At 64.3% G+C, this 56,152-nt stretch carries 54 protein-coding genes (2 of these 54 only partly in view); 26 read left to right on the top strand and 28 right to left on the bottom strand.

Going from position 1 to position 56,152, the window contains the following annotated elements:
• The 3 genes from hisD to OCK01_RS15950 all read right to left on the bottom strand — a co-directional run.
• A protein-coding gene (hisD, locus tag OCK01_RS15960) for a histidinol dehydrogenase (protein WP_263824779.1) crosses the window boundary here: on the bottom strand, positions 1–1,024 show its 5' portion. 299 nt of this gene lie to the left of the window's left edge; the window shows 1,024 of its 1,323 coding nt (coding positions 1–1,024); it begins with the start codon at positions 1,022–1,024; the stop codon falls past the left edge of the window.
• Positions 1,025–1,121: 97 nt separating this feature from the next.
• Positions 1,122–1,883 carry an SDR family NAD(P)-dependent oxidoreductase gene (locus OCK01_RS15955; protein WP_263824778.1) on the bottom strand — a complete coding sequence of 254 codons (762 nt, stop codon included), beginning with the start codon at positions 1,881–1,883 and terminating at the stop codon, positions 1,122–1,124.
• 34 nt (positions 1,884–1,917) lie between these two features.
• A complete protein-coding gene (locus tag OCK01_RS15950) occupies positions 1,918–2,169 on the bottom strand; it encodes a hypothetical protein (protein ID WP_263824777.1) in 252 nt (83 codons plus the stop codon).
• 39 nt (positions 2,170–2,208) lie between these two features.
• Here OCK01_RS15950 and OCK01_RS15945 point away from each other — a divergent pair, with 39 nt between their 5' ends.
• The 3 genes from OCK01_RS15945 (at position 2,209) to OCK01_RS15935 (ending at position 4,505) form a co-directional block, all read left to right on the top strand.
• Positions 2,209–2,982, top strand: coding sequence for an amino acid ABC transporter substrate-binding protein (locus OCK01_RS15945; RefSeq protein ID WP_263824776.1), 774 nt, complete (start codon positions 2,209–2,211; stop codon positions 2,980–2,982).
• A gap of 84 nt (positions 2,983–3,066) precedes the next feature.
• Positions 3,067–3,747, top strand: coding sequence for an amino acid ABC transporter permease (locus OCK01_RS15940; protein ID WP_263824775.1), 681 nt, complete (start codon positions 3,067–3,069; stop codon positions 3,745–3,747).
• Entirely contained in the window at positions 3,744–4,505 is a 762-nt protein-coding gene (locus tag OCK01_RS15935; protein WP_263824774.1) for an amino acid ABC transporter ATP-binding protein, read from the top strand. The genes OCK01_RS15940 and OCK01_RS15935 overlap by 4 nt, the downstream gene beginning before the upstream one ends.
• Positions 4,506–4,508: 3 nt before the next feature.
• Here OCK01_RS15935 and OCK01_RS15930 read toward each other — a convergent pair whose 3' ends face one another.
• Together OCK01_RS15930 and OCK01_RS15925 are read right to left on the bottom strand one after the other, a co-directional pair.
• A complete protein-coding gene (locus OCK01_RS15930) occupies positions 4,509–5,849 on the bottom strand; it encodes a sigma-54-dependent transcriptional regulator (RefSeq protein WP_263824773.1) in 1,341 nt (446 codons plus the stop codon).
• Positions 5,846–7,702 carry a sensor histidine kinase gene (locus OCK01_RS15925; protein ID WP_263824772.1) on the bottom strand — a complete coding sequence of 619 codons (1,857 nt, stop codon included), beginning with the start codon at positions 7,700–7,702 and terminating at the stop codon, positions 5,846–5,848. The genes OCK01_RS15930 and OCK01_RS15925 overlap by 4 nt, the downstream gene beginning before the upstream one ends.
• 244 nt (positions 7,703–7,946) lie before the next feature.
• On the opposite strand from OCK01_RS15925, the gene OCK01_RS15920 reads away from it, so the two are divergent.
• Positions 7,947–9,284, top strand: coding sequence for a dicarboxylate/amino acid:cation symporter (locus tag OCK01_RS15920; RefSeq protein ID WP_263824771.1), 1,338 nt, complete (start codon positions 7,947–7,949; stop codon positions 9,282–9,284).
• 60 nt (positions 9,285–9,344) lie between these two features.
• Here the strand turns inward: OCK01_RS15920 and OCK01_RS15915 are convergent, their stop codons facing one another.
• Entirely contained in the window at positions 9,345–9,605 is a 261-nt protein-coding gene (locus OCK01_RS15915; protein WP_182827599.1) for a hypothetical protein, read from the bottom strand.
• A gap of 65 nt (positions 9,606–9,670) precedes the next feature.
• Positions 9,671–10,039 carry a hypothetical protein gene (locus tag OCK01_RS15910; protein ID WP_263824770.1) on the bottom strand — a complete coding sequence of 123 codons (369 nt, stop codon included), beginning with the start codon at positions 10,037–10,039 and terminating at the stop codon, positions 9,671–9,673.
• Positions 10,040–10,197: 158 nt separating this feature from the next.
• Here OCK01_RS15910 and OCK01_RS15905 point away from each other — a divergent pair, with 158 nt between their 5' ends.
• The 3 genes from OCK01_RS15905 to OCK01_RS15895 all read left to right on the top strand — a co-directional run bounded on the left by OCK01_RS15905 (position 10,198) and on the right by OCK01_RS15895 (position 13,618).
• Positions 10,198–11,244, top strand: a complete 1,047-nt coding sequence (locus OCK01_RS15905) for a zinc-dependent alcohol dehydrogenase family protein (protein ID WP_263824769.1) — start codon at positions 10,198–10,200, stop codon at positions 11,242–11,244.
• Between the two features lie 72 nt (positions 11,245–11,316).
• Entirely contained in the window at positions 11,317–13,053 is a 1,737-nt protein-coding gene (locus OCK01_RS15900) for an EAL domain-containing protein (RefSeq protein WP_263824768.1), read from the top strand.
• 115 nt (positions 13,054–13,168) lie between these two features.
• Positions 13,169–13,618 (top strand): hypothetical protein, encoded by a 450-nt coding sequence (locus OCK01_RS15895; RefSeq protein ID WP_263824767.1) that lies wholly within the window; start codon positions 13,169–13,171, stop codon positions 13,616–13,618.
• 5 nt (positions 13,619–13,623) lie between these two features.
• Here the strand turns inward: OCK01_RS15895 and OCK01_RS15890 are convergent, their stop codons facing one another.
• Positions 13,624–14,352, bottom strand: a complete 729-nt coding sequence (locus OCK01_RS15890) for a response regulator (RefSeq protein WP_263824766.1) — start codon at positions 14,350–14,352, stop codon at positions 13,624–13,626.
• A gap of 129 nt (positions 14,353–14,481) precedes the next feature.
• On the opposite strand from OCK01_RS15890, the gene OCK01_RS15885 reads away from it, so the two are divergent.
• From OCK01_RS15885 to OCK01_RS15865, 5 genes are all read left to right on the top strand, one after another.
• On the top strand, positions 14,482–15,231 hold the full coding sequence (locus OCK01_RS15885) for a Crp/Fnr family transcriptional regulator (RefSeq protein ID WP_263824765.1): 750 nt from the start codon (positions 14,482–14,484) through the stop codon (positions 15,229–15,231).
• 17 nt (positions 15,232–15,248) lie between these two features.
• Entirely contained in the window at positions 15,249–17,171 is a 1,923-nt protein-coding gene (locus tag OCK01_RS15880; RefSeq protein WP_263824764.1) for a PAS domain-containing sensor histidine kinase, read from the top strand.
• Positions 17,172–17,268: 97 nt separating this feature from the next.
• Entirely contained in the window at positions 17,269–17,715 is a 447-nt protein-coding gene (locus OCK01_RS15875) for a pseudoazurin (RefSeq protein ID WP_263824763.1), read from the top strand.
• Between the two features lie 126 nt (positions 17,716–17,841).
• Positions 17,842–18,207: a YbaN family protein gene (locus tag OCK01_RS15870; protein WP_182827590.1), complete on the top strand. Its 366-nt coding sequence runs from the start codon at positions 17,842–17,844 to the stop codon at positions 18,205–18,207.
• 132 nt (positions 18,208–18,339) lie between these two features.
• Positions 18,340–19,359 carry an Ldh family oxidoreductase gene (locus OCK01_RS15865; RefSeq protein ID WP_263824762.1) on the top strand — a complete coding sequence of 340 codons (1,020 nt, stop codon included), beginning with the start codon at positions 18,340–18,342 and terminating at the stop codon, positions 19,357–19,359.
• A gap of 4 nt (positions 19,360–19,363) precedes the next feature.
• Here OCK01_RS15865 and OCK01_RS15860 read toward each other — a convergent pair whose 3' ends face one another.
• The 4 genes from OCK01_RS15860 to OCK01_RS15845 all read right to left on the bottom strand — a co-directional run bounded on the left by OCK01_RS15860 (position 19,364) and on the right by OCK01_RS15845 (position 22,130).
• Positions 19,364–19,558 (bottom strand): hypothetical protein, encoded by a 195-nt coding sequence (locus OCK01_RS15860; RefSeq protein WP_263824761.1) that lies wholly within the window; start codon positions 19,556–19,558, stop codon positions 19,364–19,366.
• A 237-nt stretch (positions 19,559–19,795) separates the two neighbouring features.
• Positions 19,796–20,257 carry an RrF2 family transcriptional regulator gene (locus OCK01_RS15855; RefSeq protein WP_182827587.1) on the bottom strand — a complete coding sequence of 154 codons (462 nt, stop codon included), beginning with the start codon at positions 20,255–20,257 and terminating at the stop codon, positions 19,796–19,798.
• 138 nt (positions 20,258–20,395) lie between these two features.
• Positions 20,396–20,584, bottom strand: coding sequence for a hypothetical protein (locus tag OCK01_RS15850; RefSeq protein ID WP_182827586.1), 189 nt, complete (start codon positions 20,582–20,584; stop codon positions 20,396–20,398).
• Between the two features lie 358 nt (positions 20,585–20,942).
• On the bottom strand, positions 20,943–22,130 hold the full coding sequence (locus tag OCK01_RS15845) for an acyl-CoA dehydrogenase (protein ID WP_263824760.1): 1,188 nt from the start codon (positions 22,128–22,130) through the stop codon (positions 20,943–20,945).
• 96 nt (positions 22,131–22,226) lie between these two features.
• On the opposite strand from OCK01_RS15845, the gene OCK01_RS15840 reads away from it, so the two are divergent.
• Positions 22,227–23,141: a LysR family transcriptional regulator gene (locus tag OCK01_RS15840; protein ID WP_263824759.1), complete on the top strand. Its 915-nt coding sequence runs from the start codon at positions 22,227–22,229 to the stop codon at positions 23,139–23,141.
• A 30-nt stretch (positions 23,142–23,171) separates the two neighbouring features.
• On the top strand, positions 23,172–23,939 hold the full coding sequence (tam, locus tag OCK01_RS15835; RefSeq protein WP_263824864.1) for a trans-aconitate 2-methyltransferase: 768 nt from the start codon (positions 23,172–23,174) through the stop codon (positions 23,937–23,939).
• 3 nt (positions 23,940–23,942) lie between these two features.
• Here tam and bcsN read toward each other — a convergent pair whose 3' ends face one another.
• The 4 genes from bcsN to bcsA are packed head-to-tail and all read right to left on the bottom strand — an operon-like array spanning position 23,943 to position 31,567.
• A complete protein-coding gene (gene bcsN / locus OCK01_RS15830; protein ID WP_263824758.1) occupies positions 23,943–24,908 on the bottom strand; it encodes a cellulose biosynthesis protein BcsN in 966 nt (321 codons plus the stop codon).
• Positions 24,908–27,088 carry a hypothetical protein gene (locus OCK01_RS15825; protein WP_263824757.1) on the bottom strand — a complete coding sequence of 727 codons (2,181 nt, stop codon included), beginning with the start codon at positions 27,086–27,088 and terminating at the stop codon, positions 24,908–24,910. The genes bcsN and OCK01_RS15825 overlap by 1 nt, the downstream gene beginning before the upstream one ends.
• Positions 27,085–29,310, bottom strand: coding sequence for a cellulose biosynthesis cyclic di-GMP-binding regulatory protein BcsB (locus tag OCK01_RS15820; protein ID WP_263824756.1), 2,226 nt, complete (start codon positions 29,308–29,310; stop codon positions 27,085–27,087). Before OCK01_RS15820 ends, OCK01_RS15825 begins: the two co-directional genes overlap by 4 nt.
• Positions 29,303–31,567: a UDP-forming cellulose synthase catalytic subunit gene (gene bcsA / locus OCK01_RS15815; RefSeq protein ID WP_263824755.1), complete on the bottom strand. Its 2,265-nt coding sequence runs from the start codon at positions 31,565–31,567 to the stop codon at positions 29,303–29,305. Before bcsA ends, OCK01_RS15820 begins: the two co-directional genes overlap by 8 nt.
• Before the next feature lie 266 nt (positions 31,568–31,833).
• Here bcsA and OCK01_RS15810 point away from each other — a divergent pair, with 266 nt between their 5' ends.
• Positions 31,834–32,538 carry a Crp/Fnr family transcriptional regulator gene (locus OCK01_RS15810; RefSeq protein WP_263824754.1) on the top strand — a complete coding sequence of 235 codons (705 nt, stop codon included), beginning with the start codon at positions 31,834–31,836 and terminating at the stop codon, positions 32,536–32,538.
• A gap of 7 nt (positions 32,539–32,545) precedes the next feature.
• Here the strand turns inward: OCK01_RS15810 and moeB are convergent, their stop codons facing one another.
• Positions 32,546–33,301, bottom strand: a complete 756-nt coding sequence (gene moeB, locus OCK01_RS15805; protein ID WP_263824753.1) for a molybdopterin-synthase adenylyltransferase MoeB — start codon at positions 33,299–33,301, stop codon at positions 32,546–32,548.
• A 204-nt stretch (positions 33,302–33,505) separates the two neighbouring features.
• Between moeB and OCK01_RS15800 the strand changes: the two genes are divergently transcribed.
• Positions 33,506–34,408 carry a DMT family transporter gene (locus tag OCK01_RS15800; protein WP_263824752.1) on the top strand — a complete coding sequence of 301 codons (903 nt, stop codon included), beginning with the start codon at positions 33,506–33,508 and terminating at the stop codon, positions 34,406–34,408.
• A 118-nt stretch (positions 34,409–34,526) separates the two neighbouring features.
• Positions 34,527–36,059, top strand: a complete 1,533-nt coding sequence (locus OCK01_RS15795; RefSeq protein WP_263824751.1) for a UxaA family hydrolase — start codon at positions 34,527–34,529, stop codon at positions 36,057–36,059.
• A gap of 196 nt (positions 36,060–36,255) precedes the next feature.
• On the opposite strand, the gene OCK01_RS15790 is transcribed toward OCK01_RS15795, so the two are convergent.
• The 5 genes from OCK01_RS15790 to OCK01_RS15770 all read right to left on the bottom strand — a co-directional run bounded on the left by OCK01_RS15790 (position 36,256) and on the right by OCK01_RS15770 (position 41,618).
• Positions 36,256–37,176 (bottom strand): SMP-30/gluconolactonase/LRE family protein, encoded by a 921-nt coding sequence (locus OCK01_RS15790; RefSeq protein ID WP_263824750.1) that lies wholly within the window; start codon positions 37,174–37,176, stop codon positions 36,256–36,258.
• A 15-nt stretch (positions 37,177–37,191) separates the two neighbouring features.
• The gene (locus tag OCK01_RS15785; RefSeq protein ID WP_263824749.1) at positions 37,192–38,142 is read right to left on the bottom strand and encodes an ABC transporter permease; all 951 of its coding nucleotides are present in this window, start codon (positions 38,140–38,142) and stop codon (positions 37,192–37,194) included.
• On the bottom strand, positions 38,139–39,080 hold the full coding sequence (locus OCK01_RS15780) for an ABC transporter permease (protein WP_263824863.1): 942 nt from the start codon (positions 39,078–39,080) through the stop codon (positions 38,139–38,141). Before OCK01_RS15780 ends, OCK01_RS15785 begins: the two co-directional genes overlap by 4 nt.
• A complete protein-coding gene (locus OCK01_RS15775) occupies positions 39,080–40,540 on the bottom strand; it encodes a sugar ABC transporter ATP-binding protein (protein WP_412179022.1) in 1,461 nt (486 codons plus the stop codon). Before OCK01_RS15775 ends, OCK01_RS15780 begins: the two co-directional genes overlap by 1 nt.
• A gap of 61 nt (positions 40,541–40,601) precedes the next feature.
• Positions 40,602–41,618, bottom strand: coding sequence for an ABC transporter substrate-binding protein (locus OCK01_RS15770; RefSeq protein ID WP_182827573.1), 1,017 nt, complete (start codon positions 41,616–41,618; stop codon positions 40,602–40,604).
• Positions 41,619–41,891: 273 nt separating this feature from the next.
• Here OCK01_RS15770 and OCK01_RS15765 point away from each other — a divergent pair, with 273 nt between their 5' ends.
• The gene (locus tag OCK01_RS15765) at positions 41,892–43,115 is read left to right on the top strand and encodes a GAF domain-containing sensor histidine kinase (RefSeq protein ID WP_263824747.1); all 1,224 of its coding nucleotides are present in this window, start codon (positions 41,892–41,894) and stop codon (positions 43,113–43,115) included.
• Positions 43,112–43,831 carry a response regulator transcription factor gene (locus OCK01_RS15760; protein WP_263824746.1) on the top strand — a complete coding sequence of 240 codons (720 nt, stop codon included), beginning with the start codon at positions 43,112–43,114 and terminating at the stop codon, positions 43,829–43,831. The genes OCK01_RS15765 and OCK01_RS15760 overlap by 4 nt, the downstream gene beginning before the upstream one ends.
• Before the next feature lie 3 nt (positions 43,832–43,834).
• Here OCK01_RS15760 and OCK01_RS15755 read toward each other — a convergent pair whose 3' ends face one another.
• Genes OCK01_RS15755 through OCK01_RS15745 form a run of 3 tightly spaced genes read right to left on the bottom strand, consistent with a single transcriptional unit; the run spans position 43,835 to position 46,222 of the window.
• Positions 43,835–44,365 (bottom strand): hypothetical protein, encoded by a 531-nt coding sequence (locus tag OCK01_RS15755; RefSeq protein WP_263824745.1) that lies wholly within the window; start codon positions 44,363–44,365, stop codon positions 43,835–43,837.
• A 1-nt stretch (position 44,366) separates the two neighbouring features.
• Complete coding sequence (locus tag OCK01_RS15750; RefSeq protein WP_263824744.1) at positions 44,367–45,404, bottom strand: SAM-dependent methyltransferase; 1,038 nt, start codon at positions 45,402–45,404, stop codon at positions 44,367–44,369.
• Entirely contained in the window at positions 45,401–46,222 is an 822-nt protein-coding gene (locus tag OCK01_RS15745) for a DUF1295 domain-containing protein (RefSeq protein ID WP_263824743.1), read from the bottom strand. The genes OCK01_RS15750 and OCK01_RS15745 overlap by 4 nt, the downstream gene beginning before the upstream one ends.
• Positions 46,223–46,407: 185 nt before the next feature.
• Here OCK01_RS15745 and OCK01_RS15740 point away from each other — a divergent pair, with 185 nt between their 5' ends.
• From OCK01_RS15740 to OCK01_RS15720, 5 genes are all read left to right on the top strand, one after another.
• Entirely contained in the window at positions 46,408–47,769 is a 1,362-nt protein-coding gene (locus OCK01_RS15740; protein ID WP_263824742.1) for an NAD(P)/FAD-dependent oxidoreductase, read from the top strand.
• Positions 47,766–48,560, top strand: coding sequence for a DUF1365 domain-containing protein (locus OCK01_RS15735; RefSeq protein WP_263824741.1), 795 nt, complete (start codon positions 47,766–47,768; stop codon positions 48,558–48,560). The genes OCK01_RS15740 and OCK01_RS15735 overlap by 4 nt, the downstream gene beginning before the upstream one ends.
• Positions 48,561–48,609: 49 nt before the next feature.
• A complete protein-coding gene (locus OCK01_RS15730; RefSeq protein WP_182827568.1) occupies positions 48,610–48,984 on the top strand; it encodes a DUF2147 domain-containing protein in 375 nt (124 codons plus the stop codon).
• A 24-nt stretch (positions 48,985–49,008) separates the two neighbouring features.
• Positions 49,009–49,416 carry a DUF2177 family protein gene (locus tag OCK01_RS15725; protein ID WP_263824862.1) on the top strand — a complete coding sequence of 136 codons (408 nt, stop codon included), beginning with the start codon at positions 49,009–49,011 and terminating at the stop codon, positions 49,414–49,416.
• A gap of 61 nt (positions 49,417–49,477) precedes the next feature.
• Complete coding sequence (locus OCK01_RS15720) at positions 49,478–50,215, top strand: SGNH/GDSL hydrolase family protein (protein ID WP_263824740.1); 738 nt, start codon at positions 49,478–49,480, stop codon at positions 50,213–50,215.
• A gap of 6 nt (positions 50,216–50,221) precedes the next feature.
• Here OCK01_RS15720 and OCK01_RS15715 read toward each other — a convergent pair whose 3' ends face one another.
• Entirely contained in the window at positions 50,222–50,494 is a 273-nt protein-coding gene (locus tag OCK01_RS15715) for an usg protein (RefSeq protein WP_182827566.1), read from the bottom strand.
• Positions 50,495–50,762: 268 nt separating this feature from the next.
• Between OCK01_RS15715 and groES the strand changes: the two genes are divergently transcribed.
• Positions 50,763–51,077 carry a co-chaperone GroES gene (groES, locus tag OCK01_RS15710; protein WP_263824739.1) on the top strand — a complete coding sequence of 105 codons (315 nt, stop codon included), beginning with the start codon at positions 50,763–50,765 and terminating at the stop codon, positions 51,075–51,077.
• Between the two features lie 56 nt (positions 51,078–51,133).
• The gene (gene groL / locus OCK01_RS15705) at positions 51,134–52,756 is read left to right on the top strand and encodes a chaperonin GroEL (protein WP_263824738.1); all 1,623 of its coding nucleotides are present in this window, start codon (positions 51,134–51,136) and stop codon (positions 52,754–52,756) included.
• Between the two features lie 1,049 nt (positions 52,757–53,805).
• On the opposite strand, the gene mce is transcribed toward groL, so the two are convergent.
• Positions 53,806–54,216 carry a methylmalonyl-CoA epimerase gene (gene mce / locus OCK01_RS15700; protein ID WP_263824737.1) on the bottom strand — a complete coding sequence of 137 codons (411 nt, stop codon included), beginning with the start codon at positions 54,214–54,216 and terminating at the stop codon, positions 53,806–53,808.
• Between the two features lie 8 nt (positions 54,217–54,224).
• Positions 54,225–56,152: the 3' portion of a methylmalonyl-CoA mutase gene (gene scpA, locus OCK01_RS15695; protein ID WP_263824736.1), read on the bottom strand. The gene runs 214 nt beyond the window's last position; only the last 1,928 of its 2,142 coding nucleotides appear in the window; its start codon lies beyond the right edge, outside the window; it ends in the stop codon at positions 54,225–54,227.

Below are 56,152 nucleotides of genomic sequence, written 5' to 3'. Positions count from 1 at the left end.
GATCGGTCGACAGGATTTCCAGATGTTCCGGCGCGTAATCATTGACGAAGCGATAGCTCTCTTCCAGCGACGGCGTCAGCACCACGCCGCCATAGGCGCCGCCGAGCACGGCGGAGGAAAAGGCCACGCGCTGTTCGGTCATGCGCGCCCAATGATCGGGCAGCGCCGCCAGCGCTTCTTCGGCCACGCGGCGCGAATGGGTGACGAGATAGGCGGAGGAGTCCGGGCCATGTTCCGCCTCGATCAGCAGGTCGAGCGCGGCGAGACCGCCATGCACGGTGTCGTCGGCGAAGATGACGGCTTCGGACGGGCCTGCCGGCAGGCCGGGATCGATGACGCCGGAGAGCAGGCGCTTGGCGGCCACCACCCAGGGGCTGCCGGGGCCGACGATCTTCAGCGCCGGCTTGATGGTTTCGGTGCCATAGGCGGCGGCGGCCACGGCTTGCGCGCCGCCGCATTTGTAGACGGTTTCGACGCCGGCGAGCCGGGCGGCGACCAGCGTGGCCGCATCGACCGAGCCGTCGGGCGAGGGCGGTGTGAAGATCGCGAGATCCGGCACGCCCGCCACCACGGCCGGCACGGCGGTCATCATTGTCACGGAGGGAAACGCGCCCTTGCCGCGCGGAATATAGAGCGCCACCGACTTGATCGGCGTGAAGCGGTCGCCGGCGAAGGCGCCGGGCCGCATTTCCTTGAGCCACATCGCCTCGGGCTTCTGCTCCTCGTGGAAGCGGCGGATATTGTCGATGCCGAAGCGGATCGCCCCGATCACGTCCTTGTCGACCAGATCGAAGGCGGCGTCGAATTCGGCCTCGGTGGCCTTGAGGCGGTCTTCAGTGATATCGGCGCGATCGAGTTCGCGGCCGAAACGGGCGAGCGCCGCGTCGCCTTCCGTGCGGACGGCTTCGATGATCGGCCGCGCTCTGTCCATGAAGCTGGAGAGATCGGTTTCGGAGCGGCGGAGGAGAGCGGCGCGCTGGCTGGCGTCGAGTGTGGCGAGTTCGTGGAAGGAAACCTTGGTCATGGGAGTGCTCTTGCAGACGTTTCGAGTAAGATGTCTATACATGTGCCGGCAGGGCGTCAAACGAATTGCCTAATATTGCACCCTGCCTGCGGATTGATCAGATCGAGGCGAGGTAGCCGCCGTCGATGGGAATGCAGACGCCCGTCACATAACGCGAGGCGTCGCTGGCGAGGAAGACGACGCTGCCGGCCACATCCTCCATCGCGCCGAAGCGGCGCTGCGGGATCTTCTGCAGCATGGACGCGGCCCAGTCGTCGTTTTCATAAAAGACGTCGGTCATGGCGGTGCGAAAATAGCCGGGCGCGATGGCGTTGACGCGGATGCCGAGCCCGGCCCATTCCGTTGCGAGCGCATGCGTCATGCCCATCAGCCCCGATTTCGACGAGCCATAGGGTATGGCTGTGGGCACGCCGACATAGGAGGTGAGCGAGCAGAGATTGACGATCGCCCCGCCTTTGTCCATGCGTCGCGCCGCTGCCTTGGCCATGAAGAAAGCGCCTTTGAGATTGGTGTCGACGATCCTGTCCCACAGCGCCTCGTCGACATCGAGCGAGGGGCGGATCTCCTCATAGCCGGCATTGTTGACGAGGATGTCGAGCCCATCCAACGCCTCCACCGCGGTATCGACGGCGCGGGCGCAGGCGGCAGTGTCCCGCACATCGAGCGCCACCGCCGCAGCCCTGCGCCCTGCCGCCTCGACGGCCGCCACGGTCGCGGCAAGCGATTGGATGTCGCGGGCGGTGACTGCAACATCGGCCCCCGCTTCGGCGAGACCGATCGCAATGGCTTGGCCGATGCCGCGACTGGCGCCTGTCACGACTGCCTTGCGGCCGGAGAGATCGAATTGCTTCAGCGTCATCGCGGGCTCCTGTCTGGACGACGATCAGGCTAGATCAGCGCGCGCCATTCTGCAAGCGTGCGCCGTACATGTCTATACAAGCATCGTCGTGAAAATGATGCGGCGCGGCTCGCGCAACCTGTGTTTGCGCGGTCGCGCAGCGACGGCGGGGGGAAACCTTTGGCTCGCACGCGTGTTTTCTGATCGGACGGATGGAAAGACCGCATTCTCTGGTAAAGGTGATAAAATATTTTGCATTTGCCCAGAAATGCAGCGGGATCATCCGCTCCCTTTTTCCTTCGTCCATGCGACAACGTCGCTGCAACGCAATATTCTGGAGTGTGAGATGAACTGGTTGAAAACAATCGCCACGGCGGCCCTCTTGCAGGCTGCTCTTTTTGCGGGCGCGCAGGCCGGGGAGAATCTCGACGCCGTGAAATCCGCGGGCGTACTCCGCATCGGCACCGAAGGCACCTATGCGCCCTTCACCTATCATGACGCGAGCAACAAGCTCGTCGGCTTCGACGTCGAAATCGGCCAGGCCATCGCCGAAAAGCTCGGCGTGAAGGCCGAATTCGTCGAAGGCAAGTGGGACGGCCTGATCGCCGGCCTCGACGCCAACCGCTACGACGCGGTCATCAACCAGGTCGGCATCACCGAAGCCCGCAAGCAGAAATATGATTTCTCCGAGCCCTATATCGCCTCCAAGGCGGTGTTGATCGTCAAACAGGGCAATGACGAGATCAAGGGCTTTGCCGACCTCAAGGGCAAGAAGTCGGCGCAGTCGCTGACCTCGAATTTCGGCAAGATCGCCGAGCAGAACGGCGCCGAACTCGTCGGCACCGATGGTTTCGACCAGTCGATCCAGCTCGTGCTGACCGGCCGCGCCGACGCCACGATCAATGACAGCCTGTCTTTCCTCGACTTCAAGAAGCACAAGCCCGATGCGCCGGTGACCGTCGTCGCCGAGCAGAAGGACGCCGACTATTCGGGCGTCATCATCCGCAAGGGCGAACCGGAACTCCTCGCGGCGATCAACAAGGCTCTGGCGGACATCAAGGCCGACGGAACCTACAAGAAGATTTCCGACACCTATTTCGGTCAGGACGTGTCGAAGTAATTCCGTTAGACACGGCAAACGAACGCAACGCATGCAAGAAGCGCCCGGCGATCCCGTCGGGCGCTGTGACACGAGGAAGAGACCGTGCCGCACTGGCTGCAACTGATGGCCGAATCCCTGCCGACCCTGCTCTGGGCCGGCCTGATCTTCACCATCCCGCTCACGCTGCTGTCCTTCGTCTTCGGCCTGACGCTGGGGCTGGCCACGGCGGTGGCGCGGCTGTTCGGCCCTGCGCCGCTTCGCGCCATCGCCCGTTTCTATGTCTGGATCATCAGGGGCACGCCGCTTCTCGTCCAGCTCTTCGTGATCTTCTATGGTCTGCCGAGCGTCGGCATCTTGCTCGACGCCTTCCCGGCGGCGTTGATCGGCTTCACACTGAATATCGGCGCCTATAGTTCCGAAATCATCCGCGCCGCCATCTCCTCGGTGCCGAAGGGCCAGTGGGAGGCGGCCTATTCGATCGGCATGAGCTGGCCCCAGGCCATGACCCGCACCATCCTGCCGCAAGCGTCCCGCGTCGCGGTGCCGCCGCTCTCCAACACCTTTATTTCTCTGGTCAAGGACACCTCGCTCGCCGCCGCCATTACCGTGCCGGAAATGTTTCAGGCCGCCCAGCGCATCGTCGCCGCGTCCTACGAGCCGCTGATCCTCTATATCGAGACGGCGCTGATCTATCTCGTGCTGAGCTCGGCTTTGTCGGCGTTGCAGGCGCGGCTCGAAACACGCTTCGCCCGCTATGGCGGCATGATGGAGGCCGCCCGATGATCGAGCTCCGCAACATCGAAAAGCGCTTCGGCGACGCCGTTATCCTGAAGAATGTCAGTCTGAGCGCGCCGGAAGGCGGGGTGACCGCGCTGATCGGCCCTTCCGGCGGCGGCAAGAGCACATTGCTGCGCTCGATCAATCTGCTCGAGCAGCCGACATCCGGCTCGGTGCGGATCGGTTCGGACGAAATCACCTTTGCGCCCGACAAGCGCCCGAGCCGCCAGGACATCCAGAAGATCCGTCGCCAGACCGGCATGGTGTTTCAGAATTTCCAGCTCTTCCCGCATCGCACGGCGATTGAGAATGTCATGGAAGGGCTGGTGACCGTGCTGAAATGGCCGAAGGAAAAAGCTCGCGCCCGCGCCGCTGAGCTGCTCGCCAAAGTCGGCATGGCGGCGAAAGCCGACGCCTGGCCGGCCACGCTTTCGGGCGGCCAGCAGCAGCGCGTCGCCATCGCCCGCGCGCTCGCGCCCTCGCCGAAAGTCCTGCTCTGCGACGAGCCGACCTCGGCGCTCGATCCCGAACTCGCCGCCGAAGTGGTGGATGTGCTGGGACGGCTCGCCAAGGAAGGCACGACCATGGTCATGGCGACCCATGACCTCCGCCTCGCCTCCAAGATCGCCGACAAGGTCGTGTTCCTGGAAGCGGGCAATGTCGTGGAAACCGGCGACGCCCGGACGATCTTCGATGCGGCGAGCCATGAGCGCACCCGTCGCTTCGTCTCCGCGATCATCGGCGGCGGCGACTATTCGATCTGAAGCTCAGGCATAGTCGGCGCGGTTGATCCCATGCCGAGCGAGCTTGTCGTAGAAGGTCTTTCGGGGGATGCCGAGCGCTTCGATCGTGCGCCGGACATCGCCGTCGTGATCGGCGAGCGCCTGGCGCAGCTGCTCCGCCTCAAATCGTTCCATCCGTTCCGGCAGGCTGCGCGCCTCCCGAGGCGGCGCTGCAACGATCATGGGCTGCGCCGGCTCCAGCCCCAGCACGAAGCGCTCCGCAAAGTGATGAAGCTCGCGGACATTGCCCGGCCAGGGACGCGTCTTGAGATCGGCCGTCAGCCCGGCGGGGACTTCCGGCGTCTCCCGCCCGAAGCGAGCCGCCGCCTTGGCGACGAAATGCGAAAAAAGCAGCGGAATGTCCTCGGCGCGTTCGCGCAGCGGCGGGATCGACAACGTCACCACATTCAGCCGATAATAGAGATCCTCGCGAAAATCCCTGCGCGCGGCGGGATCGCCGAGATCCACCTTCGCCGCGGCCACCACGCGCAGATCCACCGGCCTGACCTCGTTGACGCCCAGCGGCGAGATCTCCCGCATTTCCAAAACGCGCAACATCTTCACCTGGGTGGTCAAAGGCATGCTCTCGATCTCGTCGAGAAACAACGTGCCGCCGCTCGAATATTCGATCCGGCCGACGCGACGCTTCTGCGCGCCGGTGAAAGCGCCCTGTTCATGGCCGAACAATTCGCTTTCGATCACGCTTTCCGGCAGCGCGCCGCTATTGAGCGCCACGAACTGGCCGCGCCGGCGCTTGCTCCAGCGATGCAGCAGGCTCGCCACCACTTCCTTGCCGCTGCCGGTCTCGCCGCGCACCAGCACGTCGACATCGGTGTCGGCGATCTGGCGGATCGTGCCGCGCAGCCGCTCCATGGCCGGCGTCTGGCCGATCAGCGGCAGATCGTCGGCGCTCTCGTCGAGGCTGCGGCGCAGCGCCCGGTTTTCCAGAATGAGCGCCCGCTTCTCCAGCGCCCGCATCAGGCTTTGCACCAGTCGATCGGCCGCAAAAGGCTTGGCGATGAAATCGTAGACGCCGTTCTGCAGCGCCGCTACCGCCATCGGGATGTCGCCATGCCCGGTCATCAGGATCACCGGCAGATCGGGATCGCGCGCCTTGATCGCGGCGTGCAGTTGCAGCCCGTCCATGCCGGGCATACGGATGTCGCTGACCACCACGCCGGCGAAATCGGGACCGATCGCGGCGAGCCCCGGCGCGGCTGCTGCAAAAGCCGATACGTCGAGACCGGCCAGTTCGAGCGTCTGCGTCAGCGCCGCGCGCAAATCGGCGTCGTCGTCGCAGAGAAGGACGGAGCGGGTCGCGGTCATGCCTGATCCTTTGTCAGCAGAATGGTGAAGCAGCTTCCCGAAGGGCCAGTTTCCACCGAGATGTCGCCGCCGTAATCGCCGAGGATCTCCTTGGAGATCACCAGTCCCAGGCCCAGTCCGCGCGGTTTGGACGTGTTGAACGGCGTAAACAGCTGTTCGAGAATGTCGGGCGCGACGCCCGGCCCGTTATCCTCCACGAGAACGGCGACGCGTTCGCCGCGATCTTCCGCCCGCACGCTGACGCGCGGCGCCGGCGTATGCTCGATGGCTTCGAGCGCATTCTGCATCAGGTTGATCAGCACCTGTTCGAGCCGGATGCGGTCGACCTTGAGGCGAATGTCGGGCTCCGGCTTTTCGAGGATCAGCGCGTCGAGCCTATGGGCAAACCGGCTTTTGAGCAGCATCAGCGCCCCGTCCATCGCCTCGCCGAGGCTGACGGCCGCAGCCGGTCCGCGTCCCTTGCGGGCCAAAGCCTTGAGATCCTCTGTGATGGCGCCGATCCGTTCCGTCAGGCCGGCGATCGCCTCCATATTGCCGCTGGCCTTGTCGAGGCTGCCGCGGTCGAGGAAGACGCGGGCATTGTCGGCGTAAGCGCGGATCGTGGCGACGGGCTGGTTGATCTCATGCGCCACGCCGGCCGCGACCTGTCCCAGGATCGCCAGCCGGTTGGCGGCCACCAGATCCTGCTGCACCACCTGCAGCCGCTTTTCGGTGTCGCGATGCCCGGTGATCTCGGCCTCCAGCCGGTCGCGCGCCAAGGTCAGGTCGCGGGTGCGGGCTTCGACCCGCGCCTCGAGCGCGGCCTGCTGCGCCTGCGCCGCCGTAAGCCGCGCCGCGATCCGGCGCCGGCGTTCCAAAAACACGGCCGCCAGCGCGATCAGCGGCGCAAACAACGCGAAGGCGGCCAGCATATTCTGCCGCGCCGCAGCCGGCACGGGATCGGTCGACACCAGATATTCCAGCACCCAGGGCGTCGTCGGAGCCTGCGCCCTCAGCCTGAGAAACGAGCCTTGGCGCCCGTCCGGCAAGTCTACGCGGATTTCGGCGTCGTCGCCGGTGACGTCGTCGTCCTGGCGGAAGGGCAGGGGCGTCAGCGGCGCGTCGCCGAATTGCAGGCTTTCGCGAATGGTGGCGATGCGGTTCTCCGGCAGGCGCGCCATGGTGTGGAAGCGCCAGTCGGCGACGGTGGTGATCAGCGCTACGCCGCGATTGTCGACCACCAGCGCCGGCCGGCCGCTGTCGCGCCAGTCGGCTTCCAGCCGGTCGAACTCCATTTTGACCACGACCACGCCGAGCGACCGCCCCGCCCCGTCGACCCGACGAGAAATATAGAGACCCGGTCGTCGCGACACATTGCCGAGCGCGAATTGCTCGGCCACGCCCGTCGCCATCGCCTCGCGGAAGTAATCGCGGAATGCGTAATTGCTGCCGACGAAGGAATCGGGCTGGCGCCAGTTGCTCGACGCGATCGTCTGTCCCGACGGCGCGATGACATAGATCACCGACACCTGGCTGCCGCCCACCAGGCTTTCGAGCTTGCGATTGACCCGGTCGATGGCGGGCGGGTCGGGCGCGACGAGCATGTCTAGAATGTCTCGATCCTGCGAGAGCACCAGCGGCAGCGCGCGCGGACGTTCGAGCACGGCCCGCAACAGCGCCACCTTCAGATTGGCTTCCGTCATTCCCTGGCGCTTCAAGTCCTGGGTCGCGGTGAACCGCCCATAGACGCCGGCCGCATATATGGCGCCGATCAGCGCGATCAGGCCGGCTATGGCCAGCAGGCTCAGCGCCCGCCGGGCGGCGCGCGCCTCTGTTCGCGGCTGACGATCGATGTCCGGGTCCTTCTCTGCCATGGCCCATTTGTGCGTAAATCCACACGAAAATCAACCTTACCTGTGCGAGTTTTCGCACTTCGAAGCCGACCCTGACACGGAGACGGAAAAATAAATTATATAAAACAATGATATAATGAAGGACGCGCCGTATGGCACGACCCTTGCAAAACCTCCGACGGACGCCCGGAAGGCCGTCGACCCGTCAACGTCTCCGCCCCGGGAGGCCGCTAGAAGCGGTTGGGGCGCGCTGGAGGATACGCACATGCATGCATCTTTCGCATCGGCTGAAGAGCCGGTCGCCAAGCGGCCGTTCTATCGCCAACTCTATGTCCAGGTTCTCGCGGCCATCGCCGCCGGCATCCTGCTCGGTCATTTCTATCCGGAGCTCGGCGCCAGCCTGAAGCCGCTGGGCGACGCCTTCATCAAGCTGGTGAAGATGATCATCGCTCCGGTGATTTTTCTCACCGTCGCCACCGGAATCGCCGGCATGTCGGATCTGAAGAAGGTCGGACGGGTCGCGGGCAAGGCGATGATCTACTTCCTGACCTTCTCGACGCTGGCGCTGATCGTCGGCTTGATCGTCTCCAATATCGTCCAGCCGGGCTCGGGCATGCATATCGATCCGGCCTCGCTCGACGCCAAGGCGGTGCATGATTACACGGAGAAGGCCCATGATCAGTCGATCATCGGCTTTCTGATGGGCGTCATTCCCAAGACCATTGTCGGAGCCTTCGCCGAAGGGGATATCCTGCAGGTTCTGTTCTTCTCCATCCTGTTCGGCGTCTCGCTCGCCATGGTCGGCGACAAGGCCAAGCCCGTCACCGATCTCCTGCAGGCCGTCATGGCGCCGATGTTTAAGCTGGTGGCGATCCTGATGAAGGCCGCGCCGATCGGCGCCTTCGGCGCCATGGCCTTCACCATCGGCAAATACGGCATCGGTTCGATCGCCAATCTCGCCATGCTGATGGGCACGTTCTACGTCACGTCCTTCCTGTTCGTGGCGGTCGTGCTTGGCGCAGTGGCCCGCTACAACGGCTTCTCGCTGCTCGCCCTTCTGCGCTACATCAAGGAAGAGCTGCTGCTGGTGCTCGGCACGTCCTCGTCGGAAGCCGCTCTGCCCGGTCTGATGAACAAGATGGAGCGCGCCGGCTGCAAGCGCTCGGTCGTGGGTCTGGTCATTCCGACCGGCTATTCCTTCAATCTCGACGGCACCAATATCTACATGACGCTGGCCGCGCTGTTCATCGCCCAGGCCACCGACACGCCGCTGTCGCTCGGCGACCAGGTGCTGCTGCTCTTGGTGGCGATGCTGAGCTCCAAGGGCGCGGCCGGCATCACCGGCGCCGGCTTCATCACGCTTGCCGCCACGCTGTCGGTCGTCCCGACCGTTCCGGTCGCCGGCATGGCGCTGATCCTAGGCATCGACCGCTTCATGTCGGAATGCCGCGCGATCACAAACTTCATCGGCAATGCGGTGGCGACCGTGGTGGTGGCGCGCTGGGAAAACGAGCTCGACGTCGAGACGTTCAACGCGGCCCTCGCCGGCAACCCGCAGCCGGCGCAAGACTTCATCGACGCGCGCCCCGTTCCTGCCGAGTGATCTCAACTCTCCCAAGACGCGGCAGCCGAAGGCGGTCTCCCCGGAGGCCGCCTTCCTTGTTCAGGGCTGCGGCCAATAGCCGTCGTCGGTGAAATCCGGAGGCGGCGCGGAAAGCGCAGACAGCTTCAGCGCGACGAATTCGATCTGCAGTCTGAGCCGTTCGATGGTTTTAGGAATGGGTTCGCCGGTCGCCAGCATTCGCGCCCTGTAGACGTCGTAGCCGAGCGCCGAAATGCGCCGGCGCGCCTCTTCGACGATGGTTCGTGAAGAGGTCTGCTGCGGTCGGCCGGCCAGCCCGCCCTGAATGATCTGGAAATGCATGCGCCCCTCGCATGGTCGTGAAAGGGGCATCTTGCGAAAGCGAGCTTGCGCGGCGCTCGCCGCCGTCAGAGATCCGTTCTGGCGTCCGGCGATCGCTCGATATGAACGACCTCTTCGGTTTGTTTGTCGACGGGCGGAATGCCGCGCTCAGCCAGCCGGTCGGTCATCACCTCGCGCCGGCCCTCTTCCTGCAGAGGCTGGCTTCCAACGATCTCGGCCGCGAACTGCTTGAAAAATCCTCGTATCTTCAACAACATATTCGCATCCTCAAGTCGCGTCGCCGGGGCTTTGGTCGATTGCGTGCGGGGTGGGCTGCGTCGGGGCCGCATTTTGCGAATGGAAGAGATCGTTGCTCGAAAACAGTGCGACCAGCACGACAACCACCACCACGGCGGCGAAAAAAAACCATAAAGCCCGGTTTGATCCACGTTCATTCTGCATCGCTCGCTCCTTTTATCTGTCGCCAACTAACCCGCGAGACGCCCTGGCGTTCCCAGTATCTTTCTGCGCCGCGTTCTCGTCGTCCGAAAGACTTTGGAATGCGGGGGCGTTGTGTTACGACTGCTTCGTAAGTTCCAGGATTTGAAACTGCATGCGCGCAATGTATTACGAACGCTTCGGCGAGACGCCCGAAATCCGGGCGGTCGCCGATCCCGCCCCGTCGCGATCGGGCGTCGTGATAGACGTCAAGGCCGCCGGCCTTTGTCGCAGCGACTGGCACGGCTGGAAAGGCCATGACCCGGACATCCGTCTGCCGCATGTGCCCGGTCACGAATTCGCCGGCGTCGTCGCCGCGGTCGGTTCGGAGGTGAAAGCCTTCCGTCCCGGCGACCGCGTCACCGTTCCCTTCGTCTCCGGTTGCGGCCATTGCCGCGAATGCCGCTCCGGCAATCAGCAGGTCTGCGAGGAGCAGTTCCAGCCCGGCTTCACCCATTGGGGATGCTTCGCCGAATATGTCGCGATCGATTACGCCGAGAACAATCTGGTCCGCCTCGACGAGCGCATCGATTTCGCCACGGCCGCCAGCCTCGGCTGCCGCTTCGCCACCTCCTTCCGCGCAGTGGTCGATCAGGGCCGCATCCGTGGCGGCGAATGGCTGGCCGTGCACGGTTGCGGCGGCGTCGGCCTGTCCGCCATCATGATCGGCGCGGCGATGGGCGCCAATGTCGTCGCCATAGACATCGCCGCGGACAAGCTCGACTACGCCCGCCGCCTCGGCGCGTCCGCGACGCTGAACAGCCGGGAGATCGACGATATCCCATCGGCCGTGAAAGATCTGACCCAGGGTGGCGCGCATGTGTCGATCGACGCGCTCGGCCATCCGCAGACCTGCTTCAATTCGATTTCCAATCTCCGTCGTCGCGGCCGCCACGTCCAGGTCGGTCTGATGCTGGCCGATCACGCCCGCCCGATGATCCCGATGGCGCAGGTGATTTCGCATGAACTGGAGATCTACGGCAGCCATGGCATGCAAGCCTGGCGCTATGAGGATATGCTGGAAATGATCCTGTCCGGCCGGCTCGATCCCTCGGCGCTGATCGGCGCCCGCCTGTCGCTGAGCGAAGCCGTCCCCGCGCTGGTCGGGATGGACCGCTTCGCCGACAGGGGCATTCAGGTCATCGAGCGTTTCGAGCGATGAAAATTGACATAGAGCAAAGACCGGGACCGGCGGCATGCTTATGTGAGACATGATCCGATTTGGGTGGGAGTGATGGGCAAGTTGCTTGAGTTCCAGCAGATGACGTCGCCGATGAGCGCCGAGGACGAAGCGAAGCGGGTCGAGGGCGTCCGGGGCTTGCTCTCGCTCGGCCTTCGCGACGATGTCGCCCTCCAGGGCGTCGTCACCGCGCTTGCGGCCTTGTTCGATGTCACGGTCGCCGCGTTGACGCTCGTCGATCGCGATCGTGTGATTTTCATCGTGCAGCATGGTCTGCGCCGGCAGGACATGCCGCGCAGAGGATCGTTCTGCGCGACGACCATTCTCTCCGACGATGTCCTGGTCGTTCCCGACGGCGCCGCCGATCTTCGTTTCGCCGACCGCCCGATCGTCGACGCCCAGCCGCGCATGCGCTTTTACGCCGGCGCGCCTCTGGTGAGTCCTGAAGGACATCGCGTCGGCGCGCTATGCGTGCTCGACCCCAAGCCGCGCGCGGACATCACGGATCACCAAAAGGCCGCGCTCCAAGCTCTGGCGACCTTGGCGATGGACCGGATCTGCGCCTTGCGCGACGCCTGGAGCCGCGCGAGCGCCCTGGATTGTTTCGAGACGGAGACGCGGCCCATGCTGGCGGTCAACGCCGCAGGCGCCATCGAATACGCCAATGTCTCCGCCGCCGGACTTCTCGGGCGCGAACAGGCCGAGATCTGCGGGCTGGCCTTCGATACGGTGATTGCGCCGGGACCGCTCAACGCCGGTTGCGAAACATTGATGTCGGTCTACGCGCATGGGCGCGATTCCCATGTCAGCAAGCCGCTGTTCCGCACCGCCAATCTCGGCGGCGGCGGCGAACGGGCGGTCGAAATATCCGTTCAATCCTGGGCCGCCCCGGACGGCGCCGGCATGATCGCCTTTCTTCAGCCCGCCTCGGTCCTCGCTGCCCCGTCCGACACGATGTCCTTCGTGCGGCCGGCCGCCGGCCGCAACACCCAGGCGGATCTGGCGCGCGCGCTCGATCGCGGCGAATTCCTGCTGCATTATCAGCCGCAGGTGTCGATGGACACCGGCAAGGCGCATGCGGTGGAAGCCCTGGTGCGCTGGAGCGATCCGCAACGGGGGCTTTTGCTGCCGAAGTCCTTCCTGATCGATGTCGAGGAAAACGGCTTCGCCCTGCCGCTCGGCTGGTGGATTCTCGACGAGGCGGCGGGCCAGCTCGCCGCGTGGCGCCGCCAGGGCGTGCCGCTCGAACGGGTCAGCGTCAACCTCTTCACCGCCCAGTATCGCTCCGACGCGCTGGTGCGGCGCGTGTTGCACGCCTTGTCGGTCAACAATCTCGCCCCCGAGATGATCGAGCTCGAAGTCACTGAAACCATCGCGTTGCTCAACGACGAATGCGGCCTGCGCTCGCTGCGCTGTCTCGCCGATCTCGGCGTCCGTATCGCCTTCGACGATTTCGGCACAGGTTACGCCTCGCTCAGCTCGCTGCAGCAATTTCCGCTGACGACGCTCAAGCTGGATCGCAGTTTCATCCAGAATATCCAGAGCAACCACAGCGACGCCGTGATCACCAAATCCATGATCGCGCTCGCCCGCGATCTCGGCCTCGAAAGCGTGGCCGAGGGCATAGAAACGCCGGGACAGCACGATATGCTCACCGAAATGGGATGCGCTGTGGGCCAGGGATTCCTCTATGGCCGTCCGGTCGCGGCCGAGCATCTGCCCGAACTCGTCTCGCGCCGCCAGACCGACATCCTGACGACCGTGCCGAAATCCTCCTTTTTCCATGCCTGATTTTTGCTGTATTTGAGATTGATCAAACAAGAAAACGTCATGGCGCCTCAAAATGCCGTGACGTCGCGCATCGTCTGCGGCCGTTGATGTCTTCAGCCTATGTTCGGGAGCAGGCATGGAAGCCTATTCAGTTCGACCCATCATGGAAGCCGACATCCTCCCATGCCAGGTGCTTGTCGAGGGCGGCGGCGTCGGGATCGCCGCCGAGGAGTGGCGTGTCTTCGTGCGGCGCATCATCGAATGGCGCGGCGCCACCGGCCTGCATGACGAGGTGCATGTGGCCGTGGATCAACGCGGCGTCGTCAAGGGCCTCGTCGTGTCGCAGGCCATCCAGAGCATGCTTTTCGGCCGCACGCTCGATGCGCCGGTGTTCCTGACCGCGAGCGCTGCCGATGAGGACGGCGTGATCGCAGCCCTCCTCGGCAAATTGTCCGAGCGCGCCCGTGTCTCGAACTGCAGACAGATGCGGATCTGGTCGCCGGGAGGCGAGGCGTGGCGACGCGTCGCCGAAAAGGCCGAGGGCGCGATCACCTTCGCCGGTCTCTGCGTCAATGTCATGGTCTGACCGCATCAGGAAGGCTCCAGCCGCGACGTGAAGACATAGCCTATTCCGCGAACCGATTTGATGATCTGCGGATTGGCCGGATCGTCTTCGATCTTCTTTCTCAAGCGGGCGATCTGGGCGTCGATGGTGCGGTCGAAAGCCTCCAGGTTGCGGCCCCGGGTCAGGTCCATCAGCCGGTCCCGGCTCAGCACGCGGCCGGCATTGCGCGCCATCACCGCGAGCATGTCGAATTCGCCGGTGGTGAGATCCACCATCTGCCCGTCGGCGCGGGTGAGCGAGCGCCGGGACAGATCCAGCGTCCAGCCTTCAAAGATCACCTGATCGGCCTCGGCCGGCGCTTCCTGGCGCGGCGGCGCGCGCCGGCGCAGCACGGTGCGGATCCGCGCCAGTACTTCACGGAGATGGAAAGGCTTGCTCATATAATCGTCGGCGCCGAGTTCGAGTCCGACGATGCGGTCGAGCACGTCGTCCTTGCCCGTCAGCATGATGATGGGAGTTTCGAATCGCGCCCTGATATCCCGGGCCAGCTCGAGCCCGCTTTCGCCGGGCAGCATCAGGTCGAGCAGGACGATGTCGAAAGCGTCGCTTCTCAGCGCGTCGCGCATGGCGGCGCCATCGGCGACGGCGGTCACGCGATAGCCCTCATCCTCGAAATAGCGCGCCAGCATCTGTCGGATGCGCTGGTCGTCGTCGACAACGAGAATGTGCTCCTTCTGACTGGACGCCCCGGTCATTCTGTCATCACTTTCCGCTGGATTCGGCTTGTTACAAACTGTCACACGATTGCACGTTTCATAACAGACAAATCGTCCGTGTGTAACGCGGCGAGTGGATATTGGCGACAACAGACGAGGAGAATTCACATGTTGTCGGAAGCAGCTTCCTTTTGCCGTCCCCTGAACGCCGCCAAGTCCATGGCGCCCGAAGTCACCTTGTCGTCGATCTTTTCCGATCGCCCGGCCGAATCCTTCGCGGCGGGATGCGGCCTGGTCTGGGAGGGCGATCCCGCCAGTCACGTGTTCGAGGTCGTCGAAGGCGTTCTGCGGGTGTTCCGCATCATCGGCGATGGCCGGCGCGCCATCACCGGCTTTCTCTATCCCGGCGACATCCTGGGCGTATCCATTCGCGACCGCTATCTCTACAGCGCCGAAGCCGTCAACTCGGTGAAAGTGCGCCGTTTCTCAGCAGCCTCCTTCCAGCAGGCCATCAATCTGTCGCCCGAGCTGAGACCGCAATTTTTTGCCAAGCTCTGCGACGAAATGGCTGGCGCGCAGGAACAAATGGTGATGTTATCGCGCAAGAACGCCGAAGAGCGCATTTGCACCTTCCTGATGCGCCTGGCGGACAGGAGGCCGGGGGGGCGCTCCGACACAATGGAGATCGACGTGCCCATGACGCGGCTGGACATGGCCGACTATCTCGGCCTAACCATCGAGACCGTCTCGCGCACGATCACCAGCCTGATCGGTCGTGGCGTCATCTCCCAGCGCGGTCGGCACGATATGCGCATCCACAAATATTCCATGCTCGCGCGCCTGGCCGGCGACGGCGATGACATGAGGGGCAACGGACCTGGCGAATCCTATGCGCGCCAGGCCGTTTGGCCCGCCTGAAGCCTGAAAGGACGTCGATGTCGCCAGCCCCGCATTCGCCCACCACCGAGGCGGCATTGGAAGAAATGATGCGGCTGCTCGATCAATCGAGCGTCATCGTCCATACGATGCAGGGGGTAATCCGGCGCTGGTCGTCGGGCGCCGAGCGCCTGTTCGGCTGGACCGAGCAGGATGCGGTCGGCCAGGAAGTCCAGACCTTGCTCCAAACCGTCCTGTCCAAACCGCGCGACGTCATCCGCGCCGCTCTCCTGGAAAACGGCGTCTGGTCCGGCGAGCTGGTCCACAGGCGTCGGGACAAGTCGCAGGCGCCGGTGTCGAGCCAGCTGATCGCGATCAGCGTCGACGGCGAAAGCGAACCGCTCGTCATCCAGATCAACACCGAGATCAACGAGATCAAGGACATCCAGGTCGATCTCGCCGCGCGCGAGGCGCATCTGCGCTCGATCCTCGACACCGTGCCGGAAGCCATGGTGGTGATCGACGAGGTCGGCCGCATCACCTCCTTCAGTTCCGCCGCGGAACGCCTGTTCGGCTATGCGGCCGAGGAGGTCGAGGGGCGGAACGTTCGCATGCTGATGCCCAATCCGCATCGCGACGCCCATGATGGCTATATTTCCAATTATCTCAGGACGGGCGAACGCCGCATCATCGGCTTCGGACGGGTGGTCACCGGCCAGCGCAAGGATGGCACCACCTTCCCGATGGAGCTGGCCATCGGCGAGGCGCTCGCCAATGATCGCCGCATCTTCACCGGTTTCATCCGCGACCTCACCAGCCGTCACAAGATCGAGGAAGAACTTCGCCAGGCGCAGAAGATGGAGGCGGTCGGGCAATTGACCGGCGGCATCGCCCACGATTTCAACAATCTCTTGACGGTGATCAGCGGCAACCTCGAAATGCTCGATGCGCGACTGTCCGATCCCGGCCAGCGCAGCCTGTTGAGAGAGGCGCAGGAGGCGGCGGAGGACGGCGCCAAGCTCACCGGCCAGCTTCTGGCCTTCGGGCGCCGCCAGCCGCTCAGCCCCAAACTCGCCGATATCGGCCAGCTCGTCTCGGGTTTCGCCGATCTCCTGCGCCGTGCGGTGGGCGAAAGCGTCGAGTTGCGGCTGGTCATCAAGGGCGGCCCGAACCAGACGCTGGTCGACGGCTCGCAACTTCAAAACGCGCTGCTCAATCTGGCGCTCAATGCGCGCGACGCCATGCCGCGCGGCGGCCTGCTGACGCTCGAAATCGCCCGCTTGCGGCTGGACGTCGATTACGCCCAGATGTATCCGGAAGTGCGCACCGGCGATTATGTCGCGATCTCGGTGACCGACAACGGCGTCGGCATGAGCGAAGAGGTCAAAGCCAAGGCGTTCGAACCCTTCTTCACCACCAAGCAGGTCGGCTCCGGCTCCGGCCTCGGCCTCAGCATGGTCTACGGTTTCGTCAAACAATCGGGCGGCCATATTCAGATCTACAGCGAACCGGGTCTCGGCGCGAGCGTCAGGCTGTTTCTGCCGGTGGTGGGCGTAGCGGCCGAAGGGCCGGTCGAGGATGAACGCCCGCACGACGACGAGCCTCAGGCGGCGCCGCGCGGCTATGAGACGATCCTGGTGGTGGAGGACGATCCGCGGGTCCGGCGGGTGACCGTCGGCCGCCTGGTGTCGGCCGGCTATGACGTGGTCGAAGCCGGCAACGGCCCCGAGGCCATAGAGATCCTCGAAACGCATCCGGACATCAATCTGCTGTTCACCGACATCGTCATGCCCGGCGGCATGCACGGCGGCGAACTCGCCGATGTGGCGCGCAAGCTTCGCCCGGACCTGAAGGTGCTGTTCACCTCCGGTTACGCCGAGCCCAGCATCGCGGGGCGCGAAATGGTCAACGAAGAGACCTGGCTCAAGAAGCCCTACACCGCCACGGAACTCGCCCTTCGCCTGCGCCAGCTCCTCGATTGATCGTCTCAGACGCCGGCGGCCCTTTGCGCCATGTCAAGGCGCAGCCTGGTTCTCCCGCATAGTCAGTGCCTTGGCAATCTGCTGAAAGGAACTGGAAATGCATGCATTCGTCAAAGCCGCCGCCGGCGCGGCCCTGTTCGCCGCTTTGATGGCGGGCTCCGCTCTCGCCGCCGATGTCGAGGTCCATATGCTCAACAAGGGCAAGGACGGCGCTATGGTGTTCGAGCCCGGCTTCGTGAAAGTCGCGCCAGGCGACAGCGTCACCTTCGTACCGACCGACAAGAGCCACAATGCCGAGAGCATCAAGGACATGATCCCGGCCGGCGCCGAACCGTTCAAGGGCAAGACCAACCAGCCCATCACGGTGACCTTCACCGCACCCGGCGCCTATGCCGTCAAATGCATGCCGCATGTCGGGATGGGCATGGTGGCTTTGGTGGTCGTCGGCGATGCGCCCGCCAATCTCGACGCCATCAAGACCGCCAAGCTGCCGAAGAAGGCCCGCGAGCGTCTCGACGCCGAGATTGCCGCCGCCGGCCTGTGAATTTTTCTCCGGCGGCGGCGCGCCGCCGTCGCCTCGCCCAGATTGATCCGCATGATTGCCTCCGCCGTAGCAAAACGGCGGAGTTCGGCGTAAAAGGCCGTTCGCGATTCTCGAGAGATGCGGCGCATGCGGATCATACTCATCATTGTCGGCTGGCTGTGCGTTGCTCTCGGCGTCATCGGCATTTTCTTGCCGTTGCTGCCGACCACGCCGTTTATCCTCCTGGCGGCCTGGCTCTTTGCGCGGGCGTCGCCGCGTTTCGAACGCTGGCTGTATGAGCATCGCGTCTTCGGACCGCCTTTGCATGCCTGGCGGGACAACCGGTCCATTCCCCGCCGCGCCAAGGTGCTGGCCATCGGCATGATGGCGGTGAGTTTCGCGAGCCTTCTCCTGCTGATACATCCGCCGCTCTGGGTGTCGCTGGTCGTGGGCGGCATATTGTCAGCCTCCGCGGTCTTCGTCGCGACACGCAATGAAGGCCGTATCGGCTGACTTATGGCATCCGGCAGCCGCAATCGGCCGTTTGCCTGCCGATCCGGCGCATTGATTCGCGTCGAGGGCTTGAAGCAGAGCGCCCCGCCCGCTATCGCCTTCATGACTTCGGACGTCTGACAGGAGAGCGATATGAGCGGCGTGGTGAAATTGAGCGTGGACAAGGCGTCCGACCTGATCTTCGACGCGCTGATCGGCGCGGGCGTGGCGGCTCGCAATGCGCGCTACTTTACCGATGCGATCCTGGAGACGGAACTGTCTGGTCTCGAAGGACACGGAATGGACTGGTTGCCGACCTATTGCGCCCATGTCGAAAGCGGCAAGGTCGACGGCGCCGCCAATCCGGCCGTCAAGCGCATGTCGCTCGTGTCTTTCCGCGTCGACGCCAAGAACGGTTTCGCCCATCCGGCCATCGAGAAGGGCTTCTCCCATCTCGTGCCGGCGGCGCAGGAATATGGCGTGGCGGCCATGGCCGTGCACAATTCCTACAATGCCGCCACGCTCGGCTTCCACACCGGCTATCTCGCCCAGCAGGGGCTGGTGGCGCTCGGCTTCGCCAATTCGCCGGCGGTGATGGCGCCGGTCGGCGGCCGCAATCCGGTGATCGGCACCAATCCCTTCTCCTTCGCCGCGCCCGGTCGCAAGGGGCGCGTCGCCTTCCTCGTCGACATGGCGTCGTCGGCCTCGTCCTGGACGGCCGTGAAGCGGGCGGCGGAAAAAGGCGAGGCGTTGCCAGCCGGCGTCGCTTTCGAACGCGGCGGCCAGCCGACCACCGACGCCAAGGCGGCGCTCGACGGCATGCTCGCGCCGTTCGGCGGGCCCAAGGGGTTTGCGCTCGGTCTCGTGGTGGAAGCCATGTCGGCGGCGCTCGCCGGCGCCAATCGGGGCGTGGAAATGGGGTCGATGTCCGAAGACGACGGATTGCCGGTCGGCTCCGGCCAGTTCTTCATCGCGCTCGAGCCGAAAATGTTTTCCGGCGGTCTGTTCGAAAAGCAGATCGAGCGCCTGATCGCCTCGATCACCTCACAGCCTGAAGCCCGCATGCCCAACGACCGCCGCGCCGCCAATCTCAAGCGCGGTTTGAAGAACGGCCTGACGATCGACAAAGCGCTTTACGACCGCATCAAGGCCTATACCGAACGCAACATCTGACGTTTCAGAAGAAGCGATAGGCGTAGTGGAACAGGGGCGACGGCTCCTGGTCGTCTTCGTCGAGAGACGGTCCGGTGGTCTCACGCCGGGCCGGTTGGGCATCCCTGTCGTCGCCGGATTTGGTCGTTCTGACGGCCTTGGGTTCCAATTCCTGTTTGGGAATGAAGAAACCCAGTGTGAAGCCATTCATGCTGATCATTGCCGATCTCCTAACGGATGATGAACAAAGCCATAATGCCGCCATATTTCTTGCTGTAAAGCGCAAATCTTGCGGTCGCTGTCGAACAGCCCGCGCCGAGAGGCGCACGCAGGTCGCCGAACCCCTGGCGGAACGCGACTAACTCCCCGAAAAACAACACCAAAAAGGCCGCCTCGCCCTGGGGCGAAACGGCCTTCGAATTCTACGGTGCTTCAAGGCGATGTCAGATCGACGCGATCAGGACGCCTCTTTTTCCAACATCAGACCGCTGTCGGACTCGGCGTAATCGCCCGATACGAGCCGCTCCAGCGTCATCGTGTCGAGGATCTCGGCGACGGCGTCGCGCACTTCGGTCATCGATTTGCGCACCAGGCACGAGGCCGGATCGGGACAATCGTCGCAGGATTCGAACGCCGTGCGGCTGGCGCAACGGATCGGGGCGAGCGGACCGTCGATGACGCGGATGGCGTGGCCGACACGGATCTCCGCGGCCGGGCGCGACAGCGAATAGCCGCCGGTCGGCCCCTTCTTGGAACGGACGATGCCGGCATTGCGCAATTCCAGCAGGATCGTGTCCAGAAACTTTTTCGGAATATTGTTGGCCAGCGCGATCTCGCCGCTGAACAAGGTTTCGCCCGGAGGCAGTTTCGCCAAGGCGATCAGCGCCTTCAGCCCGTATTTTCCCTTATTCGTCAGCATACCGCACCAATCCAACCACGAACGCCGCCTTCATAGAGCGGCGCTCGCCGTCTATGAAGGCCTCATAGCCTAAATAAGGCGCCCCAAGTTGTTTTTATATGAAATCCTCTGAAAAAATCTGCTTCTTCACGACAATTCTCAGGCCGCGCTGCGTCTTTGCCGCATGGCGAGTTGCGAAAGCGCGAACTTCATCGCCGAAAGCGACGGAAACACCTGCCCGTCCGCATCCATCGCGTGATATTTGACTGCGAGAAATCTCAGCGATTCCCCGTCCCGAATGGCGATTCCGACCGGCTCTCCGGCCAGTTCGACAACCTGCTTCTGCATGATCCGTCTCCATACCCCGGGCCACAACGTGGCTTCGCCCGGCTTGTTCCTGCGTTGAATGTCATCATTTCAGAACATTCCACGCATTCGACAGGAGAGGGTGACAACGAGGTGAGAGTGTAAGCCTTCGCTATCTTTCCGTGGCATGGCTTCATCCTTTCCCGTTCCGCTCCGGACCACCCGAAGACAGGGAGAGAATAACAAAAATAGATAAATACACAGATTTAGTAGATTTCCAGAAATCAACATTGAGAGGATTGTTCGTCTAAAATCGGCGCGCGCCGAAGAAAATTGCCTCGCCTGAAACGGAAATGGCGGCCGCGCGGGCCGCCATGGAGTGCCGGATTTGAAAGCCGCATCAGAAAAACGCCTGAATGCCCGTCTGCGCCCGTCCCAGGATCAGCGCATGGACGTCATGCGTGCCTTCATAGGTGTTCACCGTTTCGAGATTCTGGGCGTGGCGCATCACGTGATATTCGATCTGGATGCCGTTGCCGCCATGCATGTCGCGGGCCTGGCGGGCGATGTCGAGCGCCTTGCCGCAATTGTTGCGCTTGACGATCGAGATCATCTCGGGCGCGAACTTGTGCTCGTCCATCAGCCGGCCGACCCGCAGCGAGGCCTGCAGACCCAACGCGATTTCGGTCTGCATGTCGGCGAGCTTCTTCTGGAACAGCTGCGTGCCGGCGAGCGGCTTGCCGAACTGGTGACGATCGAGGCCATATTGGCGGGCGCGCAGCCAGCAATCCTCGGCGGCGCCCATCACACCCCAGGAAATGCCGTAGCGGGCGCGGTTGAGGCAGCCGAACGGGCCCTTGAGGCCCGACACATTCGGCAGCAGCGCGTCTTCGCCGACTTCCACGCCGTCCATGACGATTTCGCCGGTGACCGAGGCGCGCAGCGACAGTTTGCCGCCGATCTTGGGGGCGGAGAGGCCCTTCATGCCCTTTTCGAGGATGAAGCCGCGGATCTGGCCGTCATGCGCCTCCGATTTCGCCCAGACCACGAAGACATCGGCGATCGGCGCATTGGAGATCCACATTTTCGCGCCGCGCAGGCGGTAGCCGCCCTCGATCTTCTCGGCGCGGGTCTTCATGCCGCCGGGATCGGAGCCGGCGTCGGGCTCGGTCAGGCCGAAGCAGCCGATCAGGTCGCCGGAGACCAGGCCGGGCAGATATTTGTCCTTCTGCTCCTCCGAGCCATAGGCGTAGATCGGATAGATCACCAGCGAGGACTGCACGCTCATCATCGAGCGATAGCCGGAATCGATGCGTTCGACTTCGCGCGCCACCAATCCATAGGCCACATAGGAAGCTTCAGCCGCGCCGTATTTCTCCGGCAGCGTCACGCCGAGCAGGCCGGCCTGGCCCATCAGCTTGAACAGGCCCGCGTCGGTCTTCTCGTCGAGATAGGCCTCGCTGACGCGCGGCAGCAATTCCGCCTCGGCGAAGGCCTTGGCGCTGTCGCGGATCATCCGCTCTTCGTCGGACAGTTGGTCGTCGAGAAGGAAAGGATCTTCCCAGTTGAAGGCGGACTTGTCGCTCATCTCTCACTCCTGAAGAATTTTGTCCGATCCTGCCTTTCGGATACTTCGACGACAAGCCATATTTACTCCGGCGGATATCAGCTTTAGGAATAGCCGATGTCCATGACCCAACGCCGCCTCCTTCCCTCCACCGCAGCCCTCGCCGCCTTCGATTGCGTGGCGCGGCTCGGCAGCTTTTCGGCGGCCGCCGATGAATTGTCGCTGACCCAGGGGGCGATCAGCCGCCAGATCGCCATTCTCGAGGAGCAACTGGGCGTCCGGCTCTTTCACCGCAACGGCCGCGGCGTGGTGCTCACCGAAACCGGCAAGACCTATGCCGAGGGCGTGGCCGAGGTTGTGCGCAAGATCAGGCTTCTGTCGCTGGAAGCCATGTCGAACTCGGCCGGAAACCGGCTCAGCCTCGCCATTCTGCCCACCTTCGGCACCCGCTGGCTGATGCCGCGCATCCCCGATTTCGTCGCGAAAAACCCCAAGATCATCATCAATTTCGCCACCCGCATCCGTCGCTTCGATTTCGACGCCGAGGAGATCGACGCCGCCATCCATATCGGTCAGCCGGATTGGCCGGGGGCCGATTGCCAGTTCCTGATGCATGAGGATGTGATCCCCGTCGCGAGTCCGGATTTTCTCGCCCGCAATCCGGTGGTCAGGCCTGAGGATATGATCAACCTGCCGCGCGTGGAGATGGCTTCGCGGCCCGGCGCCTGGGAGCACTGGTTCGGCAGTCTCGGCGTCGACATCAAATCGAGCGGCGGCATGCGGTTCGAGCAGTTTTCCAATGTCGCCCAGGCCTGCATCGCCGGTCTCGGCGTGGCGCTGATGCCGGTGTTTCTCATCGAAGCGGAACTGGCCAGCGGCCAGCTTGTCACCGCCTATGATCACCGTGTCCGCAGCCAGAGCGCCTATTATCTGGTGCGGCCGCTCGCGAAAGTCTCATATCCGCCGGTCAAGGCCTTTTCGGATTGGCTGATCGGCCAGGTCCGAACCTTCGAGGCCGAGCGGCAGCATTAGAGCCGGCGGTCGCCGGCAGAGGAGGTTCCCATCGCCTGGTCGGCTGAGCGCTATCTGGCATTCGAGGATGAACGCACCAGGCCCGCCCGTGAACTGCTGGCGCGCGTTCCCGAGATCGGCGACGCCTCTATCTTCGATCTCGGCTGCGGCCCGGGCAATTCCACAGAACTGCTGATCGACCGTTTTGGCAAAAGCCGCGTCTGCGGTCTCGACAGCGATGACAATATGTTGAGCGTCGCCCGGCGCCGGCTGCCGGACACGCCGTTCCTCAAGGCCGATCTCGCCGACTGGCGTCCCAGCGCGCCCGCCAGCCTGTTCTTCGCCAATGCGGTGTTTCAATGGCTTCCCGATCATCCCGCGCTTTTCGAACGATTGATGGACGATCTCGTCCCCGGCGGCGCGCTGGCCGTGCAGATGCCCGATAATCTCGACGAGCCGAGCCATCGGATGATGGAGGAGAGCGCCGAGGCCGGTCGCTGGCGCGGCCATTTCATCGAAAGCGTCCGTCGCAATCCGCTGCCTTCCGCCGAGAGCTATTACGATCGTCTGGCGCCCAAATCGATCCGGATCGACGTCTGGCGCACCACCTATTATCACGTGATGACGGGCCCGGAGGCGATCGTCGACTGGGTGCGTGCCACCGGTCTCCGGCCCTATCTCGACAGGGTTCCGGAGGACATGCGGGCGGATTTCCTCGCCGACTATACGGCGCGCATCGCCCGCGCCTATCTGGCGCGAACGGATGGTCGCGTGCTGCTCGCCTTTCCCCGGCTGTTCATCGTCGCGGTCAAGGCCTGAGCGCTATTCGGGAAGCGGCACGGTGACGGCCGGCGCCGTCTCGGACGCCTGCGTCGGTTTGACGGTCGCGCTCGCGCCCTCTTCGGGAAGCGGCACCAGCGCCGCCGCCTGGGTCACGGGTCCCGGCTGTTCGTCGCTCGGAATCGTCACGGCGGCGGCATCTGCGTCCTGCCGCCAATCGTCGCTTGTCTGCGCCTCGACCTTCATCTTGCGCGATCGCGGCTTCGACACGGCCACGGGCTCGGCCGCCGCCACAGGCGCGATGATCGCCGGCTGTGGAGCGATCGCCGCATTGACGCCGCTGCCCGCCGCGTAGCGCAGCATGTCGATGGTCGCGCCGCTGATCGGCCGCATCGTCAGCCCGTCCATCAGCAGGCGTATCTGGGCCTCGTTCAGCGCCGGGTCGCAATAGCGCAGCCGGATCTGGGCGGCGATGCGGTCGTCGGTCAGGCCGGCGAAACCGGTTTTGTCACTGGCGTTGACGCTTTTGATCCGCTGCCAGGCATAGAGGCAGGCGCCGCCGCCGGGCAGGCTGGCGGTGGCATAGCCGTACCGGCCGTTGATATTGGCGCCGAGCGTCGCCCCCATCCGCGCCGAGACGCTTGCCGGCAGCATAGCGCGCATCTCGCGACGGACGTCGGCAGTGCTCGGCGGCTGCAGGAGTGATTTTTCTTTCGGCGGTCCCGCCATCACCGTCAGCAGGTTCTCGCCCGAAAGCGCCGTGCGGTTGGCGTAGACGATCTCCTGTCGGAAGCGATCGCCATCCAGCGACTGCCGCACGAGGAGGGCAGGGCCTGCGAGCTGCGGCAATTGCGCGGCGGCGAATTGCGGCGCGACGGTGGAGACAGAGGATTGCGGCTTGGCCGACACCGCTTGCGTGGTCAGATAAGGATCCGGCCCGGAGGTCGAACACCCGGTCAGCGTCGCAAGCGCTGCGACCAAGGCAGCATGATGAAAACGCGCCATCATCAGCGTCCTCCCACAGTTCCGCCGGTCGTCGCGGCAAGACCCCGCCTGACACCGCCGTCATCGACATAGTCGGCAAGCGTTTCGAAGATCGCCTTGGCTTCGGCCTTGTTGCCGAGATTGTAATGCGCCCAGGCGCGCATCTGCGTCATGTCCACCGGCTCGGGCGCGAGCCGGATGCGCTCGTTGAGCGCATCGAGCGACTGGCGGTAATCCTTGCGGTCGAAGGCGGCGCGCGCCATCTGCCAGTAGATTTCCAACCGGATTTCCTTGTCGCGCGCGACGCCGAGCGGATAGAGCGAGATCACCGCTTGCGCCTCGCTGGTCATTTGATTGCGCAGAAGCGTCAAGGCCAGGCCGTAAGCCGCGTCGCTCTGGGTCTTGCCGCCGCCGGAAAGGGCTGCGCTGAAGGCGGCCTGCGCTTCGGAATTGCGCTTCAGGCCCATCATGCACCAGCCTTTGACCAGTTGGTCGCCGGGCCGGAGCCCTTGCGACGCTTCGCGAGATGCGATCGCCGCCACGCAGTCGCCATAGCGTTTCTGCCCGAGAAGCGCGTCGAAGCCGCCGGCAGCCACGACGCGCCCGCCGCGCCTCGGTTCCGTCCGCACGGGTTCTTCCCGTCGGGGAGCCGCCTCGATGAAATCGGGTTCGCGCGCCTCGGTTTTCGTCTCGACAGCGCCCACCTGCATCCGGTCGATGACGGGCCGCACAGCGGCGCGCCGCGCGCCCTTCTTGGCGAGATGCACGTCGTCCCAGATGGTCGGATAGGTCTTGCCATAGGCCTTGTAGAGCGACACCAGCGCTGCGCGCTCGCCCAATTGCCCTTCTGAAAGCGCGAGACCCTTCAGCCGCGCTTCATTCGGCTCCCAGGCAAAAGCCTTGTCGAACCAGGCGCGGGCGGCGGGAAACTGGCCGCTGTTATAGGCGTACCAGGCGAGGATTTCGGCATGCGGCCCGCTCTTGGCCGCCAGGATCGCTTCGGCGTAGGCGGCCACCGCTTCGGGCTTGACGCTGTCGGCATGCGGCCCGGAGATCCGCGCCGCCAGAGCATTCATCAGGAACACCGGATCGGCGATCAGCGCATCCTTGTAAGTGACGGCGAGTTCGTACGCCTCCTGGTCGCGCGCCTGACCCATCAGCGCCAGATAGAGGCCCTTGGCGTGATCGACGGTCGGCTCGGCCTCGATGGCGCGGCGGAACCAGGCGCCGGCATTGGCGGGCTCCTTGATCTTCAGATAATACCAGCCGAGCAGCGAGAAATCGGCCGGCGCCTTGCCTTCCGTCGCCGCGGCGGACAGCGCGTCGATATCGGCCTTGGCCAGAGGCTCGGTCTTCGCCTTGTCTGTATTGAACTTCGCCACCGCCGTGCGGGTGAGATCCGTGGCGACGCCGGCGAGGCCCGCGCTGATGACGGGATCGGCGGCGAACACCGCCATCACGCCGCGCACATCCTCGGAGGTGAAGTCGCGGGTGGATTTCTTGATGGTGGCGATGAGGGCCGCCTTGGGGATCTGATGGGCGGGATCGCGGAACATCAGCGCGCGGTAAAAGCGCGCCAGCCGCTCGCGATCGCCGAGCGCCGAATAGGCGTCGATCATGTCCCAGACCAGATCGACCTCTTTCTCCGTCGCCGGATCGATCGTCGCGCCGGCGGCGGCCGCGCTCTGCCAGTTGCGCGCCTTCACGGCTGTGGTTACGGCGAAGCGCATCTTCTTGCGCGCCAGTTTGGCTTGGAAATCCGCGCTCGGCTTCCATTCCGGGCGCTCTGCAGCAAGCCGCGCCAGTTCCGCATCGACGCCGGCGAAGTCGTCCTTGCCATAGAGCGTCCAGAGCTTGCTCTCGTCCACCGGTTTGGCCGCCGGCTGGTAGAGATCGGTGGGCATCTCGAAGCCGGGATATTTATATTGCAGCCGGGCGAACTCGGCCTTCAGCCGCGCCTCTTCCTTGCTGCGGGCGTAATAATAGAGCGCCGCCAGTTCGATGGCGTCGGGGCCGGCTACGGCCTTCTCGGACACGGCAACGGGTTGGGTAACGACCGCCGGCTGGGCCATCTTCGGCGTCGTCGCCACAGGGGCGGCGGCCGGCGCGGGCGTGAGGAGCGGGCTGGCGGGATCGGCTGCATGAACAGCATTGGCCGACAGGCAAACAGCGCAGACGCTTGCGAACAGGATGGACCGGGTCATGCGTCGCTCCTTGTGCCCTTGCGTTGGACGACGAAACCCAGCCAGGCGGCGAAGACGCCGATCAGCGCGATCACCAGTCCCACATAGATCTTGAAATTGTCCGACAGCCAGGCCGCGGCGATGCGGCGATAGTTGCCGACGCTCTGCTCTGTCACGTCGCTGAAACGGGGCGAGGGACCAGTGAGGGCGGCGAGCGTCGTCGCATCGGCCGAAATGGCGGCGGAGCCGCCCGACAGTTGCGGCCAGATCTCCGAACTCGCCAGCCTCTGGACGCCGAATGCGAGGTCTTCAGGCGTGTTGGCGCGGATTTCCGTCGTCGCGCCGTCGCCGGCGGAGGCTGTCTGCGCAATGGTCACCAGCGCATTTCCGAGATCGGGCGCGCCCGCCGTCTCAGATTGATAGTTCAGCCAGCGCTTGAAGCGGGCGCCGAGCCTGTCCGCCATCGCGCCGAAGCGGCTCGACCAGGAAAGTTCGGTGTCCGCATCGCTTGCCGATTGCCGGAAGGCGGCGATGAGCTGGTCCTCGCCGCCGGTGGACGTGACGTCGATCGCGCCGGTTTCCTCGAAGCTCACCGATGTGGGAGCCGCGCTCTCCGCTGCGGCGTTTTGCTCCCGGGCATCGCCCGAACCGATCAGCACCAGCGCGTCGCCGGCGACTTCGCCGGTCGGCTTGCCGATCCTGAAATCGGCGTTGACGGGCGCTTGCGCCGATTGAGCGAGCCGCGCCAAAAGCGTCAGCGCCGCGCCCGCCGTCTCCGGCGTCGCCTGATCGAGATAGATAGGGAAGGGCTTGCCGTCGCCATAGGGATAGGCGACGCCCGCCATGGCGCCGAGATCGGGCAGGCGGGTCACGCGGGCGAGCTCGGGCACGCCGATGCTGGTCTTGTCGAGCAGAATATAGCGCGGCTTGTCCTCGTCGCGCGCGTCGGGCGCGCAGGTCCGGTCCGAGGCGCGCGGCAATTCCGCCAGCATCTCCACCCGGTTGACGCCGGGCCGGAAGGCGCGCAGCGGCAGTTCGATCAGCTTCTCGTCGAAGTTCTGGCCGTCCGTGTCGCGGAACGGGAAGGCGTTGACAACGATGTCGTTGACCCGCACCAGCATCTGCGATTGCGGCTCGAGCCCAGGCGCGGTCGCCGCGCTCAGCTTCAGCGCCACGGAGCCGTAATCGGCGGGATAGAAATCGGCCGGCATGGTCATGTCGAAGCGCGTCCGCATCATCCGGCCGGCGAACGTCTCGCTGCGGAAGCCCATGTCCTTGAGCGTCGCGGTCTTGCCGGCGTCGAGCCTGATCTCGCCGAAGCGCTTGCGGGCGTTGAGGTCGCGCAGGCCCGCCATCATTTCCTTCTTCACCGTGGCGACCAGCAGATCGTGAAGGCCGGCGACGTTGGGCGCACGGAAAGTCAGCGCGATGCGGCCCGGCTCTCCGCCCGGCGCGACGCTGACGCCCGCGTCGCCCGCGATCATCAGATAGAGGTCGATGCCCGGCCCGCGGCCCGGACGATCCGACAGGCTCACGGCGAGATCCGGCCGTCCCAGATAGAGGCCGACCGCCTGCGCCACGCTCGACGCGGCGTTCAGAAGCCCGGCGTCGGTCTTGGCGGCGGTCACCACGCGCAGGTCCGTCGCGCCGTTTTCGAGCCGTCCCGCCTTGGCGAGATCGGCGAATGTCGTGACGATGCCGGCGTTGGACGACCTGAAGCCGCTCCGCGCCGGATTGACGTCGGTCCACAATTCGTAGGTGGCCGAGAGCGCGCAATCGACGCGGTGATGCTGCCGCGCCTTGACACGCACGACATTATAGCCGGCGCGCAGCAGACCCGGCGCTGCCTTGAAGCTCCGGGCGGTGAAGTCGAAGGGAGAGGCGATCTTGAACTCGCCCGCCGCCTTGCCGTTGATCTCGACGCTGGCGAGCCCGGTGTCCGGCAGCACCGACACGGCGTTCTTGTAGGAGAGCACGATCTCGCCGCCGGCCTGCGCCTCGGCTTTGCTGGCCCAGAATGTGAATTCCGCCGTGTCGCTCTCGCCGCTCAGGCGAAAGCGCGTCGAAGCCTCGAGGAAGGGGGTCAGGCCGTTTCCGGTTGCGATCGCCGCAGACTGTGTGGCGGGGGCGACGCTCACGCCCGCGCTATTCTGCGGCAGGAGCGGGTTGTCGGCAGCCAATCCCGGCGCGGATGCGACGCAGGCGAGGAGGGCGGCGCCGAGGAGGGTCGTCGACTTACGCACGGGCGCCTCCCGCGGCTCTGGTCAGTTCGGCTTCGATCTCCACCGGCGTCATCTTCACGCTGGCGGGCTTGATCTGGATGGGCGCGTCGGGTTCGGACGTCACCGCGCTCTCGCCGATCCAGCCGAGCGAATAGCGCAGCGCCCGGAATGTTTCCGAGAAGGTCCAGGCGGCGAATTTCACCGTGCCGGCGAAGAAGCCCAGCCGCACCTGCCGCCGGTTCAACCGGTCCTGCAGCACGGCCTGTTTCGAATACATGAGGTCGGCGATCACGGCGAAGGTCGACGGCGTCCGTTCGCGATAGGCGAAACCCCAGGCGGTCGGCGCGTCCGGTGAGCGCCTGACGCCGCGCAGCACCATGTCGGCCGAAATCGCCTCGCCGCCGCGTCTCAGCTCCAATTGGCCCGCGAGCTGGCCGATCTCGGCGGTCTTGGGCTCGCCGTCGAGAAATTCCACCGCCACGCCGCCGCTCGAGGCGTCGCGCACGATCACCGAATGCAGCGTCTCGCCGATCCGCATCAGCGCATGCCGCTTCACCGGCAGGCGCTGGTTGCGGCGGAGTTCGCGCCGTTCGGCCACCACGCCGAGGGCCGCGCCCGCGAGCGCCAGATTGATCAGGTTCCAGCCGGCCACGATCATCAGGAGATCGCCCGACAGCGGCTCGGTCATATAGCGGAAGCCGGAATAGAGCGCGGCGACCAGCAGGATGAAGAAGATCGCGAAATAGGGCTTGGCGATCGGGCTCATGCCGGATTTGTCGAGCGTCTGGCCCTTGGCGGTCACGTTGAAGGTCGGCTTGCGCGGATTGCGCACCACCGACACGATCGAGCCGAACAGCATCACCGACTGCACATATTCATAAAGCTCGGACACCCAAGGCCAGCGCACCCGGCCATAGAGATAGCTCTGCAGCGCATAGGAGGCGACCAGATAGGTGAGCGCGTAAGAGGCGAATTCGGTGATGTTGGACTGGAACACTTCCAGCGAGAAGAAGATGTAGAGCAACGGCGAGAACATGAAGGCCAGCCGCGACAGCGGAAACAGCCAGAACAGGTTGATGCCGGCATAGCAGATGCGCTGCTGCATCTTCAGCCCCTTGGCGAGGAAGGGACGGTTGAGGATGAGGATCTGCAGCATGCCCTGGCACCAGCGCGCCCGCTGTCCGATGAAGGACACGAAGGTTTCGGGCTGCAGGCCGGCGATCAGCGGCTTGTCGACATAGATCGAATGCCAGCCTTGGGAATGCAGCGCCAGCGCCGTCTCGCAATCCTCGGTGATCGATTGGCCGGCAAAACCATTGGTGGTCTCGAGCGCCTTGCGCGACAGCACGGCCGCCGAGCCGCAGAAGAAGGACGAATCCCACTTGTCCAGCCCGCGCTGCATGATCGAATAGAACATCTCGTTCTCCGACGGCATGCGGGCGAAAGTCTGCAGGTTTTTTTCGAGCGGATCGGGATTGAGGAAGTAATGCGGGGTCTGGACGAGGAACAGCTTTTCCGTCTCGCGGAAGAAGCCCACGGTTTCCTTGAGAAAATCCCTGACCGGCGCATGGTCGGCGTCGAACACCACCACGAGTTCGCCGTTGGAGATCTTCAGGCCTTCGTTCAGGTTGCCGGCCTTGGCGTGGCTGTTTTCCTTGCGGGCGTGATAGATCACCCCCATGGCGTCGCACAGCGCCTTGAGTTGCTCGTGACGATGGATGGCGGCCAGCGCCTTGCGGGGATCGCGGTCGTTGCGCTTGGCGTCCGTGCCGCCGTCGTCGAGCAGATAGATCTTGAGCTTGTTCTTGGGATAGGCCATCGCCTTGGCCGCGGCGAGCGTGACCGCGAGCAGTTCGGCGTCCTCGTTGTAGCTCGGCACGAAGACGTCGACGGTCGGCAGGTCCTCGATCTTGGGCAGGCTCGGCGATTGCCGCTTCAGCGGATCGGCCAGCATGAACAGCGACACGAACAGCATCGCCAGGCAATACATTTCGGCGAGATAGAGCAGGAAGCCCGGTATGAAGTTCCAGGGTTCGTAGATGCTCGGCAGGGTTTCCACGGTGCGCCAGTAACCGTAGCGCAGCGCCAGAAGACCGACGAAGCCAAAGGACATCATGCGGAAGATCTTGTTGTCCGGACGGCTCATGGTGAAGAACATGCAACCGAGAGCGCCGAAGCTCAGCACCAGCTGCGCCTGCAGGCTGATCGGCAAAAACAGCAGCGCAAGCCCTGCTGTGCCGGCTACAATTCCCATAATCGAGAAAAACACGCGCGCCATAAGCTCTCCATGCCCCATCACCCAAAGGCCTTCATGGCCCATTCCGAGACAGGATGATCCTATGTCGCCAAAAGCTGCCCAAAAGGTAAATCGGCTGGAAAGGTTCATCGGAGACGGCTAAAACAAGACGAAGTGGTAAAGCTTGGGTTAATTCGGCGCCGGCAAAAGGAAATGACGCAACACCCTGTTGAAACCTTGTAAACCATGAGTATTTTCTGACGCGTCTGTTCGACAGCCGCCCGTTTTCAGCACCGACGGAGCCCCGCATGGCCGAAAGCCCCAAGAGCGTCGCCTTCTGGCGATCCTTCCCGATCTTCGAGGAATTCACCCCCGCACTGATCGAGGAGGTGCGCGGCCTCGCCCAGCAGCGCAAATGGACCGCAGGCGCGGTGATCTTCCAGCGCGGCGATCCCGGCGATTACATGATCCTGGTCGCCTCGGGCCGCATCAAGCTGTCGCTGATCACGCCCCAGGGACGCGAGCTGACGCTTCGGCACATGGAGGAGGGCGCTCTTCTCGGCGAAATGGCCGTCATCGACGGCGAACCGCGCTCGGCGGATGCGACCGCCTCGGTGGCGACCGAGGGCTATGTCGTATCCAAGGCTGATTTCTCGGCCTTTCTCGCCAGAAATCCCGCCGGCATGCAGGCGGTGATGCGCTTTCTCTGCCGGCGGCTGCGCGAAACCAACGAGCAGCTGGAAACGCTGGCGCTCTACGATCTCGATTCCCGCGTCGCCCGCTTCTTCCTTCTGACGATGCGACAGATCCTCGGCGAGGAGCCGCCGGAAGAGGCGGTGCTGAAGATTGGCCTGTCGCAGTCGGAAATCGCCAGCGTCGTTGGCGCCTCCCGGCCCAAGATCAATCGCGCGATCCTGTCGCTGGAGGAAAAGGGCGCCATCGAGCGCAAGGGCGCCTCTATTCTCTTGCGCACCCGCAAGCTGCGAGCCGTGGCCGAGCCCGACGAGGATTGAGACGACGTTATTTCCGCCGGTAGCGGATCGTGTCGAAGCGCGCGGCCAGCGCATCATAAAGCAGCAGCCGCCCGATCAGCGGCTCGCCTGCGCCGGTCAGAACCTTGATCGCCTCCATCGCCATCAGCGTGCCGATCACCCCGGTCAGCGCGCCGATCACGCCCGTCTCGGCGCAGGCCGGCAGCATGCCCTCGGGCGGCCGTTCGGGGAAGAGGTCGCTATAGCGCGGGTTGGGCTTGCCGTCGGCGCCGGTGAGATGCGGCGCGAGCACGGTCACCGATCCGTCGAAACGTCCCACCGCGCCCGACACCAGCGGCACGCCGGCGCGCTCTGCTGCATCGGCGGCGCAGTATCGCGTTTCGATATTGTCGGAACCGTCGATCATCAGGTCGTAGCCGAACACCAGCCCCGGACCGCTGTCGGCGTTGAATCGCGTCTCATGCCGGTTGACGGCGACATGCGGATTGATGTCGCGCACCCGGGCTGCGGCGCTGCGGGTCTTCTTCTCGCCCACCCGGTCGGTGCCGTGGATGACCTGTCGCTGCAGATTGGACAGCGACACCCGGTCGTCGTCGACGATGCCGATCGTGCCGACGCCCGCCCCCGCCAGATATTCGATGACGGGCGAGCCCAGTCCGCCCGCGCCGATCACCAGGACCGCCGCCGCCTTCAGCCTTTGCTGCCCTTGCCCGCCGATCTCCGGCAGCAAAATATGGCGCTGGTATCGCTCGATTTCGGCGGTTGAAAGCGGATCGTCGGTCATATCGGTCTCGGGTCGGGCCAGCGTGATTTCGAATGTGTTAACAAGCGCGGCGCCGCCGCCGCGTCAACAAGAAAAGCGCAGGAAAATCAAGGAAAGGCCATGCGGCGCTTTCTGTCGATAATTTATTCCGCGCTTATGTCGGTCGCGGCTTGCCTTTTCTCCGGATCGACCGCATGGACTGACGATCCCGAAAGGCAGTTTCCTATGTCGCTTCCTCGTCCGCAGGCCGCCACGGCCACCGCAGTCGCCGCCATGCTCCTGGGCATGCTGATGTTCTCCATCAACGACGTGATGGGCAAGTGGCTGGTCGCCACCTATTCGGTGGGCCAGCTGCTGTTTCTGCGCAGTTTCGCCGCGGTGCTGGTGCTTCTGCCGTTCCTGTGGCGCGGCGGCTTCCGCCAGGTGGTGCAAGTCGAACGACCCGGTCTGCAGATCCTGCGCGCGGCTCTCGCCACGGCGGAGGTCTTCGCCTTCTATCTCGCCGTCTCCTATCTGCCGCTCGCCGATGTCATGACCTATTGGCTGGCCGCGCCGATCTATATCGCCGCGCTCTCGCCATTGTTTCTCGGCGAGCATGTCGGGTGGCGGCGCTGGCTGGCCATCGCCATCGGCTTCTCGGGCGTGCTGGTCGCCCTCAATCCGTCGAGCGCCATGTTCACCATGCCGGCGGTCATCTCCATCATCGGCACGATGTTCTTCTCCGTCATGCTGATGCTCGGCCGCTTCCTGCGCAACACGTCCGGCACCGTGCTGGTGTTCTGGCAGATGGCGGGGGCGACCATCGTGGGGGCCGCCACCGTGCCTTTCGAATGGGTGACGCCGACGCTGTTCGATCTTTCCTGGATGGCGATTCTCGGCGTCGTCGCCATGCTCGCCCATATGCTGATGACCTATTCGTTGAAGATCGCCCCTGCCGCCACGGTCGCGCCGCTGCAATATACGCTGCTGTTCTGGGCGATCCTGTTCGGCTGGCTGGTGTTCGGCGACACGCCGACCTTGCCGATGATGCTGGGCGCCGCCCTCATCGTCGCCTCGGGACTGTTCATCTTCTTCCGCGAGCAGCGGTTGAAAAAGGCCGAGACGGTGTTGCCGACCGTGCCCGAGTAGCATCTTCCTGTCTTGAAGAAACAATAAAAACAAGCGCCTGCGCCATCCTGCCGACCTTGACGCGCAGGCCCCTCGCTCTAATTGTCTTCTATGGACAAAAAACAGGGAGGAGTTCGCCATGACCTCGGCATCGGCGCCCATCATCATTCTCAATCCGCTCGACGATGTCGGCGTGGCCCGGGCCAAAATCGGCAAGGGCGAAGCAACCGGCTATCAGGATCTCCTGGCGAAGGATTTCATCGGCCGCGGTCACAAGGTGGCGCTGAAGGCCATCAAAGCCGGGCAGGAAGTGCTGAAATTCGGCCAAGTCATCGGCGTCGCCACCGCCGATATAGCGCCCGGCGAGCATATCCATCTGCACAATCTCGCCATGGTGCCCTCCGAGCATGATTACCAAATGGGGGCAGGCTCGCTGACGGAGGATCTCCTGCCTGTCGCCGAGCGTCGCACCTTCATGGGCTTTGATCGCGGCGGCGGCCATGTCGGCACGCGCAATTATATCGGCGTCATTTCCTCGGTGAACTGTTCCGCCACGGTGTCGCGCTACATCGCCGATCATTTCAACCGCATGGGCGGGCTCGAAGGCTTCGGCAATGTCGATGGCGTCGTGGCGCTCACCCATGGCGGCGGCTGCGCGATCAACACCAAGTCGGAAGGCTATCGCATCCTCACCCGCACCATCCAGGGCTATGCCCGCCATCCCAATTTCGGCGGCGTGCTGATGATCGGCCTGGGATGCGAGACCAACCAGATCGCCCCGATCCTCGAACATTACCAGATCGCCGAGGGCGCGCTCCTGCGCACCATGACCATCCAGCAGACCGGCGGCACCCGCAAGACCATCGAGACCGCCATCGAGATGATCAAGGAGATGCTGCCGATCGTCAATCAGGCGGTGCGCACCGAACAGCCGCTGTCTGGCCTGAAACTGGCTCTGGAATGCGGCGGCTCCGATGGCTATTCCGGCATTTCGGCCAATCCCGCCCTCGGCGTCGCCTCAGACCTGCTGGTGCGTCACGGCGCGACTTCGGTGCTGGCCGAGACGCCGGAGATTTACGGCGCCGAACATCTGCTCACCCGCCGCGCCGTCACCCCCGATGTGGCGAAGAAACTGCTCGACCGCATCGACTGGTGGCGCGATTACACCGCCCGCAATGGCGACGAACTCAACAACAACCCCTCCTATGGCAACAAGCAGGGCGGCCTGACCACCATTCTCGAAAAATCACTGGGCGCAGTCGCCAAGGGCGGCTCGATGCCGCTGAAGGCCGTCTATGAATATGCCGAACCGGTCACCGCATCCGGCTTCGTATTCATGGACACGCCCGGCTACGACCCCGCCGCCGTCACCGGCCAGGTCGCCGGCGGCTGCAATGTCATCTGTTTCACCACCGGTCGCGGCTCCGTCTCCGGCTTCAAGCCTGCGCCCTGCATCAAGATCGCCACAAACACCGACATGTATGACCACATGGAGGAGGATATGGACATCAATTGCGGCGCGATCGTCACAGGCGAAGACACGATCGAGGCCGCGGGTCTACGGATCTTCGAAGACATCATCGCGGTCGCCTCCGGCAAGAAGACTTCGAGCGAGATCTATGATTACGGCGACAACGAATTCGTGCCCTGGCAGGTGGGCGCGATCACCTGAGGATCGAGGGGGCGCTGCTGCCGCCTGAGGCGGCGCATACCCTCTCCTCCGTCATCCTCGGCCTTGTGCCGAGGATCTAAGCCATCGAGCAAAATCAATGCGTTGCAGATGCTCGGGACGGGCCCGAGCATGACGGCGGTGATGTTGTCGGGCATCGACAACCGCTGACAGGCATTCTTGGAGAGTCAGTAAATCCTTATGGATATTGCGCGCCCGTCGTCGCCGTATACACCGCATAAAGCGATGTTGTGGCGGTGATGAACAGCCGGTTGCGGCGGGGGCCGCCGAAGCAGAGATTGGCCGCCGCCTGCGGCGTCAGGATCTTGCCGAGGAGATCGCCCTCTGGGCTGAAGCAGTGCACGCCGTCGCCGGCGCTGGTCCAGACATTGCCGGAGACATCGACCCGGAAGCCGTCGGGCAGGCCCTTGTCGATATGGCAGAAGACGCGGCCGTTGGTCAGCCGCACGCCGTCCTCGACATCGAAGACCCTGATGATGCTGGGCGCCGTGGGATCGTGGCTGACGGCGGAGTCGGCGACATAAAGCCTGGTCTCGTCGGGCGAGAAAGCCAGCCCGTTGGGCTGCAGGAAATCGTCGACGACGACGCTGATGACGCCCGTCGTCCCGTCGACGCGATAGACGTTGCGCGTTTCCTGCTCGGGATCGGCGCGATAGCCTTCATAGTCCGACAGGATGCCGTAGGTCGGGTCGGTGAACCAGATCGAGCCGTCGGATTTCACCACCACGTCATTGGGCGAATTCAGCCGCTTGCCGTCATGGCGGTCGGCGATGGTGGTGATCGATCCGTCCGGCTCCGTGCGGATCACGCGACGGCCGCCATGTTCGCAGGAGACCAGCCGTCCCTGCCGGTCGCGGGTGTTGCCGTTGACGAAATTGTTGTTGTCGCGGAACACGGACACGGTTCCATCAGGCGCATAGCGCAGCATGCGCTGGTTGGGGATGTCGCTCCAGAGCAGGCAGTTCTGGTCCGCCAGCCAGACCGGGCCCTCGGCCCAGCGGCAGCCGGAATAGAGCTGGTCGAGACCGGCGCTGCCGACCGTCAGGTAGCGGAAGCGATTGTCGTGGATTTCGTAGATGGACGGGTGTTCTGACGCCATGATGTCCCCCAATTGCTATCGCCGCTTCATCGCGCCGCCGCTCGCGACCAGAATGACCGCGATGATGATCAGTCCTGTCAGGATCAGGCGCGCCCCGGCGCCGAACCCATAGGTGTTGAGCATGGACACGACGAGAAACATGAACAGCGACGCCCCCCAGATGCCCGGCACATTCGAATTGCCGCCCGCCACCGCCGTGCCGCCGATCACCACCACGGCGATTGACATCAGCAGATATTCCGCGCCCATATTGAGCGCCGCCCCGCCCGAGAAGCTCGCCAGCAGGAAGCCGGCGATCGAGGCCAGCACCGCACAGAGCACATAGGTCACGAAGCGCGCGCCGTCGACCGGAATGCCGGCCATGCGGGCGGCGAAGGAGGATTGGCCGATCGCCGAGATCCAGCGCCCGTAAATGGTCTTTTCCAGCAGCAGCCAGCCGGCCACCGTCAGAAGGAAGGCGACGATCGCCACATTCGGCACGCCGCCGATATCGGAGGTCGTGAAGCTCGCGAGGCTTTCCGGCGGCTTGACGCGCAGGCCGCGGTTCGACCAGATCGCGGTCGACTGCACCACGAAGCTCATCGATAAGGTGGCGATGATCGGCGGAATGCGCAGCGCCTTGATCAGCGCGTAATTGGCCACCCCGATGGCGAGACCGCAGAGAATGGCGACGCCGAGACCCATCAGGATCGTGCCTTCGACGCCGTCCATATATTTGAGCGACAGCGTGCCGGCGAGCGTCATCGTGGCGGGCACCGACAGATCGGTATTGCCAGGCCCGAGCGTGATCACGAACATCTGGCCGAGGCCGACGATCACGGAGAAGGCCGCAAATGTCAGCGCCGCCTGTCCGAGCCCGAAGGAGCTTGCGCCGCCGGTGAACAGCGCGGTGACGATAAACACCAGGATGGTGGCCAGGAAGGACCAGATCCAGGGTCGACGGATCAAGCCGATCGCGGAGGTCATGGACGTTTCTCCCGTTTTTCGGCGCGATTGAGCAGCAGGCGCAAGCCCAGCACGATGATGAGGATCGCGCCCTGCGCGCCGATCTGCCAGTCCGGCGAGATCCGGAGGAAGGAGAGGAAGGAGCCGGCCAGCGTCAGCGTCAGCGCGCCGATCACCGCGCCGACGGGCGAGACGCGGCCGCCGACGAATTCGCCGCCGCCGAGAATGACGCCGGCGATCGACAGCAGCGTGTAGCGCAGCGCGATATTGGCGTCGGCGGAGGTCGTCAGCCCCACCAGCGCGATGCCGGAGAGAATGGCGAGCACGGCGGCGAGCGCATAGGCGCCGGCGCGGATGCCGATCACCGACCATCCCGAACGCGCCACCGAGCGGGCATTGCCGCCCACTCCGCGCACCAGCACGCCGAAGCTCGATTTCATCACCACGAGATGGGCGATGAGCGCGATCAGCACGCTCGCCACGATCGCCATGGGCACCAGCGGCGGCTTCGACGTCATCAGCCAGCGGGCCCAGTCGGGCGCCGAACCGCCCGGCGCGGGCAGGATGAGAACCGCAAGCCCGCCCCAGACGAAGCTCATGCCGAGCGTCACCACGATCGCCGGAAGGTCGCGCAGATGAATGATCACCCCCAGCGCGGCGTAGACCGCGACGGCGCCGAGGAGAATGGCGATCCCCAGCACGGGCGAGGTCTGCAGATAGGTCGCCGCGACGCAGGCCGCGAAGCTGACGAAGGTGCCGATGGACAGGTCGAGATCATTGACCGCCATCACCATCATCTGGGCGAGCGTCGCCAGCGCGATCGGCACGGCGAGATTGAACAGCAGGTTCAGCCCGACATAGCTCATGGCGCGCGGCTGCAGATAGAACACCGCCGCCAAGAGCGCCGCCAGCGACAGCGCCGGCACGATCTGGCGGATCGTGTTGGCCGAAAGGCCCATCATGCGGCTTCTCCTTCGAATGAGGCGGTCAGCACATGTTCCTCGGTCACCTCGTCGCCGGTGAGTTCGGCGGCGATGCGTCCGTCGCGGAACACATAGACCCGGTCGCAAAGGCAGATTTCATCCATCTCGGTCGAATACCAGATGAAGGTGCGGCCCGCTTCGGCTTCGCTGCGTAAGATGGAATAGACCTCCTGCTTGGTTCCGACATCGACGCCGCGCATCGGATCGTCCATCAGCACGATGCGGGCCGGCGTCGCGAGCGCCCGGGCGAACAGCACTTTCTGCTGATTGCCGCCGGACAGCGACAGAATGCCGTTGTCCATGTCGGGGGTGCGGATCTCGATGCGTTTCTTCCAGCTGTCGCCGACTGAGCGCTCGCTCCCGGCGTCGACGAAGCTCGCTTTGGACAAGCCGCCGAGCGAGGCGATCGAGAGGTTTTTGAGAATGCTCCAGAGCGGAAACGTGCCGTTCAGCGCCCGGTCGCCGGCGACGAAGGCGATGTCGCGGCCGCGGCCCGGCATCCAGTCGCTGCTGAAGGCCTTGTGCAGCGCCAGCAGCATCTCGGTCTGGCCATGGCCGCCGAGGCCGGCGAGACCGATCACCTCGCCGCGACGGGCCGAGAATGGAATGGTGGAGCCATGGCGGGCGCCAAGCGAAATGACGGTTTCGGTGTCGGCGCGGGCCGTACGGGCGCCGCGGGCATTGTCGCGCACGACGCTGCCCATGGCTTCGACGAGAGAGTTGACGCTGAAGTCATGCGTCGGACGGCTGGCGACGACGCGGCCGTCCTTCATCACCACGATGCGGTTGGAGGCGTCGAAGATTTCGCCGAGAATATGCGAGATCAGCAGCACGGCGCCGCCTTCGGAGACGAAACGCTTCACATAGGCCATCAGCTGGGCGGCGAGGCCTGCGTCGAGCGAGGATGTCGGCTCGTCGAGAATGACCAGGCGCGCAGGCTTGGAGACGCTGGTGAAGGCGATGGCGATTTCCACCATCTGCCGCTCTGCGATCGAAAGGTCGCCGACGGCGGCCGTGCAATCCACCGCATTGCCGGGGAAGATGTCCGCGAGCTTGTCTCTGACAAGCGTGAGGGCGCGGCTCCGCCAGTTCCAGCCGCCGAGATCGGCATGCATGACGCGGGTGTTTTCCGCCACCGTCAGGTTGGGGCAGAGCGACAATTCCTGGAAGACGCAGCGCACGCCGTTGTCGCGGGCCGCCGCGATGCCGCCGGCGCTGGCTGCGCCGTTATAGGCGAGCTCGCCCTGCTGCGGGCTCAGCCCGCCATTGATCACATTGACGATCGTCGATTTGCCGGCGCCGTTATGGCCGACCAGGCCGAGACATTCGCCGGGGCGGATGTCGAGATCGACGCCGTCGAGCGCGCGCACCGCGCCGAAATGAACCTTGACGCCTTTGGCGGCGACCACGGCTAAACGTTCGGCCATCATACTGATCCATTGACGAGAGACGAAAACGGCCCGGACTGAAAAGCCCGAGCCGTTGGATTGCGGCGCCTTACTTGGCGGCTTCGATCACCTTCTGGGCGTCGGCCTGGGAATATTCCACGTTTGCGACGCCGCCCTTCTGGGTGTTGGCGAGGTTCTGCTCGAGATTGTCCTGGTCGATGCGCAGGAACGGCACCACGAGGTCTTTCTTGACGTCCTTGCCGTCGAGGATCTGCTGGGCGACCCAGAAGGCGAGCGTGGAGACGCCCGGCGCGATGGAGACCGACATGGTCTCATAGCCGTTGGCGTCCTTCTGTTGCTTCCACCACTGCAACTCGTCCTCGCGATTGCCCATCACGATGGTGGGCATCTTGCGCTTGGCGGCGTCGAAGGCCTGGGCGGCGCCATAGCCGTCGCCGCCCTGGGTCACCACGGCGGCGATTTCGGGCAGGCTTGGGAGGATGCCGGCCACCGCGCGCTGGGCCACGTCCTGCGCCCAGTCGCCATGCACGGAGCCGACGATCTTGAACTGCGGGAACTGCTTGACGCCGTCATGGATGCCCGCCGAGATCTCGTCGTCGACGAAGACGCCGGCCAGACCGCGGATTTCGAGCAGATTGCCGCCTTCCGGCAGGCGTTTGGAGAGATATTCGACCTGGCTGCGACCCATTTCCTTGAAGTCGACGGCGATGCGCCATGCGCAGGGCTCGGTCACGATGCCGTCGAAGGACACGACGGTGATGCCGGCGTCGCAGGCTTCCTTGACGGCGCCGTTGAGCGCGGTCGGAGAGGCGGCGTTGATCACGATCGCGTCATAACCCTGGAGGATCATGTTCTGGATCTGCGCGGCCTGTTCGGTGGCCTGGTTTTCCGCGGTGGTGAAGGGGTCGGCGGCTGCGACCACGCCGGCCTTCACGGCTTCCTTGGTCACCTTGTCCCAGCTCGTCAGCATCGCCTGACGCCAGGAATTTCCGGCGTAATTGTTGGAGAGCGCGATTTTCTTGCCCGACGTGTCGGCCGAGGCGGAAAGCGGCATTGCGGCGGACAGCACGGCGGCTGTCGCCAGGAGTAGCGTCCTGAACGTCATCATCTTCCTCCCTGTTGAACCGGCTCCTCTCGCCGGCTTCCGGCGCCGTCCTCCCGGCGTCCGAAATAGTTCTTGCACTGAGGCCATCGCTCTCAGTAAAGCCATGATGGAGCATTCGGCGCGGCCTGTATAGGCGGTTCACGGCAGCGACCTTGCGGGAAAGCGCAGAAAATTTGCGGGATCCTGCAAGACGGACGCGCCCCTCGAAGCGCTATGTTCGGCTGGTTCGCAACCGGCGGGAGGAGAGACGCCGGCGGCAGGGAGGATTCCGCGATGCTCGACACGACGCCGCTGCTCAGCCAATATCTGACGATCTCGCGCCTGCTGGCCGGGCAGCTGGATTTCAGCTCGGCCATCCATGCGGTGGCGCAGGAAATCAGCCATATCATCCCGCATGATCACATGGATGTCTGCATCACCACGCCGGATGGTCTGTTCCATACGGCTTACGAAAGCGGCTTCGAGACCGACTGGGGCCGCAGGCCTCCGGCGCCGCTCGACGGCAGCCCGATCCGCACACTGTTGTTCGGCGAAGTCGACATGCTGCTCACCGACGACGCCTGCGCCGATCCACGCTTTCATTTCGAGGGCGCGTTCGACGGCCCCATCCTCGAAGGTCTGCTCAGGAGCCGGCTGCATGTGCCCTTGAAGGTGCAGGGCGACATCATCGGCGCCTTTTCCTGCTCCAGCCGGCAGGCGGGACTCTACAGCGTCGCCGATGTCGAAAAGGCCCGGGCCATTGCCGATCTGCTGGCTCCCTATTTCTTCGCGCTGCGCGCCGCCGACCAGGCCAAGCGCTCGGCGATCGTCGAGGCCGAGGCCCGCGCCCGCGAAGAAGGCCTGCGCCAAGGCGCGCTGAAGCTTACCGAAGCGCTGGAGGCGGAACGCCAGCGCATCGGCATGGACCTGCACGACCAGACGCTGGCCGATCTCACCCGGCTCGCCCGGCGCATGGAGCAGCTGACCCGCCAGCCGGATGTCACGGGCGAGGCGCTCGACCCGCTGTTTCGCGGCCTGCAGCATTGCATGCAGGATCTGCGCGAAATCATCGAGACGGCGCGGCCTACGGTGTTGCAGCTGTTCGGCTTCGCGCAGGCGGTGGAGAACCATCTGGAGCGCTCGACGCGCGACAGCGGGCTCGCCTTCCACTGGGAGCTGATCGACGATTCCCCCGGCGCGATCGACGCGCTCGACCAGCCGGTGGCCACCGCTCTCTTTCGCATCGCCCAGGAGGCGATCAACAACGCCATCCGCCACGCCCATGCCGACCGCATCACGGTGCGGTTGCGGCGCACCGGTCGCGCGCTGATCATCGAGGTGCGCGACAACGGCGTCGGAATTCCGCCCGCCGCCAAGCGCAGCGGCGCCGGCATCGACAATATGCGCACCCGCGCCAGGCTGATTTCGGCCCGCTTCGAGATCATGCGCAACCGCGACAATCGCGGCTCGACCGTGCAGGTCAGCCTGCCGCTCGCCGCGCGGGAGGCGGTGGAATGAAAGTCCTGATCGTCGAGGATGATCCGCTGCACCGGTCCTATCTGCATGAGGCGGTGCGGTCGGCGCTGCCGGAATGCGAACAGGTGCTGGAGGCCGACAATGGCGGGGCCGGCGAAAAGCTCGCCCGCGAGAACAAGTCCGCCCATGTGGTGATGGATCTGCAGATGAGCGCCCGCAACGGCATCGAGGCGGCGCGCACCATCTGGAAGGAGCGGCCCGACACGCGCATCCTGTTCTGGTCGAACTATGCCGACGAAGCCTATGTGCGCGGTGTCTCCCGCATCGTGCCGCCGGGCGCGGCCTATGGTTATGTGCTGAAATCCGCCTCCGACGACCGGCTGAAGCTGGCGCTGCGCAGCATCTTCATCGAGAGCCAATGCGTGATCGACCGCGAGGTGCGCGGGCTGCAGCAGAAGAGCCTGGGACACGCCAACGGCTTCACCGACAGCGAATACGAAATCCTCGTCGATATCGCGCTGGGCCTCACCGACCGCGCCATCGCCAAGCGGCGCAATCTTTCGCTGCGCTCGGTGCAGAACCGGCTGCAGCAGCTCTATGAGAAGCTCGACGTCTACCAGCCGATGACCGACAGCGAGGAGAGCCGCTTCAATCTCCGCGCCCGCGCCGTCACCGTCGCCTTCCTGCGCAAGCTCCTGAATTATTCGGCTCTGGAACGGGCCGAAGCCGAACTGGCGGAATGGCTCGCGGGCCGCTGAGCGTCACGCCCGATTGGGATAGCGCAGCGCCAGAAAGGCCGTCAGGCCCGCCACGGCGAAGATGTTGATGTTGCGCAGAGTGGCGATCTGGTCTTCCGTCCAGGGATAGAGCGGCCCGCCGGTGCGGCCATGGAACAGGACGAAGGCGACAAACAGCGCGATGGCAAGCCCGCGCTTGATGAGCGCCTCGCTCTGCCGGAACGACAGCGCGATGATCATCATGCAGGCGATGAGAAACAGTTCCGTGCCTGACGCTGCGCCGAACAGGTAGGTCTCCGCGATCGTATCGACGGCCCCGGCGATCGGCAGCGCGATCCGCGCCTGGAGGCCGTTGCGCCGGGAAAGCCAGATCACCAGCGCAAACAGCGGCGCCCCGAGCATGGTGAGGCAGGAGGTCAATGTGCCCTCGCCGACGAACCACCAGACATAGAGCGGGTAGAACGGCTTGTTGAGCAGGATCACCCAGGCGACGGTGACGCTCGCCTGGGTCAACAATGCGTCGTCAGCCGCGCCGGCCTGTTGCGGCAGGGTCATCTCAAGCGCTCGTCTGCACCGGCTTCAGCCGGTAATGGCCCACACCCCATTCCTCGCCGCCCGCATGGCCGAACAGTCCGGCGGTCGCGAGAAAGAACAGCCGCCAGCGACGCTTCCAGAGAGCGGCGTCGGCGCCATAGACATCACGGAAGATCTGATCAATCCGCGCCGCGTTCGCGTCGAAATTCTCCAGCCAATGCAGCGCCGTGCGGCGGTAGTGCATGCCCGACCAGCGCCATTCCTCGTCGATCTCGAACAGGTCGGAAAAGCGCTTGGGCAGATCATGCGCCGGCATGATGCCGCCGGTGAAGAAATGCTGGGCGATCCAGTCGGCCGGGTCGTTGTGGTCGAAGCGGTAGGAGCGGGACTTGTGGGTGAAGACGTGCAGGAACAGCCGTCCATCCGGCTTCAGCCAGCCGCGCACCCGTTCCAGAAGCGCCTGCCAGTTGGACATATGCTCGAACATTTCCACCGAAACGACCCGGTCGTAGCCGCCCTCGGGTGAGAATTCGTTCATGTCCTTGGTGATGACGGTCAGGTTCTTGAGTCCGCGCGCATCCATCTGGCCTTCGATATAGGCGCGTTGCGTGCGGGAATTGGACACTGCCGTGATGCGGGCGTTGGGGAAGGTTTCGGCCATATAGAGCGACAGCGAACCCCAGCCGCAGCCGAGTTCGAGAATGTCCTGTCCGTCCCGGAGATCCGCATGCCGAACCGTCTCGGCGAGAGCGGCCACTTCCGCCTCGGCCAGCGTGGTCGTTTCGGTGGGATAGAGACAGCTCGAATATTTCCGCCGCGGCCCGAGCGCCAGCTCGAAGAATTCGGACGGCACTTCGTAATGCTGCTCGTTGGCCTCGCCGGTATGGGTGGCGACCGGATAGTATTTCATCGAGGCGGCAAAGGCTTCTTCCTCGCTTTCCGGCGTGTCCGCCAGCCGCCGCTTGGTGCGCCCGCAAAGAAAGTCGATGCCGGCCAGCGTCAGGGTGTCGGGAAGGGCGACGCGTTCGGCCGCATTGATGGCGAGAGCGATCAGGTTCATGAGCGGGCTTCCTTGATGGCGGCTTGGGATTGACCACGGCGCGGGCCGGGAAAGAAGGCGTTGACGCGGGCCTGCAACGCCCGGAAGGCGTCGCCGCGCGAGCGCAGCATATGCGCTTCGAGCGGCGGAATGCCCGAGACATGCACGAGCAGCCAATACATCAGCGCCGGCGCCGCGAATGCGCTCAGGCCGACCGGATGAGCGCCCGAGAAATCGAGGGCGAGCAGCGGCCAAGCGCACCAGCCCAGCCATTCGAAGAAATAGTTCGGGTGGCGGGAATAGGCCCAAAGCCCGACCTCGCAGATCTTTCCCTTGCCGTGATTGTCTCTGCGGAACCGAGAGAGCTGCCAATCGGACACTGCTTCCCCCGCAATCGCGATCACGGCGACCGACAGCGCGAGGATATCGAGGAGACCGAAGGCTGCCGGATTGGCGGCCGCCGCATAGACGGCCAGCGCCAGCACCAGCGCGCACACAGCCTGCACCTGCAGGAACAGAAACAGCCGGAAGCCGGCGCGATCGCCCCATTCGTCGATGAGCGCCTGGTAGCGCGGATCCTCGCCCGCGCCTTTGGTGCGCGCAGCGATATGCAGGCCGAGCCGCAGCGACCAGAGCCCGATCACGCCGAGCGCAACCCAGCGCCGCGTCCCGTCCCCGCCTTCGGCGATGAGGGCGGCAGTGACGCCGCCGATGCCGACGGCGAAGGACCAGATGGAATCGATCCAGCCGCTCGATCCGGTGCGCCGCTGCGCCGCCCAGGCGATCGTCATCAACAGGCTCATCATGATCGCGAGGAGTATTGCGCCGGTGACAGTCATGGTCCGCCTCATGAGGCTGATGGAAATGGATTGTTTCTGTTTACGCAGCCGGCCTGCAACCGGTTCTCTCGCTGCGCATTTCGGCTTCGCCACGATCATCCGTCAAAAAATCGTCGGCGATGAAACTGTCGCGCAAGCCGCTGCGTAGACAATGGCGATGCAACCAGACTGGAGCGCAGACCCCTATGGCCTTTATGGAACGACGCCTCGGCGAAAGACCGCTGGATATCGCAGTGATCGGAACCGGGATTTCAGGGCTGTCGGCGGCATGGCTGCTCTCCCAGCGTCACAGCGTCACCGTCTACGAAGCCGCCGATCGGGTCGGCGGCCACAGCAACACGGTGGAATTCGATCATGCCGGTCAACGCGTTGCGGTCGACACCGGTTTCATCGTCTATAACGAACGCACCTATCCCAATCTCACCGCGCTGTTCAAAACGCTCGATGCGCCCAATGTCGAAACCGACATGTCCTTCGCCGTCTCCATGAACGGCGGCGCCTTCGAATATTCAGGCTCCGACCTGTTCCGGCTGTTCGCCCAGCCGTCCAACGCGTTCAAACCGCGCTACTGGCGCATGTTGTCCGACATTCTGCGCTTCTACCGAAACGCCCCGCGCGACCTGCCCGCGATGGGCGACATCACGCTGGACGACTATCTCGAGCGCAACGGCTACAGCCGCAGCTTCCGCGAGGATCATCTCTATCCCATGGCGGCCGCCATCTGGTCGACGCCGGCGCTCGATGTCGGCGATTATCCCGCCGCCTCCTTCGTGCGCTTCTGCAGCAATCATGGTTTGCTCGATGTCGTGAATCGTCCCAAATGGCGGACGGTGCAGGGCGGCAGCCGCGAATATGTGCAGCGCCTCAGCGCCGGTTTCGCCGACCGCATTCTCACCTCCACCCCGGTCGCCTCGATCAAGCGGCTGGGCGGCGCGGTCGAGATCCGCGATGCGAAGGGCGGCGTCCGCCGCTTCGACGACGTCGTCGTCGCCACTCATGCCGATCAGGCGCTGTCCATGCTCGCCGATCCCACCGAGGACGAACGTCGCCTGCTCGGCGCCTTCCGTTATTCGCGCAACGAGGCGGTGCTGCATTCCGACGCCAGCCTGATGCCGAAGCGCCGCTTCGCCTGGTCGGCCTGGAACTATCTCGCCGACAATCGCGACGGCCAGCGCGGCCTGTCGGTGACCTATTGGATGAACAGGCTGCAGCCGCTGGGATCTGCGCCGCCGACCTTCGTCACGCTCAATCCCTGCCGCGAACCGCATCCCGACAGCGTCCATCTCCGGCAGATGTATGAACATCCGATCTTCGATGTCGGCACCCAGCGCGCCCAGCAGGAATTGTGGTCGCTGCAGGGACATTCCAACACCTGGTTCTGCGGCGCCCATTTCGGCGCAGGTTTTCATGAGGATGGGCTGCAGGCCGGCCTCGCGGTGGCCGAGGATCTCGGCGGTCTCCGCCGTCCCTGGCAGGTGCAGGCGGAATCGGCTCGCATCGTGCGTCGGCCGCTGGCGCTGCCGATCAGGACGGAGGCGATGGCGTGACGCCTTTTCGCTCGGCGCTCTTTCCTGGCCATGTCACGCATCTGCGCGTCAAGCCGCGCCGGCACAGCCTCGCCTATCGCATCTATTCGCTGCTGATCGACCTCGACGAACTCGACGCGCTGGACAAAAAGCTGAAGTTCTTCTCCGTCGACCGCTTCAACCTGTTTTCCTTCCGCCGCGCCGATCGCGGCGACAGGTCGGGCCGCGATCTGCGTGGCCAGGTCGAGGCGGCCATGCGGCTGTGCGGCGTCGAACCCGACGGCGGTCGCATCACGCTCCTGACCATGCCCCGACTGCTCGGCTGGGCCTTCAATCCGCTCAGCATCTTCTTCTGCCATCGCGCCGACGGCGGCCTCGCCGCCATCCTCTGGGAGGTCGACAACACCTTCGGACAGCGCCACGCCTACATCATTCCGGTCCATGGCGACGCCTCCGGAGAGATCGAACAGAGCTGCGACAAGGCTTTTTACGTCTCGCCCTTCATGGAGATGGATCTCAAATACCGTTTCCGCGTTACGCCTCCGGACGACCGTCTCGCGGTGAAGATCGACGTGTCGGATGCTGAAGGCCTCGTATTGACCGCCCGACATCTGGCCAAGCGCGCCGAACTCACCGACGCGGCGCTTCTGAAAGCGTTTTTCATGATCCCGCTCCTCACGCTGCGCGTGGTCGGCGGCATTCACTGGGAAGCGTTGAAGATCTGGTTGAAGGGCGTTCGTCTCAGGCCGCGTCCGGCTCCGCCGGCCGACCCCGTGTCGGTGGGCGATTTGCCGGTGCAGCCGGCGGAGTGATCCGCTCCCGCCCACGCCGTCGTATGTGCGATCAAAGAGGAGAAGCGTCATGAAAGCATTGATTTCGACCCTCGCCGCGCTTGCCGCTCTGAGCGCGTCGGCCCACGCCGCCGATGACAAGCTGTTCGGCAACTGGGCCCGCGGCGACGGCAAGGCGCGCGTCAAGATCGTCCGCTGCGGCGGCGATCTCTGCGCCATCAACACCTGGATCAAGCCGGGCACCGAGGATGAAAAGACCGGCGACAAGCTGGTGATGAGCGTCAAGCCCACCGGTCCGGGAAAACTGTCCGGCACCGCCTTCGATCCGCAGCGCGACCGCAGCTACCGCATCAATCTCACCGTCAACGACACGTCCATGACCACGGAAGGCTGCATTCTCGGCGGCCTGCTGTGCAAGGGCGTCGGCTGGACGCGCATCAACTGAGGATATTTCATGGCCGCCCTGTCGATCAAAACCGCCGCCGTCGCCTATCTTTCCACCGGCATCGCCTTTGCGGTGATCGACTCGATCTGGCTGACCACCATGGCCAACCGGCTCTACCGGCCCGTCATGGGCGACATGCTCGCCGACCAGTTCCGTCTCGGCCCGGCGATCGCCTTCTACCTGATCTTCATTGCCGCCCTGGTGTTCTTCGCCATCCGCCCGGCGCTGGCGGCCGGCGATTGGAAGGTGGCGCTCCTGCATGGCGCTTTCTTCGGCTTCGCCGCCTACGCCACCTATGATCTCACCAGCCAGGCCGTGCTGCGCAACTGGTCGACCTTGCTGACCATCGCCGATCTGGCTTGGGGCACCTTCCTCTCCGCATCTTCCGCCGTCATCGGTTATAAGGCGACGCGGATGCTGACTGGGATCTAACCCCCTTGCGTCCTCGCGCAGGCGATTGCATGTTTTGCAGATGCGACGAGCTCTGAGCGCGATGGGTATTTATGCAAAGCGAGCGCTGGCCGGTTTAGCGCTGGCCTGCCTGTCCATAAACGCGGCTTCCGCCGCCGAAAAAGCCTGCGATCCCTATGCCGTCAGGGTGGCGACTGACCCCGTTCCCTATCAATGGCCGCACGGCCTGAAACGCGCCGACCAGCTCATCGCTCAGCCGCCGGCGCGCGCCGACATCGTGCTTTTCGGCGATTCCCTGCTCGCCAACTGGCCCGAGGATCAGATCCGCCGGCAATTCGGCGCGCGCCTGGTGTGGAACGCCGCCGTCGGCGGGGCCATGACCCAGCATGCGCTGTGGCTGCTGGAGCGCATGCAGGGCCGCGCGCCTCAGGCTTTACGCGTCGTGCTGCTGGTCGGCACCAACAATCTCACTTATGACTACATGCCGCCCTGCGCCATCGCCGCCGGCATTCGCAAGGTTGCCGAGAAGGCGCTGGTCGTCTGGCCGAAGGCGCGGCTCGATCTCGTCGCCGTGCCGCCGCGCGGCGCGGATTTCCGGTTCCGCGACGTCGACCGCAAGGCCCTCAACGCCGAACTCGCCGCCTGGGCAGCCGGTCGTGACCGCATGCGTTTCGTCGAAATCGATACGGCCCGGCTGACCTGCTCGGCCGGCGACGCGCCGTCGGACCCGAAGCGCCCGACCTGCGGCAACTATGCCGACGACTACGGCCATTTCCGTCGCGCCGGTTATGAGGTGATCTTCTCGGCTCTCGCGCGCTGAACGTGCTCAGTGCAAGACGATCTCGCCGTCGATCCGCCGCCATTCGTTGGGACCGATCAGCCGTTTGTGGCTGTAGCGGACCGAATGCAGCGCCCCATCCAGTTTCTTCTCCCAGAAGTCGAGGAATTTGCGCATCTGCGGGAAATCGGGGGCGAGATCGTAATCCTGCCAGAGATAGGTCTGCAGCACGGATCTGAAATCGGGCATTCGGTAGAGAATATGGGCGGTGGTCAAACCATACCCTTCCATTTGAAGGGTGAAGTCATGCGTAGCCTTCATGCGGTTTCCCTCTCATGGTCAACGCAGAAATTGTGCCACGCGGGAGGCGAATTGCAATAGAAAAATGACAAAAGACCGTTATAAATCATGTTGTTAGCAGCCATTTTGCGCGAGTGCTGATTTTTTTGATTCCTCCCTCTTGAAAACGAAAAACCGCAAAACCAGATTTTTGCGCGTCGGACGCCGGGAGCGGGTCCGACGCCCCGTCCGGTCCTCCGCCGGTCCGGGCGAGGGGAAAGCAAGCATTGTGTTTGTCCAGGAGGAAAACATGAAGTTCAGACCGTTGCATGATCGTATCGTCGTTCGTCGCGTCACGTCCGAGGAGAAGACCAAGGGCGGCATCATCATTCCCGACACCGCCAAGGAAAAGCCGCAGGAAGGCGAAGTTCTCGCCGTGGGTCCGGGCGCCCGCAACGAGCAGGGCCAGGTCGTGGCGCTCGACGTGCGTGTCGGCGACCGCGTGCTGTTCGGCAAGTGGTCGGGAACCGAAATCAAGATCGACGGCGAAGAGCTGCTGATCATGAAGGAAGCCGACATCATGGGCGTCATCGTGACCCCCGTGGCGGAAAAGAAGGCCGCCTGATCGCCTCATCCCAAATTCCATACAGTCATAAACTGCTGCCTATGAAGGAGTGACCCATGGCTGCGAAAGACGTGAAATTCAACACCGATGCGCGCGAGAGAATGCTGCGCGGCGTCGACATCCTCGCCAATGCGGTGAAGGTGACGCTCGGTCCCAAGGGCCGCAATGTCGTGATCGACAAGTCCTTCGGCGCGCCGCGCATCACCAAGGACGGCGTGTCGGTCGCCAAGGAAATCGAACTCGAGGACAAGTTCGAGAATATGGGCGCGCAGATGCTGCGCGAAGTCGCCTCCAAGACCAATGATCTCGCCGGCGACGGCACCACCACCGCGACCGTTCTCGCCCAGGCGATCGTGCGCGAGGGGGCCAAGGCCGTCGCGTCGGGCATGAACCCGATGGATCTGAAGCGCGGCATCGATCTGGCCGTCGACGCGGTGGTCAAGGATCTCAAGGCAAATGCCCGCAAGATCTCCAAGAATGAGGAAATCGCCCAGGTCGGCACGATCTCGGCCAATGGCGACGCCGAAATCGGCCGCTATCTCGCCGAGGCCATGGAGAAGGTCGGCAATGAAGGCGTGATCACGGTGGAAGAGGCCAAGACCGCCGACACCGAACTGGAAGTCGTCGAAGGCATGCAGTTCGATCGCGGCTATCTCTCTCCTTATTTCATCACCAATCAGGACAAGATGCGCGTCGAACTCGACGATCCCTATATCCTGATCCATGAGAAGAAGCTGTCGAACCTGCAGGCCATGCTGCCCGTGCTCGAAGGCGTGGTGCAGTCCGGCAAGCCGCTGCTGATCATCGCCGAAGACGTCGAGGGCGAAGCGCTGGCGACGCTGGTGGTCAACAAGCTGCGCGGCGGTCTCAAGGTCGCCGCCGTCAAGGCGCCGGGCTTCGGCGATCGCCGCAAGGCCATGCTGGAGGACATCGCCATCCTCACCGGCGGCACGGTCATTTCGGAAGATCTCGGCATCAAGCTGGAAAATGTCACGCTCGCCATGCTCGGCCGCGCCAAGAAAGTCTCGATCGAGAAGGAAAACACCACGATCGTCGACGGCGCCGGCTCCAGGACCGAGATCGACGGCCGCGTGAGCCAGATCCGCGCCCAGATCGAGGAAACCACCTCCGATTACGACCGCGAGAAACTGCAGGAGCGCCTCGCCAAGCTCGCGGGCGGCGTTGCGGTGATCCGCGTCGGCGGCTCCACCGAAGTCGAGGTCAAGGAGAAGAAGGACCGCGTCGACGATGCGCTGCACGCCACCCGCGCAGCCGTCGAGGAAGGCATCCTGCCGGGCGGCGGCGTCGCGCTCCTGCGCTCCGTCAAGGCGCTGGACGGTCTTGCGACCGCCAATGACGACCAGCGCGTCGGCATCGACATCATCCGCCGCGCCATCGAAGCCCCGGTGCGCCAGATCGCGGAGAACGCCGGCGCCGAAGGCTCGATCATCGTCGGCAAGCTGCGCGAAAAGTCCGACTTCTCCTATGGTTGGAACGCCCAGACCGGCGACTATGGCGACCTCTTCGCCCAGGGCGTCATCGACCCCGCAAAGGTGGTGCGCACCGCGCTCCAGGACGCCGCCTCCGTGGCCGGTCTCCTGATCACCACCGAAGCCATGATCGCCGAAAAGCCGAAGAAGGAAACCGCTCCCGCCATGCCCGCCGGCATGGACTACTGATCGGACGGACGATGCGCCCCTTCGCCACACCGGCGAGGGGGCTTCATTTCATTGTAATCGCCTCCTCCGTCCTGCACCGCCCCTCATCCCTCTGCCGGGACCTTCTCCCCGCGCCTGCGGGGAGAAGGAGGATGTGGCAATGTCGGCGCTCCATCGCCCTTCTCCCCGCAGGCGCGGGGAGAAGGTGGCGGCAGCCGGATGAGGGGCAGCGCACGCCGTCAACCGCAAACGGAACCCTCACCATCGTCTTGCTCGGGCCTGTCCCGAGCCTCTGCAACGCTTTGATTTTGCTCGCTGCCTCAGATCCTCGGCACAAGGCCGAGGATGACGACGAGGAAGGGGGAAACCCCCTCTCCAACCCCTCCCCACAAGGGGGAGGGGCTTGCGCTGCCTCACCCTCCAAACCCAAGCGACCTCTCCTCCGCTAGGCTGAACTGTGGGACGCCGGCGGCAGACCTGGGTTAAGCCCCTCCCCCTGTGGGAGGGGTGGGGGAGGGCCTTCCTCAAAAAATCACCCTCCCGAAAATATTTTCATCCCCCACCCTCCCACGCCCCTTATCCTTGTCTCGTCCCATTATCGGCTACACCGCGAGGCGTCGCGGCGAGATGGGGCCGGCGCTGGGGAAAGGGGGACGACGTGAACTCCCTTTCTCCGGGGCTTCGAGAAACGACGACCCCCGAAGACTGGGGACCTGGGCGTGAAAGCGTCCCCCCAGGGTGGCGTCTCGAAAGGGACGTTACAGTAAGGCCCGCTTTAGAGGCGGATTACCCGCAGGCTCGACCTGCGGCGACGAGCGTCAAGTTCGAGGCACAAACCGCCGAATGCGGGGCGCGACGAGCGTCATTAAAACTAAACAAACGAGGCGTTCTTCGCGCCCCGGCCGAGCCCGCATGGGCGAAGCGAGACAATGACGGACAACTCCGGGCGTGATGACGCGGCGGAGCGAAGATCCGCGCCCGCTCTTTGAACCGAGCTCGATTTTGAAGACGATAAAGCGGCGCAACACCGACGTGATCGCCGTCATGCCGCGCCGCATTCATAATGCCGCTTAAGCCCTGACCTCTTCCAGTTCGATCAATGTCCCGAAGAAGTCCTTGGGATGCAGAAACAGCACCGGATTGCCATGCGCGCCGATCTTCGGCTCGCCGCCGCCGAGCACGCGGGCGCCCGCCGCCACCAGATGATCCCGCGCCGCCTTGATGTCTCTGACCTCGTAGCAGATGTGATGCATGCCGCCATCGGGATTTTTAGTCAGGAAGGCGGCGATCGGCGAAGCCTCGCCGAGCGGCTCCAGCAGTTCCACCTTGGAATTCTCGAAACTGACGAAGACCACGGTGACGCCGTGCTCCGGCAGCGCCTGCGGCTCAGAGACTTTGGCGCCGAGGCTGTCGCGATAGCGCGCGACCGCCACGTCCAGATTGGGCACGGCGAGCGCGATATGATTGATGCGTCCGAGCATGGCAGGTCCTATTCGTTGCGTAATTTGCCTTCGGCGAGGTCGAGCACGGCGCGGGCCGCATCGACCACATTGGCGCCAGGGCCGAACACGGCGGCGACGCCGGCGTCATAGAGGAACTGATAGTCCTTGCGCGGAATGACGCCGCCGCAGACCACGATGATATGGCCGGCGCCCTTGGCTTTCAGATCCTCGACCAGTTCCGGCAGCAACGTCTTGTGCCCGGCCGCCAGCGACGAGACGCCGACCACGTCGACCCCCTTTCCGATGGCGAGATCGGCGGCTTCCCCCGGCGTCTGGAACAAGGGGCCGGCGACCACGTCGAAGCCGATATCGCCGAAGGCCGAGGCGATGACTTTGGCGCCGCGATCATGGCCGTCCTGGCCGAGTTTGGCGACGAGGATGCGCGGCTTGCGACCCTGTCTTGCCACATGCTCCGCCAGCCGGCTGGCGATCTGCCGGTATTCCGGATCCTCGGCGCTCGCGGGGCCATATATGTCGGAGACCACTTCCGGAACCGCCTCGTAATCGCCGAAGACGCGGCGCATCGCGTCGGAAATCTCGCCGACGCTGGCCCGCGCCCGCGCCGCATCCACGGCGGCGGCGAGCAGATTGCCTTGACCCGATCTGGCGACCTGTTCGAGCGCGGCAAGCGCCGCTTCGCAGGCCTTGGCGTCGCGCAACTGCCGGGTCTTTTCGAGCCTTCGGATCTGCGCCTCGCGGACGGCGCGGTTGTCGATGTCGAGCGTGTCGATATCGGCTTCCTCGGCGAGCCGGTATTTGTTGACGCCGACGATCACCTCTTCGCCGCGATCGACCGCAGCCTGCCTACGGGTGGCGGCCTCTTCGATCAGCCGCTTGGGCAGGCCGGTTTCGATCGCCTTGGTCATGCCGCCGAGGCTCTCGACCTCCTCGATCAGCGCCCAGGCCTTTTCCGCCAGCTCCGAGGTCAGGCTTTCGACATAATAGGAGCCGGCCAGGGGATCGACGACCTTGGTGACGCCCGTCTCATGCTGCAGGATCAACTGGGTGTTGCGGGCGATGCGGGCCGAAAATTCCGTCGGCAGCGCGATCGCCTCGTCGAAGGAATTGGTGTGCAGCGATTGCGTGCCGCCCAGCGCCGCCGCCAGCGCCTCATAGGCCGTGCGGATGATATTGTTATACGGGTCCTGCTCCTGCAGCGACACGCCCGAGGTCTGGCAATGGGTGCGCAGCATCGACGATGACGGCTTCTTCGGATTGAACTCCGCCATGATCCGCGACCAGAGCAGCCGCGCCGCGCGCAGCTTGGCCGCCTCCATGAAGAAATTCATGCCGATGGCGAAGAAGAAGGACAGCCGCCCTGCGAATTCGTCGACATCGAGCCCCTTGGCCAGCGCTGCGCGCACATAGTCGCGGCCGTCTGCCAGCGTGAAGGCCAGTTCCTGCACGAGCGTCGCTCCGGCCTCCTGCATGTGATAGCCGGAGATCGAGATCGAGTTGAATTTCGGCATTTCCCGCGCCGTATATTCGATGATGTCGGCGACGATCCGCATCGAGGGCTCGGGCGGATAGATATAGGTGTTGCGGACCATGAACTCCTTGAGAATGTCGTTCTGGATCGTGCCCGACAGATCGGCCCGCGCCACGCCCTGTTCCTCGCCCGCGACGATGAAACTGGCCAGAATCGGGATCACGGCGCCGTTCATGGTCATCGACACCGACATGTCCTGAAGCGGGATCTTGTCGAACAGGATCTTCATGTCCTCGACGCTGTCGATCGCCACGCCCGCCTTGCCGACATCGCCTGTGACGCGCGGATGGTCGCTGTCATAGCCGCGATGGGTGGCGAGATCGAAGGCCACCGACAGGCCCTTCTGCCCGGCCATGAGCGCCTTGCGATAGAAGGCGTTGGATTCCTCGGCGGTCGAGAAGCCGGCATATTGCCGGATCGTCCAGG

The sequence above is a fragment of the Rhizobium sp. TRM95796 genome (genome assembly GCF_025779995.1).
Taxonomy (GTDB): Bacteria; Pseudomonadota; Alphaproteobacteria; order Rhizobiales; family Rhizobiaceae; genus Rhizobium_E.
Note: the sequence above shows the minus strand (reverse complement) of the source record. Positions and strands in the feature narration are given on the sequence as shown.

Coding starts and splice junctions, on each gene's coding strand:
- OCK01_RS15955 (WP_263824778.1), bottom strand. CDS start 1,883: ATGACGCTGAAGCAATTCGATCTCTCCGGCCGCAAGGCAGTCGTGACA.
- OCK01_RS15950 (WP_263824777.1), bottom strand. CDS start 2,169: ATGGACGAAGGAAAAAGGGAGCGGATGATCCCGCTGCATTTCTGGGCA.
- OCK01_RS15945 (WP_263824776.1), top strand. CDS start 2,209: ATGAACTGGTTGAAAACAATCGCCACGGCGGCCCTCTTGCAGGCTGCT.
- OCK01_RS15935 (WP_263824774.1), top strand. CDS start 3,744: ATGATCGAGCTCCGCAACATCGAAAAGCGCTTCGGCGACGCCGTTATC.
- OCK01_RS15930 (WP_263824773.1), bottom strand. CDS start 5,849: ATGACCGCGACCCGCTCCGTCCTTCTCTGCGACGACGACGCCGATTTG.
- OCK01_RS15925 (WP_263824772.1), bottom strand. CDS start 7,702: ATGGCAGAGAAGGACCCGGACATCGATCGTCAGCCGCGAACAGAGGCG.
- OCK01_RS15920 (WP_263824771.1), top strand. CDS start 7,947: ATGCATGCATCTTTCGCATCGGCTGAAGAGCCGGTCGCCAAGCGGCCG.
- OCK01_RS15915 (WP_182827599.1), bottom strand. CDS start 9,605: ATGCATTTCCAGATCATTCAGGGCGGGCTGGCCGGCCGACCGCAGCAG.
- OCK01_RS15910 (WP_263824770.1), bottom strand. CDS start 10,039: ATGAACGTGGATCAAACCGGGCTTTATGGTTTTTTTTCGCCGCCGTGG.
- OCK01_RS15905 (WP_263824769.1), top strand. CDS start 10,198: ATGCGCGCAATGTATTACGAACGCTTCGGCGAGACGCCCGAAATCCGG.
- OCK01_RS15900 (WP_263824768.1), top strand. CDS start 11,317: ATGGGCAAGTTGCTTGAGTTCCAGCAGATGACGTCGCCGATGAGCGCC.
- OCK01_RS15895 (WP_263824767.1), top strand. CDS start 13,169: ATGGAAGCCTATTCAGTTCGACCCATCATGGAAGCCGACATCCTCCCA.
- OCK01_RS15890 (WP_263824766.1), bottom strand. CDS start 14,352: ATGACCGGGGCGTCCAGTCAGAAGGAGCACATTCTCGTTGTCGACGAC.
- OCK01_RS15885 (WP_263824765.1), top strand. CDS start 14,482: ATGTTGTCGGAAGCAGCTTCCTTTTGCCGTCCCCTGAACGCCGCCAAG.
- OCK01_RS15880 (WP_263824764.1), top strand. CDS start 15,249: ATGTCGCCAGCCCCGCATTCGCCCACCACCGAGGCGGCATTGGAAGAA.
- OCK01_RS15875 (WP_263824763.1), top strand. CDS start 17,269: ATGCATGCATTCGTCAAAGCCGCCGCCGGCGCGGCCCTGTTCGCCGCT.
- OCK01_RS15870 (WP_182827590.1), top strand. CDS start 17,842: ATGCGGATCATACTCATCATTGTCGGCTGGCTGTGCGTTGCTCTCGGC.
- OCK01_RS15865 (WP_263824762.1), top strand. CDS start 18,340: ATGAGCGGCGTGGTGAAATTGAGCGTGGACAAGGCGTCCGACCTGATC.
- OCK01_RS15860 (WP_263824761.1), bottom strand. CDS start 19,558: ATGATCAGCATGAATGGCTTCACACTGGGTTTCTTCATTCCCAAACAG.
- OCK01_RS15855 (WP_182827587.1), bottom strand. CDS start 20,257: ATGCTGACGAATAAGGGAAAATACGGGCTGAAGGCGCTGATCGCCTTG.
- OCK01_RS15850 (WP_182827586.1), bottom strand. CDS start 20,584: ATGCAGAAGCAGGTTGTCGAACTGGCCGGAGAGCCGGTCGGAATCGCC.
- OCK01_RS15845 (WP_263824760.1), bottom strand. CDS start 22,130: ATGAGCGACAAGTCCGCCTTCAACTGGGAAGATCCTTTCCTTCTCGAC.
- OCK01_RS15840 (WP_263824759.1), top strand. CDS start 22,227: ATGTCCATGACCCAACGCCGCCTCCTTCCCTCCACCGCAGCCCTCGCC.
- bcsN (WP_263824758.1), bottom strand. CDS start 24,908: ATGATGGCGCGTTTTCATCATGCTGCCTTGGTCGCAGCGCTTGCGACG.
- OCK01_RS15825 (WP_263824757.1), bottom strand. CDS start 27,088: ATGACCCGGTCCATCCTGTTCGCAAGCGTCTGCGCTGTTTGCCTGTCG.
- bcsA (WP_263824755.1), bottom strand. CDS start 31,567: ATGGCGCGCGTGTTTTTCTCGATTATGGGAATTGTAGCCGGCACAGCA.
- OCK01_RS15810 (WP_263824754.1), top strand. CDS start 31,834: ATGGCCGAAAGCCCCAAGAGCGTCGCCTTCTGGCGATCCTTCCCGATC.
- moeB (WP_263824753.1), bottom strand. CDS start 33,301: ATGACCGACGATCCGCTTTCAACCGCCGAAATCGAGCGATACCAGCGC.
- OCK01_RS15800 (WP_263824752.1), top strand. CDS start 33,506: ATGTCGCTTCCTCGTCCGCAGGCCGCCACGGCCACCGCAGTCGCCGCC.
- OCK01_RS15795 (WP_263824751.1), top strand. CDS start 34,527: ATGACCTCGGCATCGGCGCCCATCATCATTCTCAATCCGCTCGACGAT.
- OCK01_RS15790 (WP_263824750.1), bottom strand. CDS start 37,176: ATGGCGTCAGAACACCCGTCCATCTACGAAATCCACGACAATCGCTTC.
- OCK01_RS15785 (WP_263824749.1), bottom strand. CDS start 38,142: ATGACCTCCGCGATCGGCTTGATCCGTCGACCCTGGATCTGGTCCTTC.
- OCK01_RS15780 (WP_263824863.1), bottom strand. CDS start 39,080: ATGGGCCTTTCGGCCAACACGATCCGCCAGATCGTGCCGGCGCTGTCG.
- OCK01_RS15770 (WP_182827573.1), bottom strand. CDS start 41,618: ATGACGTTCAGGACGCTACTCCTGGCGACAGCCGCCGTGCTGTCCGCC.
- OCK01_RS15765 (WP_263824747.1), top strand. CDS start 41,892: ATGCTCGACACGACGCCGCTGCTCAGCCAATATCTGACGATCTCGCGC.
- OCK01_RS15760 (WP_263824746.1), top strand. CDS start 43,112: ATGAAAGTCCTGATCGTCGAGGATGATCCGCTGCACCGGTCCTATCTG.
- OCK01_RS15755 (WP_263824745.1), bottom strand. CDS start 44,365: ATGACCCTGCCGCAACAGGCCGGCGCGGCTGACGACGCATTGTTGACC.
- OCK01_RS15750 (WP_263824744.1), bottom strand. CDS start 45,404: ATGAACCTGATCGCTCTCGCCATCAATGCGGCCGAACGCGTCGCCCTT.
- OCK01_RS15745 (WP_263824743.1), bottom strand. CDS start 46,222: ATGACTGTCACCGGCGCAATACTCCTCGCGATCATGATGAGCCTGTTG.
- OCK01_RS15740 (WP_263824742.1), top strand. CDS start 46,408: ATGGCCTTTATGGAACGACGCCTCGGCGAAAGACCGCTGGATATCGCA.
- OCK01_RS15730 (WP_182827568.1), top strand. CDS start 48,610: ATGAAAGCATTGATTTCGACCCTCGCCGCGCTTGCCGCTCTGAGCGCG.
- OCK01_RS15720 (WP_263824740.1), top strand. CDS start 49,478: ATGGGTATTTATGCAAAGCGAGCGCTGGCCGGTTTAGCGCTGGCCTGC.
- OCK01_RS15715 (WP_182827566.1), bottom strand. CDS start 50,494: ATGAAGGCTACGCATGACTTCACCCTTCAAATGGAAGGGTATGGTTTG.
- groES (WP_263824739.1), top strand. CDS start 50,763: ATGAAGTTCAGACCGTTGCATGATCGTATCGTCGTTCGTCGCGTCACG.
- groL (WP_263824738.1), top strand. CDS start 51,134: ATGGCTGCGAAAGACGTGAAATTCAACACCGATGCGCGCGAGAGAATG.
- mce (WP_263824737.1), bottom strand. CDS start 54,216: ATGCTCGGACGCATCAATCATATCGCGCTCGCCGTGCCCAATCTGGAC.